Annotated in this window: 50 protein-coding genes and 3 pseudogenes (2 of these 53 cut by a window edge); 25 read left to right on the top strand and 28 right to left on the bottom strand. The window is 75.6% G+C overall.

Translation table 11 applies throughout. From position 1 onward, the window contains the following. On the top strand, positions 1-2,257 hold the 3' portion of the coding sequence (locus tag OG715_RS02885; protein ID WP_327063896.1) for a SpoIIE family protein phosphatase. It extends 149 nt beyond the left edge of the window; the window shows 2,257 of its 2,406 coding nt (coding positions 150-2,406); the start codon falls outside the window, past its left edge; the stop codon is at positions 2,255-2,257. Between the two features lie 190 nt (positions 2,258-2,447). Further along, positions 2,448-3,218 (top strand): SDR family oxidoreductase, encoded by a 771-nt coding sequence (locus OG715_RS02880; protein WP_327063895.1) that lies wholly within the window; start codon positions 2,448-2,450, stop codon positions 3,216-3,218. A 21-nt stretch (positions 3,219-3,239) separates the two neighbouring features. Here OG715_RS02880 and OG715_RS02875 read toward each other — a convergent pair whose 3' ends face one another. Beyond that, on the bottom strand, positions 3,240-3,635 hold the full coding sequence (locus OG715_RS02875; RefSeq protein WP_327063894.1) for a winged helix-turn-helix transcriptional regulator: 396 nt from the start codon (positions 3,633-3,635) through the stop codon (positions 3,240-3,242). Positions 3,636-3,703: 68 nt separating this feature from the next. On the opposite strand from OG715_RS02875, the gene OG715_RS02870 reads away from it, so the two are divergent. The 3 genes from OG715_RS02870 to OG715_RS02860 all read left to right on the top strand — a co-directional run bounded on the left by OG715_RS02870 (position 3,704) and on the right by OG715_RS02860 (position 5,936). After that, entirely contained in the window at positions 3,704-4,387 is a 684-nt protein-coding gene (locus tag OG715_RS02870; protein ID WP_327063893.1) for a nitroreductase family protein, read from the top strand. A 77-nt stretch (positions 4,388-4,464) separates the two neighbouring features. Beyond that, positions 4,465-5,103 carry a hypothetical protein gene (locus OG715_RS02865; protein WP_327063892.1) on the top strand — a complete coding sequence of 213 codons (639 nt, stop codon included), beginning with the start codon at positions 4,465-4,467 and terminating at the stop codon, positions 5,101-5,103. 170 nt (positions 5,104-5,273) lie between these two features. Continuing rightward, positions 5,274-5,936, top strand: coding sequence for a GNAT family N-acetyltransferase (locus OG715_RS02860; protein WP_327063891.1), 663 nt, complete (start codon positions 5,274-5,276; stop codon positions 5,934-5,936). A 301-nt stretch (positions 5,937-6,237) separates the two neighbouring features. Here the strand turns inward: OG715_RS02860 and OG715_RS02855 are convergent, their stop codons facing one another. Next, positions 6,238-7,623 (bottom strand): carbohydrate-binding protein, encoded by a 1,386-nt coding sequence (locus tag OG715_RS02855; protein WP_327063890.1) that lies wholly within the window; start codon positions 7,621-7,623, stop codon positions 6,238-6,240. A 234-nt stretch (positions 7,624-7,857) separates the two neighbouring features. Further along, a complete protein-coding gene (locus tag OG715_RS02850; RefSeq protein WP_327063889.1) occupies positions 7,858-8,592 on the bottom strand; it encodes an SDR family oxidoreductase in 735 nt (244 codons plus the stop codon). A gap of 70 nt (positions 8,593-8,662) precedes the next feature. Here OG715_RS02850 and OG715_RS02845 point away from each other — a divergent pair, with 70 nt between their 5' ends. Next, positions 8,663-9,607, top strand: a complete 945-nt coding sequence (locus tag OG715_RS02845; RefSeq protein WP_327063888.1) for a LysR family transcriptional regulator — start codon at positions 8,663-8,665, stop codon at positions 9,605-9,607. A 73-nt stretch (positions 9,608-9,680) separates the two neighbouring features. Here OG715_RS02845 and OG715_RS02840 read toward each other — a convergent pair whose 3' ends face one another. Together OG715_RS02840 and OG715_RS02835 are read right to left on the bottom strand one after the other, a co-directional pair. Beyond that, a complete protein-coding gene (locus OG715_RS02840; protein WP_327063887.1) occupies positions 9,681-10,268 on the bottom strand; it encodes a hypothetical protein in 588 nt (195 codons plus the stop codon). A 203-nt stretch (positions 10,269-10,471) separates the two neighbouring features. After that, entirely contained in the window at positions 10,472-13,441 is a 2,970-nt protein-coding gene (locus OG715_RS02835; RefSeq protein WP_327063886.1) for an AfsR/SARP family transcriptional regulator, read from the bottom strand. A gap of 178 nt (positions 13,442-13,619) precedes the next feature. On the opposite strand from OG715_RS02835, the gene OG715_RS02830 reads away from it, so the two are divergent. Further along, on the top strand, positions 13,620-14,165 hold the full coding sequence (locus tag OG715_RS02830; RefSeq protein ID WP_266309179.1) for a hypothetical protein: 546 nt from the start codon (positions 13,620-13,622) through the stop codon (positions 14,163-14,165). A gap of 106 nt (positions 14,166-14,271) precedes the next feature. Here OG715_RS02830 and OG715_RS02825 read toward each other — a convergent pair whose 3' ends face one another. The 9 genes from OG715_RS02825 to OG715_RS02785 all read right to left on the bottom strand — a co-directional run bounded on the left by OG715_RS02825 (position 14,272) and on the right by OG715_RS02785 (position 22,360). Continuing rightward, a complete protein-coding gene (locus tag OG715_RS02825) occupies positions 14,272-14,751 on the bottom strand; it encodes a hypothetical protein (protein ID WP_327063885.1) in 480 nt (159 codons plus the stop codon). A 295-nt stretch (positions 14,752-15,046) separates the two neighbouring features. Next, positions 15,047-15,691 (bottom strand): dihydrofolate reductase family protein, encoded by a 645-nt coding sequence (locus tag OG715_RS02820; protein ID WP_266309177.1) that lies wholly within the window; start codon positions 15,689-15,691, stop codon positions 15,047-15,049. A 212-nt stretch (positions 15,692-15,903) separates the two neighbouring features. Continuing rightward, a complete protein-coding gene (locus tag OG715_RS02815; protein WP_407660940.1) occupies positions 15,904-17,472 on the bottom strand; it encodes a cytochrome P450 in 1,569 nt (522 codons plus the stop codon). 74 nt (positions 17,473-17,546) lie between these two features. Then, positions 17,547-18,167 carry a GTP-binding protein gene (locus tag OG715_RS02810; protein WP_327063884.1) on the bottom strand — a complete coding sequence of 207 codons (621 nt, stop codon included), beginning with the start codon at positions 18,165-18,167 and terminating at the stop codon, positions 17,547-17,549. Next, positions 18,148-18,507 carry a DUF742 domain-containing protein gene (locus OG715_RS02805; RefSeq protein ID WP_045945116.1) on the bottom strand — a complete coding sequence of 120 codons (360 nt, stop codon included), beginning with the start codon at positions 18,505-18,507 and terminating at the stop codon, positions 18,148-18,150. The genes OG715_RS02810 and OG715_RS02805 overlap by 20 nt, the downstream gene beginning before the upstream one ends. Then, complete coding sequence (locus OG715_RS02800; RefSeq protein ID WP_030301817.1) at positions 18,504-18,911, bottom strand: roadblock/LC7 domain-containing protein; 408 nt, start codon at positions 18,909-18,911, stop codon at positions 18,504-18,506. The genes OG715_RS02805 and OG715_RS02800 overlap by 4 nt, the downstream gene beginning before the upstream one ends. Continuing rightward, positions 18,908-20,587 (bottom strand): ATP-binding protein, encoded by a 1,680-nt coding sequence (locus OG715_RS02795; protein ID WP_407660939.1) that lies wholly within the window; start codon positions 20,585-20,587, stop codon positions 18,908-18,910. The genes OG715_RS02800 and OG715_RS02795 overlap by 4 nt, the downstream gene beginning before the upstream one ends. Before the next feature lie 582 nt (positions 20,588-21,169). Beyond that, a complete protein-coding gene (locus OG715_RS02790) occupies positions 21,170-21,613 on the bottom strand; it encodes an NTP pyrophosphohydrolase (RefSeq protein ID WP_327063882.1) in 444 nt (147 codons plus the stop codon). 93 nt (positions 21,614-21,706) lie between these two features. Continuing rightward, the gene (locus tag OG715_RS02785; protein WP_327063881.1) at positions 21,707-22,360 is read right to left on the bottom strand and encodes a hypothetical protein; all 654 of its coding nucleotides are present in this window, start codon (positions 22,358-22,360) and stop codon (positions 21,707-21,709) included. Between the two features lie 197 nt (positions 22,361-22,557). On the opposite strand from OG715_RS02785, the gene OG715_RS02780 reads away from it, so the two are divergent. Both OG715_RS02780 and OG715_RS02775 read left to right on the top strand, forming a co-directional pair. Further along, the gene (locus OG715_RS02780) at positions 22,558-23,370 is read left to right on the top strand and encodes an SDR family NAD(P)-dependent oxidoreductase (RefSeq protein ID WP_327063880.1); all 813 of its coding nucleotides are present in this window, start codon (positions 22,558-22,560) and stop codon (positions 23,368-23,370) included. 216 nt (positions 23,371-23,586) lie between these two features. After that, positions 23,587-24,024 carry a hypothetical protein gene (locus OG715_RS02775; RefSeq protein ID WP_327063879.1) on the top strand — a complete coding sequence of 146 codons (438 nt, stop codon included), beginning with the start codon at positions 23,587-23,589 and terminating at the stop codon, positions 24,022-24,024. A 161-nt stretch (positions 24,025-24,185) separates the two neighbouring features. Here the strand turns inward: OG715_RS02775 and OG715_RS02770 are convergent, their stop codons facing one another. From OG715_RS02770 to OG715_RS02760, 3 genes are all read right to left on the bottom strand, one after another. Next, entirely contained in the window at positions 24,186-24,365 is a 180-nt protein-coding gene (locus tag OG715_RS02770) for a hypothetical protein (RefSeq protein WP_266309170.1), read from the bottom strand. Positions 24,366-24,610: 245 nt separating this feature from the next. Further along, a complete protein-coding gene (locus OG715_RS02765) occupies positions 24,611-27,655 on the bottom strand; it encodes an ATP-binding protein (RefSeq protein WP_327063878.1) in 3,045 nt (1,014 codons plus the stop codon). A gap of 214 nt (positions 27,656-27,869) precedes the next feature. After that, on the bottom strand, positions 27,870-28,325 hold the full coding sequence (locus OG715_RS02760) for a recombinase family protein (protein WP_327063877.1): 456 nt from the start codon (positions 28,323-28,325) through the stop codon (positions 27,870-27,872). A gap of 437 nt (positions 28,326-28,762) precedes the next feature. Here OG715_RS02760 and OG715_RS02755 point away from each other — a divergent pair, with 437 nt between their 5' ends. The 3 genes from OG715_RS02755 (at position 28,763) to OG715_RS02745 (ending at position 30,991) form a co-directional block, all read left to right on the top strand. Then, on the top strand, positions 28,763-29,500 hold the full coding sequence (locus OG715_RS02755; RefSeq protein ID WP_327063876.1) for a GNAT family N-acetyltransferase: 738 nt from the start codon (positions 28,763-28,765) through the stop codon (positions 29,498-29,500). Between the two features lie 85 nt (positions 29,501-29,585). Further along, positions 29,586-30,410: a hypothetical protein gene (locus OG715_RS02750; protein ID WP_327063875.1), complete on the top strand. Its 825-nt coding sequence runs from the start codon at positions 29,586-29,588 to the stop codon at positions 30,408-30,410. Positions 30,411-30,568: 158 nt separating this feature from the next. Then, positions 30,569-30,991: a hypothetical protein gene (locus tag OG715_RS02745; RefSeq protein ID WP_327063874.1), complete on the top strand. Its 423-nt coding sequence runs from the start codon at positions 30,569-30,571 to the stop codon at positions 30,989-30,991. A 110-nt stretch (positions 30,992-31,101) separates the two neighbouring features. On the opposite strand, the gene OG715_RS02740 is transcribed toward OG715_RS02745, so the two are convergent. Together OG715_RS02740 and OG715_RS02735 are read right to left on the bottom strand one after the other, a co-directional pair. Next, entirely contained in the window at positions 31,102-31,908 is an 807-nt protein-coding gene (locus tag OG715_RS02740) for a methyltransferase domain-containing protein (protein ID WP_407661084.1), read from the bottom strand. Positions 31,909-32,078: 170 nt separating this feature from the next. After that, positions 32,079-32,636 carry a MarR family winged helix-turn-helix transcriptional regulator gene (locus OG715_RS02735; RefSeq protein ID WP_407660938.1) on the bottom strand — a complete coding sequence of 186 codons (558 nt, stop codon included), beginning with the start codon at positions 32,634-32,636 and terminating at the stop codon, positions 32,079-32,081. 149 nt (positions 32,637-32,785) lie between these two features. Here OG715_RS02735 and OG715_RS02730 point away from each other — a divergent pair, with 149 nt between their 5' ends. Together OG715_RS02730 and OG715_RS02725 are read left to right on the top strand one after the other, a co-directional pair. Beyond that, on the top strand, positions 32,786-33,685 hold the full coding sequence (locus tag OG715_RS02730; RefSeq protein WP_327063872.1) for a haloalkane dehalogenase: 900 nt from the start codon (positions 32,786-32,788) through the stop codon (positions 33,683-33,685). A gap of 163 nt (positions 33,686-33,848) precedes the next feature. After that, positions 33,849-34,436 (top strand): lytic polysaccharide monooxygenase, encoded by a 588-nt coding sequence (locus OG715_RS02725; RefSeq protein WP_327063871.1) that lies wholly within the window; start codon positions 33,849-33,851, stop codon positions 34,434-34,436. Positions 34,437-34,542: 106 nt separating this feature from the next. Here the strand turns inward: OG715_RS02725 and OG715_RS02720 are convergent, their stop codons facing one another. Both OG715_RS02720 and OG715_RS02715 read right to left on the bottom strand, forming a co-directional pair. Next, positions 34,543-34,971 (bottom strand): cold-shock protein, encoded by a 429-nt coding sequence (locus tag OG715_RS02720; RefSeq protein WP_327063870.1) that lies wholly within the window; start codon positions 34,969-34,971, stop codon positions 34,543-34,545. Positions 34,972-35,063: 92 nt separating this feature from the next. Beyond that, positions 35,064-35,720, bottom strand: coding sequence for a hypothetical protein (locus OG715_RS02715; RefSeq protein ID WP_327063869.1), 657 nt, complete (start codon positions 35,718-35,720; stop codon positions 35,064-35,066). A 953-nt stretch (positions 35,721-36,673) separates the two neighbouring features. On the opposite strand from OG715_RS02715, the gene OG715_RS02710 reads away from it, so the two are divergent. The 7 genes and pseudogenes from OG715_RS02710 to OG715_RS02680 all read left to right on the top strand — a co-directional run bounded on the left by OG715_RS02710 (position 36,674) and on the right by OG715_RS02680 (position 45,545). Continuing rightward, complete coding sequence (locus tag OG715_RS02710; protein ID WP_327063868.1) at positions 36,674-37,801, top strand: nucleotide disphospho-sugar-binding domain-containing protein; 1,128 nt, start codon at positions 36,674-36,676, stop codon at positions 37,799-37,801. A gap of 272 nt (positions 37,802-38,073) precedes the next feature. Continuing rightward, on the top strand, positions 38,074-38,976 hold the full coding sequence (locus OG715_RS02705; RefSeq protein WP_327063867.1) for an FAD binding domain-containing protein: 903 nt from the start codon (positions 38,074-38,076) through the stop codon (positions 38,974-38,976). Then, a pseudogene (locus OG715_RS02700) lies at positions 38,973-39,698 on the top strand (2Fe-2S iron-sulfur cluster-binding protein); the annotation flags it as partial. The gene OG715_RS02705 and the pseudogene OG715_RS02700, both read left to right, overlap by 4 nt. Positions 39,699-40,051: 353 nt before the next feature. Next, positions 40,052-40,414, top strand: a pseudogene (locus OG715_RS42345) (PucR family transcriptional regulator ligand-binding domain-containing protein); the annotation flags it as partial. Between the two features lie 412 nt (positions 40,415-40,826). Then, a complete protein-coding gene (locus tag OG715_RS02690) occupies positions 40,827-41,747 on the top strand; it encodes a PucR family transcriptional regulator (protein ID WP_327063865.1) in 921 nt (306 codons plus the stop codon). Positions 41,748-41,898: 151 nt separating this feature from the next. After that, positions 41,899-43,944 carry a hypothetical protein gene (locus OG715_RS02685; RefSeq protein WP_327063864.1) on the top strand — a complete coding sequence of 682 codons (2,046 nt, stop codon included), beginning with the start codon at positions 41,899-41,901 and terminating at the stop codon, positions 43,942-43,944. A 68-nt stretch (positions 43,945-44,012) separates the two neighbouring features. Further along, positions 44,013-45,545, top strand: a complete 1,533-nt coding sequence (locus OG715_RS02680) for a hypothetical protein (RefSeq protein WP_327063863.1) — start codon at positions 44,013-44,015, stop codon at positions 45,543-45,545. A gap of 18 nt (positions 45,546-45,563) precedes the next feature. Here the strand turns inward: OG715_RS02680 and OG715_RS02675 are convergent, their stop codons facing one another. From OG715_RS02675 to OG715_RS02650, 6 genes are all read right to left on the bottom strand, one after another. Beyond that, the gene (locus tag OG715_RS02675; protein ID WP_327063862.1) at positions 45,564-47,051 is read right to left on the bottom strand and encodes a sensor histidine kinase; all 1,488 of its coding nucleotides are present in this window, start codon (positions 47,049-47,051) and stop codon (positions 45,564-45,566) included. Next, on the bottom strand, positions 47,051-47,749 hold the full coding sequence (locus OG715_RS02670; protein WP_327063861.1) for a response regulator transcription factor: 699 nt from the start codon (positions 47,747-47,749) through the stop codon (positions 47,051-47,053). The genes OG715_RS02675 and OG715_RS02670 overlap by 1 nt, the downstream gene beginning before the upstream one ends. 76 nt (positions 47,750-47,825) lie before the next feature. Then, positions 47,826-49,370, bottom strand: coding sequence for an alpha/beta fold hydrolase (locus tag OG715_RS02665; protein WP_327063860.1), 1,545 nt, complete (start codon positions 49,368-49,370; stop codon positions 47,826-47,828). Positions 49,371-49,511: 141 nt separating this feature from the next. Then, positions 49,512-50,183, bottom strand: coding sequence for a polysaccharide deacetylase family protein (locus OG715_RS02660; protein ID WP_327063859.1), 672 nt, complete (start codon positions 50,181-50,183; stop codon positions 49,512-49,514). 162 nt (positions 50,184-50,345) lie between these two features. After that, positions 50,346-51,707, bottom strand: a complete 1,362-nt coding sequence (locus OG715_RS02655; RefSeq protein WP_327063858.1) for an FAD/NAD(P)-binding protein — start codon at positions 51,705-51,707, stop codon at positions 50,346-50,348. A 176-nt stretch (positions 51,708-51,883) separates the two neighbouring features. Next, positions 51,884-52,186: an arginase family protein gene (locus OG715_RS02650; RefSeq protein WP_327063857.1), complete on the bottom strand. Its 303-nt coding sequence runs from the start codon at positions 52,184-52,186 to the stop codon at positions 51,884-51,886. A 55-nt stretch (positions 52,187-52,241) separates the two neighbouring features. On the opposite strand from OG715_RS02650, the pseudogene OG715_RS02645 reads away from it, so the two are divergent. Continuing rightward, positions 52,242-52,997 (top strand): annotated as a pseudogene (locus OG715_RS02645) (alpha/beta fold hydrolase); the annotation flags it as partial. A gap of 113 nt (positions 52,998-53,110) precedes the next feature. Here the strand turns inward: OG715_RS02645 and OG715_RS02640 are convergent. Beyond that, on the bottom strand, positions 53,111-54,214 hold the full coding sequence (locus OG715_RS02640; RefSeq protein ID WP_327063856.1) for an NADH:flavin oxidoreductase/NADH oxidase: 1,104 nt from the start codon (positions 54,212-54,214) through the stop codon (positions 53,111-53,113). 292 nt (positions 54,215-54,506) lie between these two features. On the opposite strand from OG715_RS02640, the gene OG715_RS02635 reads away from it, so the two are divergent. The 3 genes from OG715_RS02635 to OG715_RS02625 all read left to right on the top strand — a co-directional run. Then, positions 54,507-55,535 (top strand): MDR family NADP-dependent oxidoreductase, encoded by a 1,029-nt coding sequence (locus tag OG715_RS02635; RefSeq protein WP_327063855.1) that lies wholly within the window; start codon positions 54,507-54,509, stop codon positions 55,533-55,535. Positions 55,536-55,588: 53 nt separating this feature from the next. Next, entirely contained in the window at positions 55,589-55,987 is a 399-nt protein-coding gene (locus OG715_RS02630) for a MerR family transcriptional regulator (protein ID WP_327064214.1), read from the top strand. Between the two features lie 189 nt (positions 55,988-56,176). Beyond that, positions 56,177-56,614: the 5' portion of a lipase family protein gene (locus OG715_RS02625; RefSeq protein ID WP_327063854.1), read on the top strand. Its footprint extends 384 nt past the window's final position; 438 of the gene's 822 nt are visible here — the first part of the coding sequence; its start codon is at positions 56,177-56,179; the stop codon falls past the right edge of the window.

Raw genomic sequence — 56,614 nt, 5'->3', positions numbered from 1 at the left:
CCAGCACGCCGTGGAGCGGATGCGCGCCGAGGAGGGAACCCGAGCCCTGGTCGACCTCGCCACCGGCATGCTCGCCGAACGGCTGACCGCGTCGCCGGCCGAGGCCGCCGCCCGCCTGGCCGCGCTCGCCCGGCAGGCCGGAGTGCCGGTCGCCGCCCTGGCCGCCGACATCGTCGGCCGGACGGCCGAGGCGCCCACCCGGGACGACGGGCCCGCCCCGTCCGGACCCGGCGCCGCCACACCGGCCCCCGCGCGGGCGCTCGCCGCCGTCCCCGACCTCGCGGGCGCCGTCGAGGCCGTCCTCCAGCAGGGCGCCGCCCCGCTCGGCGCCCACGCCGTGCTGGTCTGGCAACGGCTGCCCGGCGGCAGCCTCGCCCTCGCCGCCCAGGCCGGCCTGCCCCTGGCCGAGGCCGAGGCCTGGAGCCGGGTGCCCCCCGGTGTCGACACCCCCGCCCGGCAGGCCGTCACCGGCGGCGAGGACCGCTGGCCCGACGCGGCGCCGCCGACCGGACCCGCCGCCGGACCCGCCGCCGGGGGAGCCACCACCCCCCGGGCCGTCCTCCCCCTGCTCGCCGACGGCCGCCGCCTCGGGGCCCTCGAAGTGCTCTGGCCCGGCCCCGCGCCCGCCCTCGGCCCCCCGCAGCGCCGCCGGCTCCGCGCCCTCGCCGACCTCTGCGCCACCCTCCTCGGCCACCCGGAGCCCCCCGTCCCGCCAGACCGGCACGCGGACCTGCTCGACGGCCTGCTCGACCCGGCCCTGCTGCTCGAACCCGTCCTGCGGGACGGCCGGGTCGTGGACTTCACCGTCCTGCGCACCAACCGGCTGTTCCGGGACCCGCTCGGCCGCCCCCGCAGCGGCCTGGACGGCACCTCCCTCCTGGAGACCTACCCGATGGCCTGCGCCACCGGCCTGCTGGCACCGCTGCTCCGGGCGCACGAGACCGGCGAACCCCGGACCGACGACCGGCTGCGCCTGGTCTTCCAGGGCAGCGGGATCGCCGTGCCCGCCGTCCTGAGGATCGCCGTCGCCCCGCTCGGTCCGCGCCTCCTGCTCAGCTGGCAGCGCGACACCGACCGGTCCGGCGAGTCCGAGCAGACCGACCTGCTGCGCCAGGCCCAACGCCTGGCCCGGGTGGCCGGGTTCGAGGAGCGGCCCGGGAGCGGCCGGATCCTCTGGAACGAGGGCCTGAGCGAGCTGTTCGGCCTGCCGCCGGAGTCCGTCGTGCCGCTGGCCCGCCTCGCCCGGCACGCCCACCCGGACGACGGGCCCGCCGTCCGCAGGCTGGTGGACACCGTCCAGCACCGCCTGCGCACCGCCTCCGCGGTGTTCCGGCTGGTCCGCCCGGACGGCACCCAGCGCTACACCCGGGTGGTGGCCGAACCGGTCGTGGACGAGGACGGCCGCCTCGACACCGTCCGCGGCGCCTACCACGACGTGTCCGCCCAGCACTGGACCGAGGTCGCCCTCGGCGCCACCCGGGCCCGGCTGGCCGACAGCGAGCAGGAGACGGCAGAGCGCGAGCAACTGGCGCTCCGGCTCCAGCAGGCGATCCTGCCCGCGGTGCCGCCGCCGCTCGGCGCCCCCGGACTGCGCGCCGCCGTCCGCTACCGGCCCGCCGCCAAACGCGAACGGGTCGGCGGCGACTGGTACGACGTGATGGTGCTGCCGGACCGTCAGGTGCTGCTGGCCGTCGGCGACGTGGCCGGGCACGGCATCGGCGCGGCCACCGGCATGGTCGCGCTCCGGCACGCGCTGCGCGGCCTGGCCGTCACCGGCGCGGGCCCGGGCCAACTGCTGGCGTGGGCGAACGCGGTGGCCCTGCGCGAACCGGAGCAGGTGACCGCCACCGCCGTCTGCGTGCTCCTCCGGCCGGACGACGGCTCGTTGCGCTGGGCCAGGGCCGGCCACCTCCCGCCGATCAGACTCGCCCCCGGCGGCGCCGAGGTGCTGCCACTGCCGCACGGGGTGCTGCTCGGGGCGCTGGCGGACGCCGAGTACGAGGAGTACACCGCCAGGCTCGTCCCGGGCGACGTGCTGCTGCTCTACACGGACGGCCTGGTCGAGCGCCGGGACCGGCCGGTCGAGGAGTCCGTGGACCAGCTGATCCGGGCGGCGGGCCCGCCCGGCCCCGACCTGGAGCAGTACCTGGACCTGCTGCTGGAGCTGAGCCCGGCCGACACCGACGACGACACCTGCCTGGTCGCCGTCCGCATCGAGCCGTCGGAGCCGGCCGAGGGAGCGCGGACGGACGGGTGATGCCGGACGGAACGGCGGCCCGTCCGGTCTGACCGCCTCTCACACCTCGCGCACCTCGCACGCCTTGCACGCATTGCACGCATTGACGAACGATCGTGCGCGCCTCGCACACCCCGCGGCGCCGCACGTGCCTAGGGTCGGTGTCCCACGTACATGCTCAACGACACACGCACCACGAAGGAGAACAACCATGTCGAACCGCAGGACCGTCGCGGTGGTCGGCGCGACCGGGCGGCTGGGCGAGCACGTCGTCCGCGTGCTGGCGGAACGCGGCCACGAGGTCGTGGCGATCTCGCGCTCGGCGGGCGTCGACATCATCACGGGCGAGGGCCTCGACAAGGCCCTGACCGGGGTCGATGTCGTCATCGACACCTCCGGCACCCCCTCCGCCGACGAGACGGTGGCGACGGAGTTCTTCACCGCCGCCGCCGCCAACCTGCACGAGGCGGGCGCCCGGGCCGGGGTGGAGCTGATCGTCTCGGTGTCCATCCTCGGCATCGACGCGTCGACCGGCGGCTACTACCGCGCCAAGGTCGCCCACGAGAAGGCCCTGACGGCAGGTCCGCTGCCGGTCCGGATCCTGCGTGCCGCGCAGTTCCACGAGTTCGTCGAGCCGCTGGTCAGCTGGGGCCGCCAGGGCGACACCGTGCACGTCCCGCTGATGCGCACCCAGCTCGTCGCGGCCGCGGCGGTGGCCGAGGCGCTCGTCGACCTCGCCGAGGGCCCCGCGCCCGAGCCGGGCGCCGCGGCGCCGTTCCCCGAGATCGCCGGCCCGCGCGAGGAGAACCTCGCCAAGGCCGCCGAACTCGTCTACGCCGCCCGCGGCGAGGACGTCACCGTGATCGAGGTCAGCGAGGAGGGCACCCCCGACCGCGAGCTCCTGGAGAACGGCGCGTTCGTCGCCGGTCCCGCCACCACGCTCGCCGGGCCGACCCTCCAGGAGTGGCTGGCGCAGGTCTGACCGCCGCCGCCCGCCCGGCCGTCAGGGGGTGGCCCCCCGGTCGGACGGGCGGGCGGACCGGGCCCGCTCGATGTCGTTGATATGGGCCTCCGTCCACTCGCGGAGGGCGCTGATCGGCCCGGCGAGACTGCGCCCGAGTTCGGTCAGCCCGTACTCGACGCGGGGCGGCACGGTCGGGTGCACGGTGCGGGTGACGAACCCGTCGGTCTCCAGCAGCCGCAGGGTCTGGGTGAGCATCTTCTGCGACACCCCCTCGATGCGCCGGAACAGTTCGGTGTAGCGCAGGGTGCCGTCGAGCAGGCTGTCCACGACCAGGACGGTCCACTTGCCGGCGATGTGGTCGAGGACCTGTCGGGTCGGGCACTTCGCGGAGTAGACGTCGGCCGGGAGACCGGAGGATTCCACGGTGGTGTTCACCCGGGGAGAGTAACGCACTTTCAGGTGCCTTCTTCCCAAAAGAGAGTGACTCTCCGAGAGTTGTCGGCATGACGAACCACACGACGACTCGCACGATGTCCGTTGCCGAAGCGATCCGCACCCGCCGCACCGTCCGCCACTACCGGCCAGACCCGGTCTCCCCGCAACTGCTCGACACCCTGCTCGACCTGGCGGTGGAGGCCCCCACCAGCTGGAACCTCCAGGACCGCTCGATCGTGGTGGTGTCGAGCGAGGAGGGCCGGGCCGGTCTGGCCTGGGCCACGGGCGGCCAGCCCCAGCCGACCGAGGCGCCGGTGGTGCTGGTCTTCGTCGCCGAGCCGCAGGCGTGGCGGGAGGACCGCAGCGACGTCTACCGGCAGGCACGGCAGAACGGGGCGTGGAGCGAGCAGTTCGTCGAGATGTTCTCCGCCGCCTCGCAGGAGTTCCAGGAGGGCCTCGAACAGCGCGGCCTGCTCCGCGAGTACGCGGTCAAGGACGCGGTCATCTCCGCCTCCTTCGTGATGCTCGCGGCCACCGCGATGGGGCTGGCGACCTCGCCGATGAACGGCTGGGACGAGGACAAGGTCAAGAAGGTGATCGGTATCGAGGACCGCGAGGACCTCGCCGTCGCCCTGCTGGTCTCGGTCGGCCACCCTGCCGGCACCCGCCTCCACCCGGGCCGCCGCCCCCGTGGGCGCGTCGTCTTCGACGGGACCTACGGGGCCGGCATTGCCTCGCCCCTGCCGCGTTAGGTCCGGTCGCTGCCGGGTAGGCGCGACTCGCCGGAGGGGATCGGGCGCTGCGGGGGGCGGACCGAAAGGACGCCGTCATGCTGTTGTTCGGACTCCTCCTGGTCGCTGTGACCGGGGCCTTCACCGGCCTGCTGATCGCCGACAACCTCTCCGGCGGGCCGGAGTACCAGGTGGCCGTTGTGGGCCACGATCTGGTGGTGTTGAACAGTCTGGGGATCTTCCTCGCCGGGCTGGCACTCGCGCTGCTCTTCTGCCTCGGCCTCGTGCTGGCCCGCGCGGGCCGGTCGGCCCACAGGGCCGGGGCCGCCGAGGTCGCCGGAGCGGCCGGGACGACGGGGCACGGATACCGTGCCGCGCCCGCCCCGGACCGTCCGGACCCGCGGGACCTGCACGAGCGGGACTCGGATGAGCGGGACGTGCACGAGCGGGACGTGCACGAGCGGGACGTGCACGAGCGGGACGTGCACGAGCGGGACCCGCACGAGCGGCCCGAGGAACGGCTCATGGAACGCCGGATCGCCGACGACCGGATCGCCGACGAGCCGGCCTCCCGGGGGCCGGTCGCCGTCGCTCCGGTGGCGGCCGGCGGACCGGTCGCCGAACCCGAGGGGGAACGGGCCGAGGAACGGGCCGAGGAGCGGGACGGCCGGTTCGGAGGAAGTCCGGAGGAGTCCTCGGGCGGGGATCGGCGGCAGCCCCATCTGCCGGGCCACTGACCGGTCACCCGGTGGCCGTCCTGCCGGCGCGGACCTCCCCGCGGACCTCCCGGTGCGCGACGCACCGTGCACCGCCTGCTGTACTGATCGCTCGCCGGGGGTGGGGGTTGGCAGGTCGGCGAGTTTCGGTAAGATGTGAAATCCACTAGTGACTATTACGGGGGTCGAGGATGGGCGAGTCCGGCGTCAGCGGGCTGGTACGGAGCTGGGTCGGGGGCTGGGTGGTCTCGCGGGGGGCGGCCGAGCCGGTGGACGAGCCGTGGGGCTGGACGGTCGACGTCGGTCAGTCGGCGCAGGTGGCGCGGCACGTGCTGCCGGAGCCGACCGAGCCCGATGTGCGCAAGCTGGTGGCGGCCACCAGTGCGCCGGGTACCTGGCTGAAGGTGTTCACCGACGACGACACCGTCCGTCCCTGGCTCGGGCCGGGCTGGCGGTTCGACGTCCCCGGGTATCTGATGACCGGGCCGCTCGTCGCCGGAGCTCCGGTCGTGCCGGCCGGGTACACCCTCACCACCTGGGAGCGCGGCGGTGTGGTCCGGGCGCTGGTCCGGACCGGGGCCGGCCACTTCGCGGCGCGCGGCCAGCTCGGGCTGGCCGGGGCCGTCGCCGTGGCCGACCAGATCGAGACCGCGCCCGCGCACCGCCGCCGGGGCCTGGGTTCGGTGGTGATGCGGGCCCTGGAGGACGCCGGGCACCGCAACGGCGCCGGGACCGGGCTCCTGGTCGCCACCCCCGAGGGGAAGGCTCTCTACAGCACCCTCGGCTGGACGCTCCGGGCCACCATGGCGAGCCTCTACTACGCCCCGGAGCCGGCGGAGCCCGCCGGGGTGTGACGGATGCCGACCGGGGCGCGACCGACGCCCCGGGGGTGGGACGCCGCCCGTGCCCGGACACCTGTCCGGGCACGGGCGGCGTTCCGGTGCCGGTTCAGCACTGCGGCCGCTTGCCGTGGTTGGCACCCTTGCGACGGGCCTTCTTCTTACGGCGACGCTTCGAGGACATCGGGCCTCCTTGGTGGGTTGGCCCCCCGTCCAAGGTCTCACACGGTGGGCCCACCGCGGCACCGCCGGTTGCTCCGATCGAGGGTGCGGCGGGCCGCTCGGCCCGGGCCGGGGTGCGGCGGACGGTCATGGCTCACACCACCTGCCACAGCGCCGGGGCGTTCGGCGGCTCCCAGCCGACCTGCGCCTGGTGGCCCTGGAGGCAGCGGTAGGAGGTGCTGCCGTAGGTGACGGTGGCGCCGGCCTGGTAGACGGCGCCGGCGGCCCAGGTGCCGCCCGGGTTGCCGGGGCCCGGACCGGGGCCGGGGCCCTGGCCGTCGGTCTTCAGCGTCAGCCCGTAGTTCTGCAGGATCGGGTTGACCGGCTGGAAGTACGTGGTGCCGCCCTGGGAGCAGTTCCCGCTGCCGCCCGAGGTCACGCCCTGCGCCTGGGTGCCCGAGACGAAGGAGCCGCCCGAGTCGCCCGGCTCCGCGCACACACTGGTCCGGGTGACTCCCGAGACGGTGCCCTCGGCGTAGGTGACGCTCGTGTTGTGCTGCTGGATCGTGCCGCAGTGCCAGCCGGTGGTGGAACCGGACCGGCAGACCGAGGCCCCGACCTGCTGCAGCACCGAGCCGGTCACCGCGCCGGAGGCGCTGTTCACGTACGGGGTCGCGGTCCAGCTGCTGTTGGTGGCCACCCAGGACATGTCGTTGCCCGGGAAGACCGAGGCCTGGAAGCTGCCCTGGGCGACCCGGTTGGCGCCGGTCGTACTGGACCCGGCCCGGCCGCAGTGGCCCGCGCTGACGAAGCCCTGGGTGGTCCCCCGGGTGATCGGGAAGCCGATCGAGCAGCGGCTGCTGTTGTCGATGTAGTAGGCGTCGCCGCCGCGGAGGTCGTACAGCGGACGCGGGGCCTCGGCCACCGTCTCCACCCGCACCGCCGCCCGGTCCAGCCCGGCCCCGGCGACCAGGCGTTCGGCGGCGGCCCGGTCGGTGGCCTGCACCACGACGGTGTTGGCGGTCACGTCGACGTAGCGCACCGGCGCGGCGAGCGCGTCCGCCCGCCCGGCGGGGCCGCGTTCGGCGGCCCGGTCGAGCGCGGCCAGCGCTCCGTCCAGGGCGGCAAGCGTGCGGTCCACGAGCACCGGGCGGGCACCCGCCGCGCGGATCACGGCGAGGTCGGCGGTCCGGGTCGTGGCGACGGCCGGAGCGGCGTCCGGGCCCTCCAGCCAGGAGCCGGCCCAGCCGCTGCCGAGCGCCTGGGCGAGCGCGCCGGCCAGGGCGCCCGCCCTGGCCTCGGCGGCGATCCGGGCCCGTGCCTGACTGTCCGTCAGGCCGAGGTCGCGCCGCAGCGCCCCGATCAGCTCGGGCGCGGCGGCGACCCCGAGGGTCTCCGGCGCGGCCGAGGCGGCGGCCCGGGCGGCCGCGGCGGGTCCGGGGGTGGGGGAGGCGGCACCGGCGGTGCCCTGGAGGGCGGTCAGGCCCAGGGCGGCGGTGGCCAGGACGGCACACGCGGCCCTGACGGGTCGTCGGAGCATGGGGGTCTCCTGCGGTCACGGTGTGGGGGTCGCCGGAAACCGTAGAAGTCCCTTTCGCGGGCGGGGAGATGTCACCCGGAGATGCGGCCCGGGGCTATCACCGCGCAGGTCGGGGCGGCCGTCGGGCGCTCGGCCGCGTGGTACAGAAGACCTTTCCGTGGACCATTCCGTCAAGGCGGCCCGCACCGGCGGCTGCTGTCACGGGCCGTGGTCGCGCCCGGTGGGGTCGCGGTCTCACCAGGGGATCGGCCCGTCCTCGGCGAAGAAGGCGCCCGTCGGGCCGTCCTCGCCCGCCGTGGCCAGGTCGACCACCACGGCCGCGCCCTCCTCCGGCGTGCGGGTCCCGCTGTGGCGGTTGAGGTCGGTCGCGCAGTAGCCGGGGCTCACCGCGTTGACCAGGATCCCTTCGGGGCGCAGTTCATTGGCGTAGAGCACGGTGACGGCGTTCAGCGCGCTCTTCGAGGTGCAGTAGGGAAGGAGGATCGAGTAGTAGGCGGACCACGGGCTGCCCGGGTCGGCCTGGTGGGCGAGGGAGCCGAGTTCGCTGGACATGTTGACGATGCGTGCGGCGGCGGAGCGGCGGAGCAGGGGGAGCATGGCGTGCGTCACCGCGACGACGCCGAACACATTGGTCTCGTAGACCTGCCGCACGGTGGCGGCCAGGGTCTCACTGGGCTTCTGCGGCCCGGCGGCGATCGCGGCGTTGTTGACGAGGATGTCGAGGCGGCCGAACGCGGCGTCGATGTGCTCGGCGGCGGCCCGGACCGAGACCTCGTCGGTGACGTCCAGCGGAACGAACCGTACGTCGGCGCCGTCGGCGCGGAGCTCCTCGGCCGCCGCCTCGCCACGTTCGGTGTTGCGGGAGCCGATCAGCACGGTGATGCCGAGGGCTGCGAGCCTGCGCGCCGTTTCCTTGCCGATGCCCTTGTTCGCACCGGTGATCAGAGCAGTCTTCTGCGGAGTCGTCATGGCCCCAGCCTCCCGCCGCCCATGGGCGGTGGGGAAAGACCGAAAGGCTCTGGATCTATAGTCCACGGATATGAGTGAGCTAGAGGTGCGGGAGCTGAGGTACTTCATCGCGGTCGCCGAGGACCTGAACTTCAGTCGGGCCGCGCAACGCCTGGGGATGGCGCAGCCTCCGCTGTCGAAGGCGATCGCCCTGATGGAGTCCCGGCTCGGGGTCCGCCTGCTGGAGCGCACCACCCGGCAGGTGAGGCTGACCGACGCCGGTCAGGTGCTGCTCGACCAGGCCCGGATCGCGGTCGACGCGGTGCACGCGGCGGCCCGGCGGGCCCGCCGGGCCGGTCAGCCGACACCCCGGCTCGTTGTGGCGGTCAAACCGGGAGGCGACGCCGGGCTGCTGGGGGAGATCCTCGCCGCCTACCGGGCCGCGAGCCCGCAACTGCCGCCGCCCGAAGTCGTCGTCGGCGGCAGCGGGGAGCCGATCGCCATGCTGCGGGACGGCCGCGCCGACGTGGCGCTGCTGCGCAGCCCGTTCGACGGCCGGGGGCTGGACTCCGAGACACTCGTGGTCGAGCCGCGACTGGCCGTCCTCCCCGCCGCGCACCGCCTGGCCGGACGCCGGCGACTGCGGCCGACCGACCTGGAGGGCGAACCGGTCCCGCGCTGGAAGGGCGCCGCCCCCTCCAGCACCGCGTACTACACCGGACACGACGGTGCGGGAGCAGCCGACGGGCGCCCGGTCCTGGTTCCGGCCGACACTCCCGAGGGGCCGCTCGTGGCCAGTGTCGAGCAACTCCTCGAAGTGGTCGCGCTGGGGCAGGCGGTGGCGTTCCTGGCCCGCTCCACCACCGAGCGGCACCAGCGCCCGGACATCGCCTACCGGCCCGTCACCGGCCTCAGCCCGAGCGCGGTCGTGGTCGCCTGGCCGGAGACCTCGCGGTCCGCGGCCGTCGCCGCATTCGTCCGGGTCGCCCACGACGTCGCCGCCCAGCACCCCGACCACCTGACCGCCCTGGCCTGACCGCACCGGCCCGGCGGGGCGCACCCGGCTCCTCGGTCCCCGAGGCCGGTACCGCTGCCGCTCGGCACCTGCCTCAGCGCTGCTCGACGAGCCCCAGCAGCCAGAAGTTGGCGTACCGTCCGGCGGCGGTGGCCGTCGGGTCGGCGGGGCGCCCGTTCCGGCCCAGCCGGACCCGCACCTCGTCCAGCGACACCGAGGCGCCGCAGGAGTAGCCGAGCGGCGCGTAGGTCTCGTCGGGTCCGCAGAGCACCGACACCACCCGCCGCGCGGTGGGGAAGCGCAGCACGATCTGCTCGTGGTCGGCGTGCACGACCTCCAGATCGAGCACCAGATGCGCCCCGCCGACCAGGTACCAGCCACTGCCGGGCCGGTCCTGCCGCAGGACCCCGGCCAGCGTCCGCAGCCGGCCCGCACCCGAGGTGCCCGGCCGGGGGAACCCGCCCGGGCCACCCCGGCCGGGCGGCCCGCCGACGGCCCCGTAGCCGCCGAAGTCGTCGAAGGCCCCGAACGCGTCGAAGCCGCCGCCCGCCGCCGGTCCGTCCCCGCCCACCGGTCGCGCGACCGCCGGACCGCCCGCGTGCGGCGCTGCCCCGGGCACGACCGCCGCCGTCGCGAGCACCGCGACGGCCGCCACCGCCGCCACCGCCCTCAGTCGCCGCACCGTCCCGCCTCTCCGTACCGGCCGACGCCCGCCCGCCCCACCGACGGACCATCCGACCACGCACCACCCCCCCGCCAGGCGACCCGCCGTGCCGCCCCGCGGCCACGACCACCCGCGCGGGCGACACCCGCCACCGGCACACCCGGGAGGCCCGGCCACGTGGTACGGCGGGCTCCGCGGCGGGAAGGGCTCCGCCCGGTGGGCTACCCGCCGGGCCGCCCCTGGCCGTCAGGCGGACCGGCGGCCTCGCCGAGGCGGGCCAGCGCCGCCAGCACCTCGGCGCGCAGCCGGGGGTTCCGCGTCGTGGCGTCGAGGACCGCCAGGCACTGCCGGAGCCGCGCCGCCGCCTCCGCCGGACGGTCCAGCCGGCGGAGGCGGTCGCCCAGGTGGTAGAGGGTGATGCCCTCCAGGACCGGATCACCGGCGGACCGGTGCCGGTCCAGGGCCCGGTACAGGTACTCGCCCGCCTCCCGGGCCCGGCCCGCCAGCATCGCGGTCACCCCGAGCTTGGTCTCGCAGACCCGGACCGCCCAGTCGTCGCGCTGCTCCTCCGGCTGCGCCCGGAACAGCGTGAGCGCCCCCTGGAAGTGAAGCCGCGCCTGCCCGAAGGCGCCCGTGCCGAGACAGTGGTCGCCGAGGTTGCCGATCGCGTGGGCCTCCCCGACCCGGTCGCCGATCTCCGCGAACAGCACCCGGGCGAGCCGGAGTTCGGCCAGCATCTCGTCATGGCGGCCCAGCGCGCCCAGCGCCGTCGCCAGGTCGTTGCGGGCCTGGCCCTCGCCGTACCAGTCCCCGGCCCGGACGGCCGCCGCCACCGCGAGGCGCGCCGCCTCCTCCCGGTCCTCCAGGTGCGGGCCGGTGAACCAGTAGCTCCACAGGACGACCGGCAGCCGCCAGGCCAGCGCGTCCGGACCGTGCTCGGCCGCCGACCGCACCATGCCCAGCAGCCGGCCGTGCTCGCTCTCGCACCACCGCTGCGCCCCGGCCGCGGTGGTGAAGGCCGGCGGTTCGTACCACGGGCCCGGAGCGCCGAGCGGGATCCGCCGGCGGTGCGGGGTGAGCAGCCGGGCGGCGGCATCGGCATGGTGCAGGTACCAGGTGCCGAGCCGTTCGCGGGCGGCGGTGCTCACCGCCCGCCCGGTCTCGGCGGCCGCGCGTTCGGCGGCGTACAGGCGGAGCAGGTCGTGCAGCCGGTACTGGTCGCCGCCCGCGTGGGTCAGCAGATGGGCGTTGGCCAGCTGGTCCAGGACGGGCCGCACGACCGCGACGCGCTCGCCGCAGAGCGCGGCGGCCGCCGCGGCCGTCAGACCAGGGCCGGGGGCGAGGGACAGCAGCCGGAACAGGGTGCGCGCGGCGGCGGGGAGGGTGCGGTAGGAGAGGTCGAGTGCCGCGCGGACGGCCGAGGCCGCGTCGTCGTCGATCGCCAGCGCGGTGAGCCGGTTCCCGCTGTCCCGCAGCTCGGCGACGTGGTCGGCGACGGTGCGGCCGGGGCGTTCGGCGAGCCGGCTGGCGGCGATCGCCAGGGCGAGCGGCAACCGGCCGCAGACGGAGGCGAGTTCGGCGACGGCGGCGGGCTCGGACCGGGCCCGCCGGGTGCCGATGACGCGGTCCAGCAGCGCGACGGCGTCCGGGGCCGGCATGAGGTCCAGGGTCAGCGGGCGGGCGCCGTCCCGGGCGGTGAGCCCGGCCAGGCCGGCTCGGCTGGTGACCACCGTCAGGCACTCCGGGGCGGCGGGCAGCAGCGGGCGGACCTGTTCCGCGCTGCGCGCGTTGTCCAGGACGACCAGCACCCGCCGGTCCGCGAGCATCGACCGGTACAGCGCGGCGGCCTCCTCGGGGGCTCCCGGCACCTGCTCGCCGGGCACCCCGAGCGCGCGCAGGAACCGGGCCAGGACGGCGTGCGGCGTCAGCGGCGGCTCGGCGGAGAAGCCGTGCAGGTCGGCGTAGAGCTGGCCGCCGGGGAAGCGGCCGCGGATCCGGTGCGCCCACTGGACGACCAGGGCGCTCTTGCCGATCCCGGCGCTGCCGGAGACGGCGCAGATGCGGGCGGCGGAGGCGCTGCCCGGGCCCGTACGCGAACCGGGGGACGAAGGGGCGGGCGAGGCCGCCGCCTCGGTGAAGGCGTCGAGGGCGGCGAGTTCCGCCGCGCGGCCGGTGAAGGTGGCCAGTGAGGGCGGCAGTTGGGCGGGCACGGGCACGGGCATGGTGGGGCGGGGGCCGTGCCCGCCCTCGGCGGTGGCCGCCTCCGGGTCGGGATCCGCGCCGGCGTCGTCCCGAGCGGTGGCGGTGGCGCGGACGGCTCCGCCTCGCTCCTCGGCGGGCCCGCCCGGGCGTCCGGCGGTACGGGGCGCGGCGGTTCGGGCGCCCGCGGCCGGCGGGCCCGTCGACGGGCCCGCCCCGCCGGATCCCGGTCCCGGGTCGGGAACGACCCCGGCGGTGAGCAACGCCAGGTGCAGCCGCCGCAGTTCGGGGCTGGGGTCGAGTCCCAGCTCCTCGGCGAGCCGGCCGGTGAACCGCCGGTGCACGGTGAGCGCGTCGGCCGTCCGCCCGGAGGCGTGCAGGGCCCGCATCAGCTGCCCGACGAAGCGCTCCCGCAACGGATGGTCGGTGACCAGGCCGGTCAGTTCCGGGATGCTCGCGCGGTGCCGACCGAGTGCCGCGTCCAGGTCGAGGCAGTCCTCCCAGGCGGTGAGCCGCAGCTCGTCCAGCGGTACGGCGCCCGAGTCGATCAACTGCCCTTCCAGGCCGTCGAGTACGGGTCCGCGCCAGAGCGACAGGGCCTGCCGCAGACCGGCCGCGGCGGCCGACTGCTGCCCGGCGGCGGCCGTCCGGCGGGACCGGGCGACGGTGTCGGCGAACAGACGGGAGTCCAGCCCGTGGTCGTCGAGCGGGATGCGGTAGCCGCGCCCGTCGGTGAGCAGGACGGGCGGCCCGGTCGGGTCCGCCTTGCGGAAGGCCCGGCGGAGCAGTCCCGCCAGGTTGCGGACCTGGCGGTCGGCGGTGGCGGGCGGCCGGTCCTCCCAGACGGCGTCCACCAGCCGGGGCACCGGCACCGCGCCGCCCGGGTTCAGCAGCAGTGCGGCGAGCAGTCGTTCCTGTCGGGCGCCCCCCAGCCGGATCCGGTTCCCCGTGCGGGTCCGGACCTCCAGCGGTCCCAGAATCGCGAACTCCATGCGCTGCCCCTCCCCAGGGTTCTTGCGCGCCGCTGTCGGACCGTCGCGTTTGGTGACGGTCTGATGACCAGATCATGCCAGAATCGTGTGCGTGGTTGAGATGGTCGGGACATGCCGGTCCGCAGTCCGACCGGCGTCGTGCGCATTCTTTCCCGGAGTTCCCTGGAGGAACAGGACCATGACCCGCATCAAGCGTCTCGCCGCCGTCGCGACCGCCGCCGCCGTGGCCGCCCTCGTCCCGTTGGCCGTCGCCCCTGCCGCCCAGGCCCGCACCTCCGACGCCACCCACTACGGCATGACCTGGGAGGTCCTCAACTACGGTCCGAGCGGCACCGTCCAGGTCGGTGGCCCCGGCGGCACGGCCAGCAACGCCTACCAGGGCGACACCGCTCCCTGGGTCTCGCTGCCGGTGCTCTGCCTCAACCAGGACGGCCGGTCCGCGCCGGCCGGCATCAGCCTCGGCTTCTACAACGGCTGGGCCCTGGGGAGCGTGGCGCTGAGCCGCCCGGTCAAGGGCTCGGAGCTGACCAGCGCCGCGGCCGCCAACGAGGTCTGCCGCTCGACCTTCGGGCGCAACTGGCGGCAGGCCGAGTTCCACGACGGCCACTACGGCCCGAACTACTCCTCGACCGGCGGCTGGACCTTCTGGGCCTCCGGCAGCCTGCCGCAGGGCGTGCGCTTCTGGACGTACATCAACGACCAGAACGCCAACCCCTGGAACTGACCCGCACCGTCGCCCGCGCCCAACGGCCGGCCCCCTGCCCACCCGGGCCGGGGGCCGGTCCCGCGCGGCCGGTCAACGGGCCTCCCCGCTCACCCGGCCTCCCTGCTCACCAGGTGTCCCCGGCCTCCGACCAGCGGGCCCGGGCCTCGTGCTCCGCGTCCAGGTGGCCGTCCAGCCGCCAGCGCGCCACGTCGTAGTCGGGCAGGTGGCTCCACGCCTCGGCGGCCGTCAGCAGGTACCGCCAGAGCCGGCTGAGCCGGGCCATCAGCTCCTCGAACTCCTCGTCGAAGGCGCTGACTTCCCGGTCCTGCCCGCCGGGCCCGCGCTCCTCGTCGGGCCCCGAGGTGCCCCCGGCCGCCTCCGCCGCGTGCCCGGCGAGCGTGCCGAGCACCTCCCGCGCGCTGCCGGTCAGGGCCGTGACCGTGTGGGTCAGGGCCTCCCCGATCAGGGCTTCCTCGCCACCGGGCCTCGCGGCCGCCTCCCGGAGCAGCACCACCCGCCGCTCGATGAACCCGGCCAGCCCGTCGATGTCCTCCACGGTGATGTCCGCGGTGTACCGCAGCGCCGATCGCCGAATGTCCGTCATCCCGCCGTCCCCTCCCACGAATCCCTCGACTCCCTCGAATCCCTTCGACGGGCCGGACCGGCACCCCGCCGCCTCCGGTCCGCACCCCCGAACCTCGGATATGGCACCGCCACCGGGGGCGGCAAACCCGGCGCACGGGAGCACGGCCGGGGGCGGAGCGGATGTGCCCCCCAGAAAGCTGGGATCCCGGGCCGGTTTCCCGCTTCGGCCGAAGCGGGAAACCGGCCCGGGATCCCAGGGGAAACGAGTCGGTGAGGGTTGATCAGGGTCGGTCAGGGGTCGGTCGGGGGGCCGGTCACGGCCGGGTGAAGGTGAGGTGGGTGACCCGGCTCGGGCTGGTGACGGACTCGATCCGGAAGCGCTTCTCCAGCCCCTCCAGTCCGTCCCACAGGCGCTCGCCCCGGCCGAGCAGGACGGGCACCACGACCACGTGCAGATGGTCGACCAGGTCCGCTGCGAGGAAGGCGCGGACGGTGCTCGGGCCGCCGCCGATCCGGACGTCCAGGCCGCCGGCGGCCTCCCGGGCGAGGGCGAGGACCTCCTGCGGGCTGCCGTCGACGAAGTGGAAGGTGGTGCCGCCCGCCATCTCCACGGTGGGCCTGGGGTAATGGGTGAGGACGAAGACCGGGGTGCGGAACACCGGGTGCGGGCCCCACCAGCCGTTCCAGTCGTGGTCCTGCCAAGGGCCGCGCTGCGGGCCGAACTTGTTGCGCCCCATGATCTCCGCGCCGATCCCGTCGCCCCAGGCCCGCGCCATGGCGTCGTCCACGCCGGTCTCGCCGCCCTCGCCGCCCTGCATGGCGCGGAAGGTGTGGGTGTGGAAGAACCAGCTGTGCAGGCGGTCGCCGGCGTGGCCGAACGGTGCCTCCAGGCTCTGTCCCTCGCCCGTGCCGTAGCCGTCGAGCGAGACCGAGAAGTTGTGGACGCGGACCAGGGACACGGGGCACCTTCCGGCGGGCGGGCGGGGTTCGGCGCGGCGGAAGGGCCGCGTCCGGCTCGCGCCGACTTTAGTCCGGGCCCGACCGGTTGGGCCGGGGACGCGCCGCCCGGGTCGTCAGCGCCGCCCCGGCCGGTGAACGCCGGTCCGGCCGGTGGGTGTCGGGCCGCCCGTGTCCGCCGGTCCGTGCCCACCGGCCCGCCCGTGCCCGTCCGTCAGTACCGGAACCATCCGACGAGCCGGGCCCACCAGCCGCGCCGGGGCTCGGCGACGAGGTCGGGGGAGGGCCCGACCGGCGTCGGTCCGGGCCACGGGGCCGACGCCGCCGGAGGGAGCGGTGGGCCGTCGATGCCCGGGAGGACGGCGGGTGCGGCGGCCGGCGGAGCGGAGTCCTCGGCGGTCTGCCGCTCGCGCGGGGTGAACTCGACCGGCAGCGCCACCAGATGGCGCGACAGCCAGGCCGAGGTCCAGGTCAGCTCCTCCTCCGGGACGGCGAGCCTGAGGTCCGGCAGCAGGGTGAGCAGGCAGTCGATCCCGGTCTCCGCGATCGCCCGCCCGATGTCCTGGCCCGGGCACTCGTGCGGGCCGCTGCCGAAGGACAGGTGGGAGCGGTTCCCGTGCAGCGGCTTGGCCAGGTCGGGCCGGACGATCGGATCGACGTTCCCGGCGGCGAGGCCGAGCAGCAGCATGTCCCCGGCCCGGATCCGCTGCCCGCCGAGCAGGGTGTCCCCGGTGGCCCAGCGGCCGGCGACCAGCGACATCGGCGGGGCGTCCCACAGGACTTGGTCGAGCCCGTCCGGCACGGTCATGTGGCCGCCCGACAGGTGGGCCCGGAACCGGTCGTCGGTGAGGATCATCTTCAGCGTGTCGGCGATCAGGTTGACCGTCGTCTCGTTCGCGGCCAGCAGCACGACCCGCAGGTGCTCCAGCACCTCCTCGTCCGTCAGCGCGGCCTCGTGCTGCATCAGCCGGGTGCAGAGGTCGGCGCCGGGATCGGTCCGCTTGCGCTCGACCAGCCGGCGCAGGGCCGCGACCACGTGGTCGTTGCTGGCGATGGCGGTCTCGGTGCCCTTCATGAGGTCCCGGGCGGCCTCGACCAGGCGCGGGCCGTACTCCTCCGGCATGCCGACCAGCTGGGTCATCACCAGCATCGGCAGGTGCTCCGCGAACCGGCTCACGAGTTCGGCCTCTCCGGCCGGCCCGAACTCCTCGACCAGTTCGGCGGTGTAGCGGGTGACGAAGCGGCGGACGCCGCGCCGGTCGGTGCCGTTCAGGCCGTCGGTGACGGCGCCGCGCAGCCGTCGGTGCTCGGCGCCGTCGGCGAAGACGCAGAGCGGCTGCCAGGCGATGACCGGCATCAGCGGCGAGTCCGCCCCGACCCGGCCCTCCTGGAACGCCCGCCAGCGGCGCGAGTCCCGGGAGAAGCGGGACGGCGTGCGCATCACGGTGAGGTTGGCGGAGTGGCCGAGGATCAGCCAGGCCGGCAGGTCGCCGTGCAGCAGGACGGGCGCGACCTCCCCGTACTCGGCGCGCAGCTTCTCGTACAGGCCGGACGGGTCGGCCTCGGCCTCGGGCCCGTAGAGGCGGCGGAGTTCGGCGACGGGCAGATCTTCGAGGCAGGGCAGGTCGCTCCCCGGTTCGGCGTCGGCCGGTCCGGCGGGCCTCGGGATGTCGACCCCCGGGATGTCGACCCCCGGGGTGTCGGTACCCGGGGCGTCGGCCCCGTGGGCGGGGCAGCCGGCGGGCGGGGCGAGGGGGGCGTCGTCGCGGAACGGGGTGGTCACGGTGTCTCCGGGGGTCGTCGTCGACGGGAGGGGGACGGACGGGTGGGGGAGCGGGGCGGGGACGGGCGGTGCGCTCACCGCGCGGTCAGCGACCCCGCCAGGTCGTAGAGGTAGTGCATGAGCGCGAGCAGCACGTCCCGTCCGGACTCGCGGACCCGGGCGTCGCACGCGACGATCGGGACCTCGGGCGGCAGGTCCAGCGCGAGCCGCAGTTCCTCGTCCGGGTGGGCGGGCGCGCCGGGGAAGGCATTGGCGGCGACCACGAACGGCACGCCCCGGTCCTCCAGCCGCCCGATCACGTCGAAGCTGACCTCCAGCCGACGGGTGTCGACCAGCACCACCGCGCCCAGCGCCCCCTCGAACAGGCCGTTCCACAGGAACCAGAACCGCTCCTGCCCGGGGGTGCCGAAGAGGTACAGCACCAGCTCGTCGCTGATGCTGATCCGGCCGAAGTCCATCGCGACCGTGGTCTCGGACTTCCGCTCGATCCCGGCCAGGTCGTCGACGTCCGCCCCGGCCTGGGTCATCGTCTCCTCGGTGGTCAGCGGACGGATCTCGCTCACCGCGCCGACCAGGGTGGTCTTGCCGACGCCGAAGCCGCCGACGACGACCACCTTGACGGCGGCGGTGGCCGAGTCCGGCAGCAGGTCCTCGTCGGCCGGCCCGCGCACCGTGTCAGAGGCGCTGAAGTCCATGCATCACCGCCTCCAACAGGGCACGGTCGGGGAGAAGCGCGGCCGGGACGGAGGCGCGCGCCTCGACCCGTTCCTCGGCCACGAGGTCGGCCAGCAGCACGGTGACCGCGCTGACCGGCAGCCGCAGGTAGGCGGAGATCTCGGCCACCGAGAGCGGCGATCCGCACAGACGCAGGATCGCCGCGTGCTCGGGCGGCATGGAGGGGGTGGGCTCCGCACGGGAGACGATCAGTGTGACCAGGTCCAACGCGGCCCGTCCGGCCGGTTGGGTGTGGCCGCGCGTGATCACGTAGAAGCGTTCCGGGGCGTCCTCGCCCCAGTCCCGGCCGGCTGTGCTCATGCGACGGGCTCGCCCCTTCGGGGAGGCGTACTGAGGTGCTCGCCGATCCGGGCGACCAGGTCGCGCATCCGCTGGCCCATCAGCCCGGCGTCCACGCCCTCGTCGGCCAGTACCGCCAGGAAGGCCCGGGCGCCGGCCGCCATCAGGTAGAAGAAGCCGCCGCCCATCTCGATCACCACCAGCCGCATCCGGCCGTCCCCGTGCGGGAACTCGTGGCCCACGGCCGCCGCCAGGCTCTGCAGACCGGCGCAGGCGGCGGCGAGCCGGTCGGCGGTGTCGGTCTCGGTGCCGTGCTGGGCCATCCGCAGTCCGTCCGCGGAGAGCACGATGACGTTCCGGACGTGCGGGACTTCGTCCGCCAGCTGCTTGAGCAGCCAGTCCATGTTGGTCCGTGGCTGAATCACCGCTGGTCCTTCCCCGTCGGGTCCCCGTTGTCGTGGTCGGCCGCGCCGGTGCCGTTGACCCCTTCGGTGAAGGCGGCCAGCCAGAGGCCCGGCTGCACCGCCCCCGCCGGGGTGGAGGGATCGGCACCGGGCCGGTCGGGTGGGCCTCCGGACCCGTCGGCGCGACCGGTCGGGCCCGCCGGGCCGTTCGAGGCCACCGGGCCGGTCGGGCCGTTCGGGCTCGCCGAGCCGTTCACAGCCGAGGCGCCGTTCGCGGCCGAGGCACCGTTCGGGCCCGCCGCGCCGCCCCGCGCGGCCGCCCGGCCGGTCGTGCCACCGGAGCGGGCGGTGGTGGTGCGGGTCGTCTGGGCGACGCCGATCCGGGCGGTCGGCGCGGCGTGCCGGCGCCGGCGGGGCAGACCGGTGGAGGTGCGCTCGGTCACCACCGGGACGTCCTCCCCACCACCGCTGAGCGGCCCCGGCAGCGAGCCGGAGAGCGGCCGTCGCGGCGGCGGCGAGGTGTGCGGACGGCGGTCGTCCACCGGCTCCGGACCGGACGAACCGGTGACCCCGATGCCGTGGGCGCGACCGGTGGCGGGCGCGGTGGTGATCAGCTCCTGCGGCACGACCAGCACCGCCCGCACCCCGCCGTAGGCCGAGGGGCGCAGCGAGACCTGGAAGCCGTACGCCCGGGAGAGCCGGCCGACGACGGCGAGGCCGAGCCGCGGGGTCTCGCCGAGCTCGTTGAGGTCGATGCCGGCCTGCGCCTCCAGCAGCATCCGCTCGGCGCGGGCCCGGCCCTCCTCGCTGAGGCTGAGCCCGCCGTCCTCGATCTCGATCGCGATGCCGGTCTGCACCTCGACGGCGGTCAGGTGCACGCTGGTGTGCGGGGGCGAGTAGCGGGTGGCGTTGTCGAGGAGCTCGGCCACCGCGTGGATGAGGGGCTCGACCGCCGGGCCGATCACCGCCACGTCGGAGACCGGGTGCAGCTCGACCCGCTGGAAGTCGAGGATCCGCGACATGCCGCCGCGCAGGACGCTGTACAGCGGCACGGCCCGGTTCCACTGGCGGCCCGGCCGTGCGCCGCCGAGGACGGCGATGCTGTCGGCCAGGCGGCCGATGAGGGCGTTGCCGTGGTCGACCAGCAGCAGGTCGTCGAAGACCGCGGGGTCGTTGCCGTGCCGGTGCTCCATGACGCGCAGCTCGGCGGCCTGCCGGTGGACGATCGCCTGCACGCGGCGGGCGATGTTGACGAAGGAGCGCCGGGCCGACTCGCGCAGCGCCTCCTCGTTCTCGACGGTCTCCAGCACGGCGCGCAGCAGGGTCTGCTGCGCGCTCCGGAACTCCGCGCCGACCGTGACGTCCTGGAGGGCGTAGGCGTGGACGAGGTCCTCCAGGCCCTCGCCGCGGGTGAGCCGGGTCATGGCGGCGGGCAGGACGGACTTGGCCAGCCGGATGTACTCGGTCTCCTGCCGGGTGAGCCGGCGGATCAGTTCACCCTCGCGCTGGACGGCCCGTGCGCGCAGTTCCTCCGTCGCCCGGCCCCGGCGGGCGGCCTCGGCGGCGACCAGGACCACGGCCAGGGTGCCCACCGCCGCGCAGACGGCGATGCGCAGGCGCGAGTCGGGGGTGGCCGTGGCCACGGCGGCGGAGGCCACGGCGGCCGTCACGACGGTGGGCAGGAGCCAGACGAGCACGGGGGCGGAGCGCCGGCGTCCGGGTGACGAACCAGCACCAAGCATTCAGAATCCTCAAACGATCGGAAGAGTGGGGGAACGGGACGGGTGGCCGGTGGGCCTCGGGGGTTCGGAGCGGTGCGGTGGGCGGGGCGCGCGGGTGGTGCGCGGCACGGTGGGCCTCCGCCGTACGGCGCCCGGGGACGGCGGGCGCGCGCCGGTGGCGGACCTGGTCGTGCGGACCGGACCCGTCGCCGGGCCGGTGATGGCACCAGGTTTACCGCGCCCCGCGCGCCCCGAACCGGCGCTCGCGCCCGGTTCGCCAATGCGAGCGGTCTCCGGGTGAACTTGCCCCGAGCAAGGGCCACTTCGTGCTAGGGCCCGGATCCGGGCGGTGGTGGGCGGTGCTCGGGGCGTCAGCGCGGGCCGGACCGCGTCCACCGAAAGGATGAGCCGCCGAGGGCCCGGCGGCCGGGTGACGGGGGAGGGTGGCGGGCCCGCTCGACCGGCGGGAGGGAGCCGGGAGCCGGGGCCGGAACCGGGGCCGGGAGGTGCGGGGAGGAAGTGGGAGGGGCGGGGAGGGAGTGGGAGGGGCGGGAGGTGTCAGGCGGGGCGGACTGCGCGGGGGCCGGTCACGGCGGCGCCGAGCGCGGTGACCCGCTCGCGCAGGCCCCGGTCCGCCGTGACGACCAGGCAACTCCGTTCGGGGCGGGCGGCGAGGGCCGCCGCGACGAGTGCGACGATCAGATCGTCACCACTGCCGCCGGCGGCCTCGACGCGCACCTCGGGTGTGGCCGTGACGCCCCGGGCCGCGCCCTCGACGACGAGGAGCACCTCCAGCGGGCCGGTCCGCGCCCAGGCCGGGACGTCGGCCCGCTCGCCCGGGACCCCGTGGCCGGCGACGGGCGCGAGCGCGTCCCGCAGCCGCTCGGCCGCACCGCGCCGGTCCCGCCACCAGCCGTCGGGCACCGAGCCCACCACGTTGGCGCCGTCCACCACGAGCAGCGGCGGCTCCGGGGCGGCCTCGTCGGTCTCGCTCTCTCCCATGGCGGGCCAGTCTGTCACGAACCTGCTGGACGACAGCGGGACGGGTGAGCGAGCGCGTGCGGACGGTCGGGAGCACCGCCCGTGCCGGTCCGCTCAGAGGTCGGGGAAGCACTCCTCGGCGAACTCCCCGCCGAACACCTGCTGCGCGTGGGTGAGCATCCGGCGGGCGTACACGGGGTTCCGGGCCAGGGCGGAGTAGCCGTCGCCCTCGACGGTCAGCAGCCCGCAGGTGTCGGCGAGATAGACGTCCAGCCCCGGGTACATCAGCTCGACGCACGGGATGTCGTCCACGTCGAGCGCGAGCACCGGGTACTCGCCGTGCGCGTCGCCCGAGCCGGTCGCCAGGACCCGGCGCGAGTCGGAACCGCCCGGGAGCAGGAAGCACTCGTCGAAGCGGTCGGAGACGCCGTCGAAGCAGGAGCCCCAGAGCTCGCCGAGTTCGTCCCGCGCCAGCTCGCCCAACGGCCTCGGCGTGAAGCGGTCGTCCTCGTCGAGCCAGCCGAACCGGCGCAGCAGCCCGGTGTCGAAGGCCAGCCAGCGCCGCAGGCTCGGCGGCAGCGGCCGGCCGCTGGGGAACACCGCCTCGGCCAGGGGCCCGGCCGGCAGCGGCCGGGGCTCGCCGGTCAGCCACGGCCCGGCCCACGCGCTGTAGTCCAGGATCGGCCGGTGCGGGTCCGCCTCGACGGAGGCGATCACGCGCTCGGTGAGCGCGATGCCGTGCTCGGCGGTCGGGGGGATCGGGGTCACGGGGTTCATCGGGGGGCTCAGGTCCTGTCCGCGGATCGCTCGACTGGTGCTCGGTCGCGCCGAATCTACGGCCCGCCTCCGACAACGCCCGGCCCCGGGGCTGCCACGAGGCTGCTGCGGAGCGGGTCTGACGGGCCGTCGGGTCACTCCGCCTAGGATCGACGGTTCACGAAACATCGATCCCGGAGGTCACAGGAATGTCGGAGCAGCGTGTAGTCGTCGTCACCGGCGGAGGGAGCGGCATCGGCGCGGCCACCGCGCGGCTGCTGCGGGCCGAGGGCCACCACGTGGTGGTGTCGGGCCGGCGGAGGGAGCCGCTGGAGCGGGTCGCCCGGGAGACGGGGGCGCTCGCGCACGTCTCCGACACCACCGAGCCCGACGGTGTCCGCGACCTGGTCGCGGCCGCCGTCGCCGGCTACGGACGGATCGACGGTCTGGTGCTCAACGCCGGTGTGGGCCGGGGCGGTTCGGTGGGCGAGGTGACACTGGAGGACTGGGAGCTGGTGATGCGGACCAATCTCACCGGCCCCTTCCTCCTGCTACGGGAGGCGCTGCCGCACCTGCTGGCCGCGCGCGGCGCGGTGGTGGCGGTCGCCTCCGTCTCCGCGCTGCGCAACGGTGCCGGCAGTGCCGCCTACGCGACCTCGAAGGCCGCGCTGCTCCAGCTCTGCCGCTCGCTGGCCGTCGACTACGGCCGGCTCGGCCTGCGGGCCAACACCGTCTGTCCGAGCTGGGTGCGCACCGAGATGGCCGACCGCAGGATGGCGCGGTTCGCCGAGGAGGCCGAGCTGGCCGGCGGTGTCGAGCAGGCCTACCGCGAGGCGACGGCGCTGACCCCGGCGGGCCGGCCGGGGGAGCCGGAGGAGGTGGCCGCCGCGATCGGCTGGCTGCTCTCCCCGGCAGCGGGTTATGTGAACGGCGCGGTGCTCACGGTCGACGGTGGGGTGACCGCTCTGGATCCCGGTACGGCGGCCTTCGGACTGCGCATGGAGCCGCGCTCGGGCGGCTGACCGGAAGACCGGTCGGGCGCCCGCTCGGTCGAGCGGGCACCCGACCGTCCGGACCGATGCAATTCGGCCATTGAAAGGCTGGAATCAGTTAGCGGCTTCAAAAAAAAGGCTGGACGGTAATCCTCCGCTTGAATCGATGGCATCATGTGGGGTGTGAAGCATGAAATGTCACATGGCTTCACTCTGTCGCCCCTACCCACGAACGGGAAAAGCCCGATGAATCGGCCCCTCGCCATCCTCGCCACCAGCGTCGCCCTGACCCTCGCCGGTGCGCTCCCCGGCACCGTGCTCGCCGCCCACGCGGACGCCTCCCCGAGCGTCCCGGGGACCTGCGTCACCAGCTACCGGGGTGTGGTGGTCAACGAGATCTGCGCCATCGTCAGTGGCGACCAGGTGACCTTCCACGGCCGCACCACGCCGACCAGTGTCACCTGGACCCCGCGCCCGGTGCCGTTCCGCCTCACCGCCAAGGTCGTCGACGGTGCGGAGCTCGGCACCGTCACGCCGACCGTCAACGTCAGCTGGTCCGCCACTCCGGTGGGCCGGATCTCCGGCGCCCTGCCGTGCGGCTCCACCGCCGAGGCGACCCTCGAAACCACCCAGTGGGGGTGGCCGCCGGCCGCCGTCACCCTCTCCGTCGCGGCGTCCTGCTGATCCCCGCAGAGACGTCCGCACGGCAAAGGGCCCTGCCTGGTCGGCCAGGCAGGGCCCATTTCCTTCGGTGCGTCAGCCGGTCCGGGCCGTTCCCGGCCGTCCCGGCGCTCGCTTCCCCCCGCTTCCCGACCGGGAACCGCCCACACGGTCCCGGCCGGTGTTCAGTGCGCCCAGTGGAGCCCGGGGCCGGACCGGCTGAGCCGGGCCAGGCGGACCAGGGCCACCGGGTGGTGCCCGGCCTTGCGGGGGGAGGGGGAGAGCCGGACGGTGGCCTCGGCCCGGTCCGGGCCGTCCGTCGCCGGTCCGGCGGTCGCGCTCGGCGCGTGGTGACGTGCACTCATCACTCGGGATCCCTCCTGGTCGGGGAGCGGCTGCCCCGCTCGCTCGCCATGACCACCAGGGAACCGGCCCGGACCGGCCGGATCAATGCGGGTGACTACCTATCGGCGGGCGGGAACGCTGGGGGCGCCCGCCGCGCGGCACCCACCGGCACGTGCGGGGCGCCCGCGCGGAGGTGCGGGTCGCCCGCGAGGACCTGCCGCGCCCGGCCCCGCGGGCCGGTCGCCCGCCGCCTCACTCGCTGCCCTCAGCCGCCGCCCTCGCCCGCCGCGTCCTCGGCGTCCGCCAGGGCCAGCGCCTGCGCCGTCCCGGCCCGGCCGGTGCCCAGCTTGGCCAGCACGTTCGCCACATGGTGCTCCACCGTGCGCGGCGACAGGAAGAGGGCCTGGGCGATGTCCTGGTTGCCCGTCCCCTGCGCGAGCAGCTCCGCCACCTGCCGTTCGCGCGGCGACAGCCGCTTGCCGTAGCCCCGGCGGCCGGGCGAGCCGATCCCGCCGAGATCGAGGTCCCGGCGCAGCTTCCGGCAGCGGGCGGTGTCCGTGGTGGCCCCCAGTTCCAGGTAGACCCGCTCGGCGGCGGCCATCCGCTCCGCCGCCCGCACCCGGTCGCGCGCGGCCAGCGCCGCCGCGATCCGCTCGTCGGCCCGCGCCGCCTCGTACGGCCGCCCGATGTCCTGCCAGTGGTCCCTGGCCCGGGTGAACGCCTCCGCCGCCTCCGGATCCCCGTCCGCGTCCAGCAGCAGCCCCCGGGAGAGGTGCAGCGACGCCGTCACGGCCGGCGCACCCCGGTCGGTGAGCGACTGCGTCGCCTCCTCGGTGACCTCCCCGGCCTCGGCCCGCCCGCCCGTCGCGAGCAGGGCCTCGACGGCGACCGGCAGCAGCTCGGCGGTGCGCGCCCACGCGTCGGCCTGCCGGGCCGTGGCCAGCGCGGGCCCCACCGTGCCGGCGGCCCCGGCGGTGTCGCCCTCCAGCAGTTGGAGGCCGCCGAGCCCGGCGGCCGCCCGCAGCGCCACCGTCACCTGCGACTCCCGCTGGCCGAACCGGGCGGCGATCTCGAACTCCTCCCGGGCCAGCGCCAGCCGGCCCCGCCCCGCCGCGAGCCGGCCGAACAGCAGTGAGCGCTCGGCACCGGCCATCGCCAGGTCGTCGAACTCCGCGCCCAGCCGGGCGAACCGGGGCTCCACCAGGTCCCAGCGCCCGGCCAGCATGTCGAGCCGGATCAGCGCGAGCCGGCTGTAGCACTCCAGGTACGGGATGCCCGTCAGCCGGGCCAGCCGGCGGCTCTCCTCCAGCAGGTTCGCGGACCGGCGGTCGTAGCCCAGCTCGATCGCGATCTCGCCCGTGTTGTACAGCGCCCGGGTGGTCTGCCGCATCACCTCGGGACGCTCCGAGTCGCGCGGCAGCTCGTCCAGCCGGTCCCAGACCGCCGGATCGGCGGACCGGGCCTGGAAGGTGAGCGTCGTGGCCCGCACCGCCGCGGACACGTCCTCGTCCGGGTTGGCCGCCAGCAGGTTCTCCGCCCGGGCGAGCCACTCCCCGGACCGGCGGCCGGCGCCGTCGCGCTCGTCCATGGCGATCGCCACCATGGCCCGGGCCGCCCGCACGGGGCGCTCCTCCAGCTCCTCCAGGGACTCCCGGATCCGGTCGAAACCGGCCCGGTTGCCGCTGTGCACCGCCATCAGGAAACCGAGCGCGAGCCGGATCTCGCCCCGGTCGGCGACCGGCAGCCGGGAGTCGGCCACCATGCCGCTCAGCACCTGCACGCTGGCCGCCGGGTCGACGTCGTCGGCCGCGAGCCGGGCCAGCGCCAGGGCCGCCCGCCCGCGACGGCGCGGGTCGAGGTCGGACTCGTCGAGCAGACCGCGCAGCATCCGCCGGGCACCGCCCGGATCGCCGAGGGCGGCGGCCTGGTCGGCGGCGGCCTGGGCGAGGTCCTGCCAGGCCGGGCGGTCGCCCATGGCCAGGGTGTGCTCGGCGATCCGGGCGAGCGGCCGGGGCTCCCTGGTCCCCAGCGCGGCCACGGCCCGCTGGTGCAGGACCCGGCGCCGCGGCCCGGCGACCCGCCCCTGCGCGACCTGCCGGGCCGACGGGGAGCGGAAGGCGTACCGGTCGGGCGCGGTCTCCCGCAGGACGGCCGCGTGCAGCGCCTCGGTCAGGCCGTCGGCCCCGGCCTCGGCGTCCAGCCCGGCGACGGCGGTGAGCAGCGCCTCGTCGGCGGGCACGCCGAGCACGGCGGCCGCCGCGACGACGGCCGCACCGTCGCCGCCCAGGCGGGCGAGCCGCTCGGTCACCGCGTCGCGCAGTCCGCGTGGGACCTCGGCGGCGGCCAGGACGGCGGCGAGGTCGCCGGTGGAGGTACGGCCGCTTGAGGCGCTGGTCCGCTCGGTCGCCGTAAGTCCGGTCGGGGTGCGTTCGGTAGGTGTGCGTTCGATCGGGGACCGTTCGGCCAGGGTCCGCAGGTCCTCCTCGACGGCCAGCGGAAGGCCCTGGCTGCGCTCGTACAGGACCCGCGCGAGTTCGGGGGTCGCCGCCGGGCCCAGCACCGACCGGGCCAGCGCCGCGACCTCCCGCTCGTCCAGGGGCTCCAGCCGCTCCAGCCGGACCGGAGCGCCGACGGCCCCGTGCCCCACACCGGCCCCGTGCCCGCCGGTCCGGGCGGGCGCCGGGCGGAAGGCCGCCCCGGGCGCCGGGGCGCCGGGCGGAAGGTCCTCGGGGCGGTAGGTGACCACCAGCGCGAGCCGGGGCGGCAGGTCACGGGCCAGCCGGACCAGCAGGTCGAGGGTCGCGTCGTCGGCCCACTGGAGGTCCTCGACCACCAGCACCGGGGCGTCGAGCGCCGTGAGCAGCGCCCGCACCCCCTGGGCGAGCAGTCGGCGCGCGGACAGCAGCGTACCGCCGTCCGGCGGCGCGGCCGGCAGCTGGGCGGCGAGGTCGGGCAGCACCAGGCGCAGCGCCCCGGTGCTGGGCGGCAGCTCGGCGGGCGGGGGCAGCAGGGCGGCGGCGTCCCGCAGGGCGTCGACCACCGGGCCGAACGGCTCCGGTTCGCGCAGCGGGTGGCAACGGCCGAGCAGTACCGGGCGGCGGGGGGCGGTGGCACTGGGAGGCGTGGGCGTCCCGTCCTGCGAGGTCGTTCCGTTCCCGGTCGTCCTGTTCCCGGACCTCTCGTCCAGGGCGCGGACGGCCTCGGCGACCAGGCGCGACTTGCCGCTGCCCGCCTCGCCCTCGACGAGCAGGACGGCCGGGGGCCGGGCGAGCGCCTCGGTCAGCCGGGCGAGTTCACCGACCCGACCCACGAAGGCGGCCCCCGGGGCTCCCCCCTCCGGCGCGGTCGGCGGCAACGGCCGGTTCATCGGCGCCGTGCCCGGCCACGCCCGGCGCGGCCGTCGGCACCCCGGCGCGGGGCGGATCCAGTCTGAGCGGGCATACCCCTATGATGCCCGCGCCCGGCCCGGCGGCATCGGCCGGGTCGGCCGGTGCCCGACGTCGGGCGGCGGCCCGCGGCCCCGCTCAGACCGCCTGGTACGCGGCCGGGTCCTCGCCCGGGGCGGGGCGGCGCGGCCGGCCCGGGCCGGAGCCGGGGACCACCGACAGCTGCGGCACCCCGCCGGGCCGGACGCCCCGCCCCGGCGCCTCGATCACCTCGCAGCCCGCCCGGGCGAACCGCCGGACGATCTCGGCGGCCGCCCGGTCGTCGAGCGCGAACACGAACGGGCCCGGCACCAGCACCACGTCCAGCCAGCCGCGCTCGGCCGCCACCAGCAGGTTCTCCAGCGCCGGCAGCGGTCCCTGGGTGCTGAGCCCGTGGTCGCTGTACACGTCCGGCGTCGGCAGTCCGAACCGGTCGGCCAGCTGCTCCATGGCGGTCCGCATGTAGTCCGCCTCCCGCGCGTCGTAGGGCCGGCACCGCAGGTACATCGCGGCCCGCCGCATCGTCGGACGTGCCGGTCGGTGGAGGTCGTACATGCCGTTCACCTGGCTCTGGTCACTGTGCGTGTGGGGGAGGAGGGCACCGGGCGGCAGGTGGGGGAGGGGCTGGGCCGGGGCGACTCCCGGCGGCCACCGGGCCGATACCCAGCGGACTCCCGGAATGGTACGGGGATCAATGGGGGCCACTACCCATTGCTGCGCGGGGCCGTGAGTACGACCCCCACCCGGCCCGCGCGCCGTCTCCGCCAGGCGCCCGCCCGTCCGGCCCCGGACGCCTTCCGGTGCCGCTTCGGCGTTGCTGTGAGTGACCATCCGGAACGCCGACGTGGTCGCGGTGCCGCTCGCGATGAAGCCGCACTGCCGGGCCGCCGGGCCGCATACCTCGGGGATCCGCCCGGTTGGCAGCCTCCGAGGAAGGGTCGACCCGAAAAACCCGGGCGCGTGCGGTCCCGTCCGGCTGGAAGTATCGGGTCATGTCGAGAGATCCCTTACTGGCCAGGGCCCGGGCTGTGTGGCAGGAGCTGGCCTCGGTGCCGGTGCCGGTGCCGGTGTCGTTCGGTCCGGCGGGCGGCGTCGACGTCGTCGTGTCCCCCGGGTCGAGGTTCTGCCCGCGCGGGTGGACGGGCATCGTGGTCCTGGGCGGGGCCGCCGTCGTGACGGCTCCGACCAGGGAGGCCGCCGCCCGCATCCGCACGGCGCTGGCGGGGCTGCCGGTCGACCGGCTGACCGATCCGGAGTCGGTCGGGGGAGTGCTCCCGACCGGCGAGGTCCTCGGGCCCGCGGTGCTGGCCTACCTCGCCGAGGAGGACTTCCGGCCGGCCGCGCCGCCGACGGACCTGCGCGTCGAGGAAGCCGCCGCCGGGTCCGTCGAGCTGGGCCCGCTGGAACGGGCTGCAGGGGCGGCGGACGCCGACGAGGCCGGTCTGGACGGGATGTCCTCGCCGGCGTTCGTCGTCCGGGTGGCCGGCCAGGTGGTCGCTGCCGCCGGGTACCGCGCATGGCCGGGCCGCGCGGCCCACGTGGGTGTCCTGACCGCGCCTGCCTGGCGTGGCAGGGGTCTGGCTCGCGCGACCGGTTCCTCGGCGGTGCGTCATGCGCTCGCGCAGGGGTTGCTGCCGCAGTGGCGGGCCCGGATCCCGGCGTCGCGGAGGGTCGCGCTCGCGCTCGGGTTCAGCGAGCTGGGCTCCCAGCTGAGTATCGAGCTGCTCTGAGGACCGGGCTGCGTTTGGGCACGGGGCCTGCGGGGAACGGGAGTTCGACAATGCACCTGATCAACCGACCGAAGGGCCAGGACCGTTGACTCCTCCGCCACCGGGGCGGGTCGATCCCGACCTGGCCGACCGCCTGACCGACGCGGTACTGCTCTCCGGACTCCCGGTCGCCTTCGGCGAGGAGGGGCCCGGCGTGCGGATCCGTCCGGCCCGGCCCGCCAGCGACGCCGACCGGTGCGCGGGCGCGGCGGCGCTCGACTGGCTGCCGTCCCCCCGGCTGGCCGGCGCCGCCGCGATGGCCGAACCGGGGCAGCCGGCCGGTCCGGCCCGGGAGGTGGTCGGGACGGCCATGGAGAACGCGCTCGCCGAGTTCCTGCCGGCGTTCGGGCTGGAGGCCGCCCGGGACGGCTCCGGCCGGGAGCTGCGGGTCGCCCCGCCGGCCCTCCCGGCCGCCGGGCTCCGCGTCCCGCCCCGGGTCCTGGCCGCCCGGCCCGCCGGGCCGACCCCGGCCGAACTCGGCGTCCCCGCCGCCCTGCTGGACGCGCTCCGGCGCAGCACGGCGCTCGCCGGCCTGCCGCTCGCCGCCCACCTCGGCGGCACCGGAATCACCCTGGCACCGTGCTCGTCGGCCGAGGGCCCGGGCACGGACCCGACCGGGGACCCGACCGGTGGTCCGGGTGCGGACGGTGCGGCGGACCTCGGTTGGAACCCGTCCCGCCGACTCGCCGACCTGGCCGACAGCGACCGCCCGGAGGCACCCGCCGCCGCCACCGCCCGCGCGGCGGTCGACGCCGCGATGCGCCACGCCCTCGGCACCGCCCTGCGCGCTTGCGGCACCGAACTGCGCTGGCTGCACGCCCTCCAACGCCTGCGCGTCTACGGCGAGTCCGCCCCGACGATCCGCCGCTGACCGCCCGTCCCGCTGTTGGCCGGCCGGTTTCACGGGATCCGCCCTTGGGTGACGGCGATCACGGCTTGAGTGGGACGACTCCGCGAGGAATCACGGTCGACGGGCGGACACGGATACGGGAGGATCCGCAGACCGAGGACCGAAGGCGGGGGAGTCCGGTGATCACTCAGGGCGTGACGGTCACGACGCGGTGCGACGACTGCGGTGGTGTGCTGATCCGCGACGTCGGCCAGTTCATCGACTGCGGGCAGCTGTGGTGGGGCACCGAAGGGCAATGCCGGACCTGTCCCCGCGCATGGTGCGAGCAGGACAGCGGCGCGGTGACTCCGGAGGGGATCCGGCAGGCACTGTTGGCGGAGCACGGCCCCGCTCGACTTCGCCTTGCGGGGCCCGGGACGAGCTCTGTCCCGGTCCTGCGCGCCCTGCGAGAGATGCACGGGCTGTCGCTGGCACAGGCACGGACGATGGCCGATGAGTTGAGGACTGCCGGCTTGACCGGCACGCTGGTCGAAATGGAGCTTGTGGCCGCCGCACTCGGACGTCGCTCGGTCGCGGTGGCCGTCGAATCGGCGGCCGACTGACGGCCACCTGACCGGCCGGAAGGGGCCGGCCGGAAGGGGCCGGCAGGTCAGGAACCGGCTGAAGCCCGGCCGGTCTCGTCGAGGTTCGACGGTCCGGCCGGGGCGGCCCGTCAGTGCGCGGTGACCCAGTAGGCGGGGAGCGGGCGGTTGCCGTGGGGTGCGGCGACGGCCCGCAGGACGTCGCTCTGGCTGAGGACGAGTTGCCGTACCGGTTCGGGCAGCGCGGCCAGTCGTTCCCCTCGGGCGATCAGGTCGAGACAAGCGGTGATCTCCCAGTCCGCGTCCTGGAGTGCGCCGGTGTCGACCGGCCCGTCTCCGTCCGCCGTCCAGCCCGTCGCGGGCAGGAGCCGCAGCAGCGCCTCGCGGGAGAAGGACGTGCGGATGTTGCCCTCGCCGTGCGAGCCCGCGGCCTCGATCTGGCCCTGGACCAGTACCGCGAGCAGGTGCGCCAGCTGGTCGCCGCGGGTGGGTGTCAGGTCCCACTCGGTGAACCACAGGCGGTGCGCCCAGGGCCGCACCCGGGCCAGCGTGTCGCGCAGTTGCCCGAGCGAGGCGAAGTACCAGGAGCAGTGGGCGAGCACGACGTGGTCGAAGGCTTCGGAAGGGAAGTCGACGGACGGGTCGCGGACGTCGGTGCTGAAGCGGAAGTCGATGCGCGGCCCGAGCGGGCCCGCCGCGAGCCGGGCCGCCGATTCCCCGAGCGTGACCGGCGCCCCGTAGGTCGGAGCGGCGACATCGACGGCCACCACGCGCCCCCGGGGCCCGACGGCCTCCGCGAGGACGGCGGTCATGTCGCCCTGTCCGCAACCCAGTTCGAGGACGGTGGATCCGGGCCCGATGTCCCAGCTGTCCACGAGCGAAGCGCGGTGGCGTGTCTGTACCAGCTGGGCGTCCGGGCTGTGGTCGGCGGCGGCCATGGCCCTCACGAGCGACGGAATCCTGGCGTGGAGATCGAAGTGCTTCACACAATCCTCAGTGGCTGTTCGACGAACCGGTGGGTGAGGCCGAGGGTACGAGACGCCGCTCGGCGGCGCCTGCGATTTCTCGCCCCAGTCCTGCCCACGACAACAGCAGGTCCCATCAGGCTTCAGTGAGAATCGCTCTGCCTCCGGTCAGTGGGGGCAGTGTCTTGAGTGTCCTCGTCGGCCGGTGCGGTGCCGGTGCTCCGCTCGTGGTGGTCCAGGAGGCGGGTCAGCAACTCCGTGAGGCGGGCGCGGTCGTCGGCGTCGAGGGGGGCGAGCAGGGCGTCCTGGGCCGCGTCGACGACGGTGTCGAGTCGCCGGAGGTGGGCGCGTCCCTCGGTGGTCACGGTGATGACGTTGCGTCGGCGGTCGGCCGGGTCGGGTGTGCGCTCGACCAGGCCGCGTTCGGCGAGTTCGTTGACGACCGCGACCATGTCGCTGCGGTAGATGCCGGTGCGGCGGCTGAGGTCCGACTGGCTGGCCGGGCCGCCCTCGGTGAGTGCGGTGAGGGCGGCGAAGTGCCATTTGCGGGCGCCCTCCGCCGCCAGGCCGTCGTTCACCAGGCGGTCGGCGTGCAGGGCGTTGACGGCCAGCAGTCGGCTGGGCAGGCCGCGGACGCGGGCCGGGGCGGCGTGGTCGGTCATGGCGCCCGGGGTGTGGCGGGGCGTCTCGTCGTTCTTCACGCCCCGCAGTCTAGCCGTTGTGTTAGTCACTCTAACGATGTAACGTCGTGAATGTCAGACCGTTAGTGCGACTAACGGATTAGGTGAGGGCGGTCGAGCGCCCCGCCGTGCCCCGCGTGCCCCGCCGTACCCCGAGAGGAACCGTCCCGATGCCCACCGTCCCCGTGATCGACTCCCATCTCGCCTACCTGGACGCCGGAACCGACGCGGGCGGCCCGCCCGTGGTGCTCCTGCACGGCAACCCCACCTCCTCCCACCTCTGGCGCAACGTCGTCCCGCACCTGGCCGGCCGGTCCCGGGTGCTCGCGCCCGACCTGATCGGCATGGGGGCCTCCGGCAAGCCGGACATCGACTACGGCTTCGACGACCAGGCCCGCTACCTGGACGCCTGGTTCGAGGCGCTGGGCCTCGACCGGGTCGTCCTCGTCGGCCACGACTGGGGCGGCGCCCTGGCTCTCGACCGGGCGGCCCGGTATCCGGACCGGGTCGCCGGGGTCGTGCTGCTGGAGACCTTCCTCAAGCCGCTGGCTGCCGAGGAGTTGCCGCCGCCCGCCCGGGCCCGCGCGGAGGCGTTCCGTACGCCCGGCGTCGGCGAGGAACTCGTGCTGGAGCGGAACATCTTCATCGAGACGGCCTTCAAGGGCGGGGTGCTCCACCCGTTGGGCGAGGAGGAGGTCCGGCCCTACCGGGAGCCGTTCCCGACGCCGGAGAGCCGCCGCCCGATGCTGGCCTGGTCCCGGATGACGCCGATCGACGGCGACCCGGCCGAGGTGGTCGCCCGGGTGGAGGCGTACGGCGGCTGGCTGGCCGGCAGCCCGGAAGTGCCGAAGCTGCTGCTGACCTTCGACTCCTCGCCGACCCTGCTGGTGGGGGAGGCCGTGGTCGCCTGGGCGCGCGAGCACGTCGTCGCGCTCACCGTGGAGCACTGCGGACCGGCCGGGCACCACGCCCCCGAGGACCGGCCGGAGGCCATCGGCCGGGCGATCGCCGACTGGCTCGGACGGCACCGCCTCTCGGTCGCCAACACACCTGCCGCGCAGGCGGATTGATTGTTCGTCGACCGGGTGGTCCAGACCATTGACGAGGGGCTGCGCGCTGCCTACGGTATGGGCATTCACCTGGCGCAGGCATGCCAAGATCCCCTTGGTCGGCGCACCCCCACGCGCGCGTCCTGGGCCGGGCGCACTCTCCATCCCCCCACGGAGGAGCATCATGCGCAAACGCCTTGCCGTCGGCGCGGCCCTGGCCGCCGTCGCCGTCCCGCTCGCGATGGCCGTCCCGGCCAGTTCGCACGGATTCATCAACCTGCCGCCGAGCCGCTCGGCCCTGTGCGGCGCGGGTGTCGTCAAGAACTGCGGCGACATCCAGTGGGAGCCGCAGAGCGTCGAGGGCCCGAAGGGCTTCCCGACCCGCGGCCCCGCGGACGGCACCATCTGCGCAGGGGCGGACGCCCGTTGGGCCCCGCTCGACAACCCGCGGAACGGCGCCTGGCCCACCACCAGGGTGACGGCCGGCGGTCAGCAGACCTTCACCTGGGAGATCGAGGCCCGGCACTCGACCACGAACTTCCGGTACTTCCTGACCAAGCCCGGCTACGACCCGACCCAGAAGATCACCCGGGCGAACCTGGACCTCACGCCGTTCCTGACGGTCCCCTACAACGGCCGTCAGCCCGCCGCGACCACCACCCACACCGGGACCCTCCCCACGGGTCGCACCGGGCACCACGTGGTCGTCGCGGTCTGGGACGTCGCTGACACGTCGAACGCGTTCTACTCCTGCACCGACGTGCTCTTCTGAGCCGACCCGACCTCCGGGCCGACTCGACCTCCGGGCCGACACGCTCGTCGGAAACAGCACCCGCACCCCGGGGCCGGTCGACGGCCCCGGGGTGCGGGTGCGCCGCTCAGCCCTCGGTCCAGCCGTGGCCCTTGGCGCACCGGAGCATCGCCTCGCGCACCTTGAGCACCTGCTCGCCGGTCAGCGACGGCGCGTGCGCCAGCAGCAACTCCGTCACCTCCACCACGAACTCGGCGGAGGTGAGCACGTCGCACTCCGCGTCGTCGTGGTCGGCCGCGGACCGCGGGACGAGCGGGACCGGACCGGCCGCCCCGGCCGGACGCGCGGTCGCACCCTTGGGGAGCCGCACCGACGAGGCCTTGAGCCCCCGGTCGCCCTCCTCCATCTCGAACTCGACCACCAGGCCGGAGTGCACCACGGACTCCGGCATCAACATGTCATTGACGTGCAGGAAGACATCCTCCCCGCCGTGGTCCGGAGCGATGAACCCGTAACCCCGCACGCTGTCGTAACGCACCACACGACCGGTGACCACTTCATACCCCCAAGGACAACCCGGGCCCCCTGCCCGACACCTGACGTAGAGGATAGACGACCGGGCGCCGGCGGCGGGGGCGGACCGCGCCGTCACCGGACCAGACCCGCCCCCCGGGCCCGCCGGCGGACGATCATCGCGAGCATCACCGTGCACACGAACGCGGCCAGCGCGGTCGCACCCCAGAACGGGATGGCGATCCCGCTCGGCCGCTCGGTGATCATCCGGTTGCCGTCGAGCCACACCGAGGTCTCGCGGCCGTCCGCGTACAGCTTCCGGGTCGGCCGCTCCTCGCGGAACTCGTGGTCGTCGACGAACCAGCGGTAGGTGCAGCCGTAGAGGTCGTGCCCGATGTTCTGGTCGTCGACGCTGCGGCCGGTGACCCGGCAGTCGACCGTCGTGGCGGCGACCCGGCGCGGTTCGTGCCGCGCCGCGTCGACGGCGTGGGCGGTCTGCGCGGCCGCGAACACCGTGCCCAGCGCGAACGCGGGGACCGTCAGCAGGCCGACCCAGGCCGCCGCGTAGTCGCGGTCGGACAGCTCGTTGACCACCGTCCGGGCGGTGGCGAGCAGCGCCACCAGGGCGGCGCCGGCGGCCAGCAGCCAGCCGGTCCGGTCGCCCGGCGTGTCCTGCGACTCCCACCACACGACCGGCGCGGCCGAGGCCACCAGCCCCGCCGCCGCCACCGGCACCAGCAGGGCGCGCCGCCGCTGCGCCGCCGTCCACCGTTCCCTGTCCGCAGCCGTCAACCCGGCCCCCCTTCCCCCGGGTTACCCCGGGGCCCCGTAGTGGCGGACGCCCCCCCGGACGTCCGCCGCGACGAGTGTCACGCGCCGCCGCCCCGCGTGCCCACCCCGCCACCGGCCCCGGGTCCGGTCCGGGTCGGAACGGTGACACGGCCGCGACATCGTCACGGCGGATCCGGGGTCCGTGCTCGAACCCACCGCCTGCGGGGCGGCGTTGGGGAACGGCCCCGCCCGGCAGCACCGTCGGTGCTGTTGGCGCCGGAGGGGGGCGGACCGGGGCCGGTCGTGGACCTCCCGGGGACGACCACCGCCGCCGGACCGCGCCGGCCGGGGGCATGATCCGGCCATCGATCGAATTCCGTGCGCGGACGGCAGGTTCGTCGTAGCATCGACGCCGGAACGCGCGAAAGCACAGCCCGGTCGGTAGTCCGGGCGCCGTCGGCCCCGGCCGACGGCCAGTCATTCCCTCCCAGGGTGTCCGGTGCGTTCCTCCCGGTGCGCGATCGCGCGCGGGACGCGGCACCACCATGGGGGGAAGCAGCATGCCGAGGACGTCCGCCGCCCGGCCGCCGGAGACCGCGATCGCGGGCCGGCCGTGCCGCGCCGACGCCGGGCGCGCTGCCGCCGGACGCCGTCCGGTCGAGCACCGTCCGGTCGAGCACTGTTCGGCCGAACGCCGTCCCACCGCTGCGTGTTCCCAGGAGAGACGGGCCCCGGCCCGGAGGCGTACGGGCAGATAGCGCCCGCCCTTTCCCAGGCACGCCCCCGGCGGCCCCCGGCGACTCCCCGAGCCGCGCGGTCGGCCCGTCCTCCGCCCCGCCCGGACACCCGAACGTCCGATTGTCGATCCTTCGTGGAAAGAGATCTGACCGTTCGTCAGTTGACGTTTGCGGGAGACGGATCGGCCCGCGTGCGATCCGTGGCACGACCCAATCGAGAACGATCAGGAGATCACTGTGCGCATACTCTTCACCGGCCCGGCCGCGCCGAGCCACCTCTTCCCGATGGTGCCGACCGCCCAGGCCCTGCGGGCCGCCGGGCACGAGGTGCTGTTCGCCAGTCCGAGCCCGTACGACCAGCTCCGGCAGGCCGGCTTCCCGATCACCACGATCGGCGACGGGCGGCCGCTGAAGGAGTCCTTCGAGGCGACCTCCGGCGGTCCGATGAGCTACGCCCAGCCGGGTATGACCCAGGACGAGATCCTGGACATGGCCGCGGCCGCCTTCGCCCACGCCTCGCGCTCCACGGTGGAGGACCTGCTCGCGGTCGCCGAGGGCTGGGGCGCCGACCTGCTCGTCCACGACTCCTGCCTGGCCTCCGCCCAGCTGGTCGCGGCCCGGCTCGGCATCCCGGCGGCGCTGCAGAACTTCGGCCTCAGCTCCGGCCTCGACCTGGCCGGCCGGCTGGCCGTCCACTTCACCGACGTCTACGAGAAGTACGGCGTGGCCGCCCCCGCGCCGACCACGCCGCTGAACATCGTCCCGGCCTCGCTCGGCGGCGACCCGGGCGGCCTGCGGATGCGCTACCTCCCGTACAACGGCGGGGGTGTGGTCCCGGTCGAGCTGCTGGGGCGGGGCCACCGGCCGAGGGTCGCGGTGACCCTGGGCACCGTCATCGTCGGTATCGACGGCCTGTCGGCGATCGCCCGGCTGGTCGAGTCCGCCGGCGCGGTGGACGCCGAGTTCCTGCTCGCCGTCGGCGACGCCGACCTCGGCAACCTGGGCACCCTGCCGGACAACGTCCGCCCGCTGCCCTGGGTGCCGCTCGCGGAGCTGCTGCGGGTCTGCGACGCGGTGGTCCACCACGGCGGGTCCGGCAGCACCCTCACCGGACTCCAGGCGGGTGTGCCCCAACTGATGCTGCCCCAGGGCGCCGACAACTTCGCGGTGGCCGACGCCCTGACCGCTACGGGGGCGGCCCTGAGCTCCACCTCCGACGCCGTCGACACCGCGCTGCTCACCCGGCTCGTCGCCGACCCGGCGCTGCGCGAGGGCGCCGCACGCCTGCGGGCCGAGAACGAGGCCCTGCCGACCCCGGCGGCCCTCGTCCCCGACATCGAGGCCCTCGTCACCGGCCACCGGTGACCGTTCCGGACGCCCGCCGCGGGCGCTGAGGGGGAACCGCTTTCCGTCCCCGGTGGAGGTGCCGCCCCGCACCCCCACCGGGGACGGGACCCGCACGGGTGCGTCGGGGGCGGGAGCGGACCGCACCGATCACCACCCGCCGGGCCCGGCCGGGGCCGTCCCTGGGTGATCCTCCAGCTCCGGAGCGGTGCGCTGGTGTGCGGATCCACTCGTTCCGGGCGTGGCGCGTTGCTGCAATACCCATGTCGATCTGTCGAGGACGGTGGATGCACATGGACCTGAACACCGTGGTGGAACTGCGCGATGCGCGCGAACGCGGGACGTGGCGGCCGGGGGACGCCTGGCTGGGGGGCGGAACGTACCTGTTCTCGGAGCCCCAGCCGCACCTCCGGCGGCTGTTCGACCTCGGCCGGATGGGCTGGGAGCCGCTGCGGCCCACCCCGGACGGCGGGCTGGAGATCGCCGCGACCTGTACGATCGCGCAGCTCTCCCGCCACCCGAAGCCGGCCGGCTGGACGGCGGCGCCGCTGTTCGAGCAGTGCTGCCGGGCCTTCCTCGCCTCCTGGAAGATCTGGAACGCGGCCACCGTCGGCGGCAACCTCTGCAACGGCCTGCCGGCCGGGCCGATGATCTCCCTCACCGCCGCCCTCGACGGCGTCTGCCGCCTGCTCGACCGGAACGGCGCGACCCGCACCCTGCCGGTCGGGGACTTCGTGCTCGGCGCCGGGGTCAAGGACCTGCGGCCGGGCGAGCTGCTGCGCTCGGTCACCCTGCCCGGCCGGGCGCTGGCCCGGCGGACGGCGTTCCGGCAGGCGTCCCTCTACGGCCTCGGTCGTTCCGGCGCCCTGGTGATCGGCACCCTGGACCCGGTGGACGGGGAGTTCGCGCTGCACATCACCGCGGCCACGGTCCGGCCGGTCCGGCTGGGCTTCGCCGTGCCGCCGAACGCCGAGGCGGTGCGCGAGGCGGTGGAGCACGCCGTCGCGCCGGAGGAGTACTTCGACGACATCCACGGCCTGCCGGCCTGGCGGCGGCACATGACCCTGCGGTTCGCCGAGGAGGTCCGGCGCGAGCTGGTCGAGCCGGACCGACCGGTCGAGAGGGCCAGGCCGGTCGGTCCGGTCGAGCCGGTCGCGGCCACGGCACCCGACACCACCGAGGAGGCCGGCCGATGAGCTTCACCGTCCGCGTCAACGGCGAGGACTCCGACGCGGAGCCGCGCCCCGGCCAGTGCCTGCGCACCTACCTGCGCGACCGGGGCTGGTTCGGCGTCAAGAAGGGCTGCGACGCCGGCGACTGCGGCGCCTGCACGGTGCACGTCGACGGGGAGCCGGTGCACAGCTGCCTCTACCCGGCACGGCGCGCCGACGGCCGCACGGTGACCACCGTCGAGGGACTCGCCACCGAGGACGGCCTCCACCCCGTGCAGCAGCGCTTCCTCGACGCCCAGGGCTTCCAGTGCGGCTTCTGCACGGCCGGTTTCCTGATGACCGCCGCCGTGCTCGACGAGGACCAGCTCGCCGACCTGCCGAGGGCGCTGAAGGGGAACCTGTGCCGCTGCACCGGCTACCGGGCGATCGAGGACGCGCTCCGCGGGGTGAAGCACACCGAGGACCCGCCCCCCGGCGAGGCGGTCGGCCGCAGCCCCGGCGCCCCCGCCGGGCCGCAGGTGGTCACCGGGACGGCGCGCTACACCTTCGACCTGGAGGTCGAGGGCCTGCTGCACATGAAGCTGCTCCGCTCCCCGCACCCGCACGCCCGGATCGTCTCCGTCGACACCTCGGCGGCCCTGCGCGTCCCGGGGGTCCGGGCGGTGTTCACCCATCACGACGCGCCGGAGCGCCTCTACTCCTCCGCCCGGCACGAGCACCCGACCGAGGACCCGGACGACACCCGCCCGGTGGCCCCGGCCTTCGCCAACGCGCTGCGCGACGCGACCGGCATCCGGTTCACCGGGACGCCGTTCCTGCGCGACCAGGTGTGGCAGGCGATCGACGAGCACCGCCGAGGCGGGGGAGCCGTCGCCTGAGCGGGGGTACCCGGGCCGGGGCCTGAAGCGGAAGCGCGCGGCCGACCCGCTTGAGGTCGGGACGGCCGCGCGTTCCCCGCACACCGATCCAATCGCGGCGCCACGGTCCGGACCACTGGACATCGGTACCACCCGGGGACCCCGCCGTCGGGTGATCGAACAAGAGGGAAGAAGCCTCTTGCCCCTTGTATTTACCATGCCCGAACGCACAGAAACATCGCATGGGCGAGGGTGGCCCGCGCGTACGGCACAGGGAGCACAACATGATCGTCGGGGACCTCCTGGCGCTGGACGAACTGCACATCGAGGTGGCCTGGGCGACCCCCGACCTGCTCGGCCGCGAGGTCACCGGGGTGACCTCCACCGACCTCCAGGACCCCGCCCGCTACCTCAGGGCGGGCGAGATCGTGCTCACCGGTCTGGTGTGGTGGCGGCCCGAGGACACCCGCCCCGCCCCGAGGCTCGCCACCGCCCTGCGCTTCGCCAACGCCCTGCGCAGCGCCGAGGCAGCCGCGCTGCTGGCCGGCGAGGGCACCCACGGCACCGTCCCGCCGGAACTGGCCGAGGCCTGCCGCCGCCACGGCGTGCCACTGCTGTCCGTGCCCAGCGGCACCAGCTTCCGGGCCGTCACCGACCGGATCTACCTGCGGCTGTGGGGCGACCTCCAGGCCGGCGCCGAGGGCCGGGCCGGACTGCCGGCCGAGGTCCGGCGCACCCTGACCTCGATGCTGGGCGCGGACGCGCCACTGGGCGGACTGCTGCGCCGGGCCGTCGCCGACCTGGGCGTGCCCGACTGCTCGCTGGTCACCGGCGCCGGCCGGGTGCTGGCCTCCTCCGCGGACACCCGCCCGGCCCCGATCCCCGCCCCGATCCTCACCCCGGCCCCGGCCCCGGTTCCGACCCCCGCCCCGATCCCGGTCGGCCCGCCCGGTACGACGCCCTTCGACGGCTGGCTGCTGCAGCCGCACACCGAACCGGGGGCCCGCCGCCGCCACGATGCTGCACGGCCTGGCCGAACTGCTCGCACCGCTCGCCGAACGCGCCCGGGCCACCGCCGCCGCCCAACGGCAGGCCGGTACCCGGCTGCTGGAACTCCTCGCCGCCGGCGCCGACCCCGAAGCCGACCACGCCCTGTCCCTCGCCGGGCTGCCGCCGAGGCTGCCGCTGACCCCCGTCGCCGCCCGCTTCGGCACCGCCGCCACAACCGCCGCCCCGCCGACCCCCGCCGACCCCTCCGGGGCCTGGGCGGCCGCCGCCCTCGCCGAGGCCCTGCACCCGACGGCCGCCCCGTTCGTCGCCGCCCCGGACGGCCGGGGCGGCGCCGTGACCCTGGTCGCCCTCCCCGAGGACGCCGTCGCGGCCGCCCTGGACATCGCACTGCCCCGGCTCGGCGCCGGTCGGGCGGGCACCCCGGCCGGACCGGGACGGCCCGCCGCCGGCGTCGGCCCCACCGTCCCGCCCACCGCCGCCGACCTGCGCCCGGCCCTGGTGCAGGCCCGCTACGCCCTGGACGCCCGCCCGCCCGGAGCCGTCGGCCGCTGGGCGGGCACGGCCTCCCTCGCCGACCTGCTGCGCGGCATCCCGCCCGAGGTCACCGCCGCCTTCCACGAACGGCTCCTCGCCCCGCTGGTCCACCACGACCGGCAGAACACGATCTCCCTGGTCGCCACCCTCGATGCCTTCCTGCGCCACAACGCCTCCTGGTCCCGCACCGCCGAGGCCCTGCACGTCCACGTCAACACCGTGCACTACCGGGTCAAGCGGATCGAGGACCTGACCGGCCGCAGCCTGCTGCGACTCGACGACCGGCTCGACCTGCGCACCGCCCTGCTCTGCGCCCCCGCCGGCCTGCTCCGCGCCCCCACCGCGCCGGAGGCGCCGCCCACCGCCAAGGGGCTTGCGCGCAGGGCGGGCTGACGGCCACTCGGACCGTCACGCAACCGGAACCGCGTTGTTGGTGGTAACCCTGCACAGGACGGGTGCGGTCGCCTATCCTCCAGGCGCACGGCGAGGTACGGCCTCGCCGGACGACTGGGGGGTCGCGGTGGTTCTGCACGGGCGTGCAGCGGTGTTCGAGACGGTCGTACCTTCACTCGTCGGCCTGGAAGTGACCGGCCAGGCACCGGCCGTCAGGACGCGGCGACTGCCCGTCCCGAACGGCACCCCGCCGGTGGTCGAATGCTCGGGCGGGCGGCTCAGCGGGCGCACCGCCCTCCTCGCGGGCCTGGACGCCCGGTACGCGGCACACCTGCGCCGGGCCTCGGCGGACCTGGGCCGTCCCGACCTCGGCCGGGCCGACCTCGCACCGGCCGCCGACGACGAGGACCCGACCCGCCGCAACGCCTCGCACGCCTCCGACCTGCTGTTCCACCTGCGCCAGGAACTGAGCCGCCGGCCCGGGGACTTCGGCGGGACCCTCGCCTTCCCCCGACTCACCCAGGGCCTGCTGGCGGTGACCTCCTGGCAGGCCGTCGGCGCCGGCGAGGCGGAGGCGGCCGTCGGACGCCTGGAGAGCCTGCTCCGCGAGACCGTTGCCGCCGGCCCGGCCCGGCGCGCCCGGGTGGCCCAGTGGATGCAGCAGGCCGCCGCCGGCCCGGCTGCGGGCCCCGCGGCCGGGGCGAACCCGCTCGTCGCCGCACTGGTCGACCTCGTCACCCCCGAGCTGCTCGGCCCCTCCGCCCACCGGCACGGGCTGCGCTGGTGGGCCCTCCGGCAGGTCGCCGGCCCCGGCCCCGACCACGTCCAGCTCTCCGAACTGGCCCGGCGCTTCCGCGGCGACCCGGACGACCGGGAGGTCGCGGAGCGCCACCTGATGGCCGCGTTCCTGGCGGACATCGACAGCCACTACACCTGGTCGCGCCGGATGAACCGGCTGCCGCGCCCGCTGCTGCTCCTCGACAACGCCCACAGCCCGCTCGGCCGGCCGGTGGTGCGCACACTGCTCCAGGTCTGGCACGAGGAACCGCCCGGGACCCGGCCGGGCGTGATCACCACCGTCCTGGCCCGGGAGCCGTCCGGCCACGACGCCGACGACACCGCGCCGTCGACGCGCCGCGCCGGGAGCCCGTTCTGGCGCCAGGACCGCCCCGGGACGGCGACCGGCTGGACGGTGCGGCTGCCGCTGGCCGGACTCGGGCTGGAGGAGGTCACCCTGATGTTCGGCACCGAGCACCCCCCGTCCGGCACCGCCCGGGTCGTCCACCGGCTCAGCGCGGGCCGGGCCGGGATCGCCCACGCCCTGGTGGAGGCCGCCCGCAGGGCGATCCGCCAGGGGGACAGCGCGGAGCCGCGCTGGCTGCTCGACCTCCCGGCCCACGACGCGCCCGCGCGGACGGTCCACGAACAGCTGCTCCGGGTCCTGGTCCCCGGGGAGCGCGACCGCGAGCGGCTCACGTTCTACTCCCCGGCCCTCGACGACGGGGCCGCCGACCTGCTCGGCGCCTACTACCCGCGGACCGACCGCAGCCCGCTCGACGTCCAGGAGGCCAGGCGGCTGCTCGAACGCAACCACTGGGCCGCCGCCGCGCACCAGGCCGTCGACGCCCCGTTCGTCCAGGACCGCACCCTGCGCACCCTGCTCGGCCACCGGCTGGCCGCCCAGGTGGCCGGGGAGCCCGGCATGCAGACCTGGCGGCACCTGCACGGCACCGTGCGCACCCGGTACGCACCGAACGCCACCGGACTGCCCGACCAGGCCCTCCACCACGCGCTCGCCGTGCACGACACCGGAGTCGTCGTCCGCACCCTGCACCAGCGCCTGGCCGAACGGAGCGCCGCCGACTGGCTCGCCTCCGTCAACCTGATCTGCTCCGCGCCGCACCCGCCGACGCCGGTGCCGACCGCCGCCGCGACGAACGAGCAGTGCCAGGCCTGCCAGCACGGCGACCTCGCCGTGCACCAGGCGATCGACCTCCTGGTGCGCAACCTCTGGGTGCAGTCGCACCCGCTCTCGGCACCCACCGGGGCGCTGATCGACAGCATCCGGCTCCAACTGCTCACCCTCGCCCAGTACACCGGGGCGGCCGACCAGGCGGTGTTCTTCCAGGCGCACGAGACCTGGCCCGGGCGGCTGCGCCGCTGGTACCAGGCGCCCGACCTGCCGACGCGGCTCTGACCCGCCGGTCCCGACCACTGCGCCCGGATCCGACCCGCCCTGCCCCCGACCTCAGGAGACGCCCGACCGTGAAACCGTTCCTGCCCCAAGGGCCCCTGAACCGCGCGCTGGTGTTCCTGCTGGCGTTCGCCGTCATCGGCACCGTCGTCTACGTCGGCTACGACTTCTGGACGGACGACAGCTGCGCCGCCGGTGTGACGGAGGTCGAGAAGGAGTGCGTCGGCGTCACCGACGGCTCGTACGTCTTCAACGACGACCTGGGGCCGGTGACCGCGCGCATCAAGGAGGAGAACGACAGCGTGGCCGGGAAGAACCCGGTCACCCTGGCGCTGATGATCCCGCTGGTCTCCGACCAGCAGGCCGAGCGGCGCGAGATGGTCGAGCAGGTCCAGGGCGCCTACCTCGCCCAGTACCGGGCCAACCGCGAGAGCGGCAAGCAGCCGCCGGTCCGCCTGGTCCTCGCCAACCCCGGCCGGGAGTACGGGCAGTGGCGCCGCGTCTCGGACCAGCTGGCCAAGGCCGCGGCCGACGGCAAGCAGAACCTGCGGGCCGTCACCGGCATCAACATCAGCATCACCAACAGCCAGGCCGCCGTGCAGTACCTCACGGCGGACAAGCACATCCCGGTCGTCGCCGGCCCGATGACCGCCGACGACATCGCCAACAGCGCCGCCGACCCGCGCCACTACCCCGGCCTGGCCCGGATCGCCCCCAGCAACAGCGACCAGGCGGCCGCTCTCGCCGCCTACGGGGCGGGCATCAAGCCGGCCGAGACCCTGGTGGTCGAGGACACCCGGGAGAACGACAACTACCTCGCCACCCTGCGGGCCACCTTCGCCAAGCTCACCAAGGGCGCGCCCAACGCCCCGGAGACCTTCGAGTCCCCGAAGGACTTCACCGAGGAGGGCAACCTCGGCAACGTCTTCGACCAGATGGTGCCCGACATCTGCAGCTCCGCCGCGACCACCCTGTTCTTCGCCGGCCGCCCGGTCCAACTGCGGCTGTTCCTGGTCGCGCTGGGCGACCGCAAGTGCAACAAGCCCTACACGGTCATCACCGGCTCGCACGCCTCCACCCTGATGGTCGACCAGAAGTTCGAGAGCAAGTGGGACGCCCTCACCAAGAGTTCGGGCATCACCGTGCGCTACACGGCGCTCGCCCACCCCGACAGCTGGGGCGAGGCGAGCAAAGAGGGCCCCGGCGGCTCCAAGGCCCCGACCGCCGAACTCGCCGGCCTGCTCCGGGCGGACGACACCAAGCAGCCCGACCGGATCGGGCCCGCCGACCGCCGCGACGGCCGGATCATCATCACCTACGACGCGGTGACCACCGCCGTCGCCGGGATCCGCAAGGACGTCGGCGGGTCCGTCGCCATGCCCTCCCTGGACGACGTCACCCAGAGCTGGCGCCGGCTCCACGGCGGCAACCGGGTGGACGGGGCCAGCGGCTGGATCTGCCTCGACCAGTACGGCAACCCGTACAACAAGGCCGTCCCGATCGTCCACCTCGACCCGACCGTCCGCGGCGCCGTCCTGGACACCGTCGCCTGGCCGCTCGGCCACGCCCCCGACGGCAACTGCTCCATCGGCGCCGAGGGCTGACGGGGGCTGACGACCGCCCTACCTGCGGCGCGGGGCGGGAACGGCGCGGGGGAGGGTGAAGCCGACCTCCGCGCCGCCGCCCGGGCCGGTCCCCGCGAACACGGTGCCCCGGTCGGCGGTGACGAGGTCGTGCACGATCGCGAGCCCCAGCCCGGACCCTGGCGTCGACTGGGTCCCCGCGCCCCGGTAGAAGCGGTCGAAGACGGCGTCCCGCTCCTCGGGCCCGATCCCCGGCCCGTGGTCGCGCACCACCAGCCGCACGGACGGCACCCCCGGCCGGGCCCTGCCCCGGCTGCCCGTCCCGCCCGGCTCCGGACCGGGGGACGCCGTCCCGCCCCGTTCCGGACCGGGGGATGCCGTCTCGACCAGCACGGCGACGGGGGTGTCCCCGGGGCTGAACTTGACCGCGTTGGCCAGCAGGTTGTCGATGCAGCGGTGCAGCGCGCGCGGCCGGGCGAGCACGACCGCGGCCCCGTCCAGGTCCGGCCCCGCGCCCGCAGTGCCCGCAGTGCCCGCAGTGCCCGCAGTGCCCGCAGTGCCGACGGTGACGACGGTGATGACCCGCCCGGTGCGCCGCCGGAACCGGTCCGCGCAGTCCTCGGCCGCCGCCGCCAGGTCCAGCGGCACCGGGTCCTCGTCGGCCTGCCGGTCGGTGGCCAGCTCGACCAGCTCGCGCACCAGCCCGTCGAGCGCGACGCTCTCCGCGACCAGGGTGCCGAGGATCTTCTCCTCGTCCTCCGGCGCCAGCCGGCCCCGGGCCCGCTGCAACAGCTCCGCGCTCCCGCGCACCGAGGTGAGCGGGGTGCGCAGCTCGTGGCTGGCGTTCTGCACCAGCCGCTGCTGCGCCTCCCGGGAGCGGCGCAGCGCGTCGAGCATCACCTCGAAGGCGAGGGTCAGCCGGCCCACCTCGTCGTGCCCGGCGGCCGGGAGCGCGGTGCCGAGGTCCTGGGTCGAGCTGATCCGCTCGGCCGCGCGGGCCAGCCGGCGCATCGGGCGGAGGATCCGGCCGATCAGCAGCCAGCTGAGCGCGGCGCAGGCGGCGGCCGAACCCGCCGTCGTCCAGCTGATCCGCCCCAGGAACTCCTGGTCCATCCGCTCGGCCTCCGCGTAGTCCTGGCTGACGACCAGCGCCCCGTGGCCCTCGCCGCGCCCCAGGACCAGCACCCCGAAGGTGCGGTCGCCGACCGCGGTCTCTGCCGTCAGCCGGCCCTCCCCGGAGCGTGCCACGTCGAGGGCGCCCGGCGGGACCGGCAGCGCGGCGCGGCCGGGGGAGAGCGGGCGGACCGTGCCGTCGGGGAGGAGCAGCTGCTCGGCGGTGTCGGGCCGCTCGTCGGGGACCCGCCCGGCGTCGAGCACGGCGGCGACGGCGTCCGCCCGGTCGACCAGCGCCCGGTCGAACTGGTCGGCGACCATCCCGGTGACGCCGCGGTAGGAGCTGACGACGGAGACGACGACGGCCAGCAGGGTGGCGGCCACCACCACGAGGGTGATCCTGGTGCGCAGCACTACGCGGCCCGCACGAGGTAGCCGACGTTGCGGACGGTGTGGATCAGCCGGGGCTCGCCGCCCTCCTCGCTCTTGCGGCGCAGGTAGCCGATGTAGACATCGAGCGAGCGCGAGTCGGTGTCGAAGTCGTAGCCCCAGATCCGCTCGTAGATCTGCGGGCGGGTGAGTACCGCGCCCTGGTTGCGCAGCAGCAGTTCCAGCAGGTCGAACTCGGTCTTGGTGAGGTCGAGGAGCCGGTCGCCGCGGTGGGCCCGGCGCGCGGCGGTGTCCAGCGCGAGGTCCTGGCAGGACAGCACACCCGGATCGGCGGGCGGGGCGGAGCGCCGGAGCAGGGCGCGTATCCGGGCCAGCAGCTCCTCGGTGGCGAAGGGCTTGGCCAGGTAGTCGTCCGCCCCGGCGTCCAGCCCGGCGACCCGGTCGCCGAGCTGGTGCCGGGCGGTGAGCACCAGGACCGGCAGCCGGTCGCCGCGGCGGCGCAGCATCCGGCACAGGGCCAGTCCGTCCAGCCGGGGCATCACCACGTCCACCACGGCGAGGTCGGGCCGTTGCCGCTCCAGCAGCTCCAGGGCGTCCTGCCCGTCGGTGGCGGTCAGGACCCGGTAGCCCTCGAAGCGCAGCAGCTGGTCGAGGGTGGCGCGGACACCGGGGTCGTCCTCGACGACGAGCACGGTGCGGCCGTGGGTGGTGGCATCTGTCATGGCGTCATTCTCGCTGGTCGCGGGGGACGGTCGGGATACGGATGGTTCCCGCCGCCGGTCCTGGATCATCGGCGCGTCAGCGACGCACGGGGGAGACGGCGATCGGCGGCACCGCGGCCGTGCAGGAGGTGTCGCCCGGCTGCCCGGTGCGGACGAAGGAGTCGACGATCGCGAGCGTGCAGTGCGTGGACTCCAGTTCCGCCACGTGTCCGGCGTTGGGCACCGTGACGACGGTCGAGCGCCGGAACTGCTCCGCCGCCCGACGGGTGGCGCTCTCCGGGGTGTTGGAGTCGAGGTCGCCGGCGAACAGCAGCACCGGCACGTCCGGCTGCGCGGCGTCCACGGGCTGCGGCCGGGCGGTGCCGTTGCGCGGCCACCGGATGCAGGCGTCGGCGCCGTCGGTCTGCCCCTCGGTGAAGCCCTTGACGCTGAACGCCCCGAACCGGCCCGGGTCGGCCGCCGACAGCGCGGCCCGGTAGTCGCGCCAGCGCTCCGGCAGCGACGAGTCGACCGACCAGGCCCGCGGGTAGTCGTTGCACACCACCGCCAGGAACGAGGCCTGGTCCTCCCGGGTGGCCAGGCGGTAGTCGGCGTCGACCAGGGCCCGCAGCGCGCGGTCGTCGCCGTGGGCGGAACCGTGCAGCGCGGCCGGCAGCTCGCCGAGCAGCGAGCGCTCGGCCGGGCTCTCCCCGGCGCCGCGACTCGCCGCCTCGTACAGCAGATTGGCGAGCTTGTCCTCGGTGAAGCGCAGCGTGCGGGTCGCGCCCGCGGCCTCGACCCGCAGCGTGAACGGCCGCTCGCGCAGCCTCCCGGCCACGGTACGGAGGTCCTCGACGGCGGTGTCCCGGTCGCAGGCGGCGCTGCGCTCGCAGACCCGCTTCAGCGCCCGCGACACCGCCTCGGCGCTGGGGCGGGCCAGCGGGTCGACGCCGAGCGGGTAGGCCCCGGACAGCACCATCGAGTCGACCCGCCCGGGGTGGCGGCTCGCGTACACCGGCATCAGATAGGTGCCGTAGGAGAGCCCGTAGGGGATCAGCGACGCGGCGCCGATCCGGGCCCGCACGGCGTCGAGGTCGTCGGCGGTCGCGGCGCTGGTGTACCCCTCGGCCCGGGGGCCCAGCGCGGCGGCGCAGCGGGCGACGGCGTCGCGCTGCCCCGCACGGTCGGCGAACCGGTACTCGGCGTCCGTGACCCCGCACGGGATCCGCCCGGAGCGCCCGGTACCGCGCGGGTCGACCAGCAGCACGTCATGGCTGCCGAGCACCCCGTCGAGCCCGGCGGCGAACACCCCGGCCCGGTCGATCGCGGTCTCCCCGGGCCCGCCGGGGTTGACCGCGACCGTCCCCCGCGCCGCCCCCGCGTCCCGGTGCCGCAGCACCGCGTACGCGACGGCGACACTGCCCAGCCACGGCTTGCCGCTCACCACCGGCCGGCTGACGGTGCCGCAGTCCACCCGGACCCCCTCCACCGAGGGACACCAGGCGACCTTGCCCGGCCGCGCCGCCTGCTGCGCCGCGACCGCCGCCCCGGCGGGCAGCACCGACATCAGCACCGCCGCCGCCCCCGCAACCGCCCCGACCCGCCGCAGGCTGCCCGCGGTGCTGGTCCCGTTCCTCGTCATGGTGGTGTTCCTTCCGTCCTGTCGTTCTCCGGTGGTGGGAACGACACTGCCGGGCCCCGGTCAGGGGCTCGGCAGAGCGACGGCAAAGGCGTGTAAGAACTCGCGGGCCCGGTGGTCCGGCGGCGCCGGGAGCGGAGGCGGTCAGCGGCAGGGGAGGAGGGCGAAGGTGTAGCCGCGGGACTTGAGGGTGCGGAGGATGGCGGGGAGGGCGGCCACGGTCTGGCTGCGGTCGCCGCCGCCGTCGTGCATCAGGACGACGGCGCCGGGGGTGACACGGTCCAGGACCCGGCGTTCGATCGCGGCCCGGCCGGGGCGGGCCCAGTCCTGGGGGTCGACGCTCCACAGCTGGATCGTCTTGCCGAGGCGCGCCGCGCCGGAGCGGACGGCGGCGTTCACCGCGCCGTACGGGGGCCGGAGGCAGCTCGGCGTGGTGCCGGTGCGGGCGCGGATGCGTGCGTCGGTGGAGGCCACCTGCGAGTCGAAGGAGGACTTGGAGAGGGTGCGCAGGTCGGGGTGGGACCAGCTGTGGTTCTGCACGCTGTGGCCCTGGTCGTGCACCCGGCGGGTGACGTCCGGGTACGTGGCGACGTTCTGGCCGATCTCGAAGAAGGTGGCCCGCGCCCCGTACTGGGCCAGCAGTGCCAGGACCTGAGGGGTGTACCGGGGGCTCGGTCCGTCGTCGAAGGTGAGGTAGACGACCTTGGCCGGGGCCGCCTGGGCGGGGGCGGCGGGCAGGGCGACCACGGCGGTGGCGGCGGCGAGCAGGGTGCCGATCGCGAGGCGGGCGGCGCGGCGCCCCCGGGTCGAAGTCACTGAGGTCGTTCGGGGAGAGGTCACGGGTGCTCCCAACGGCCGCGGAACCGGAACGAACCCGGTGCCCGCCCCCTCCCCGGCCCTCCGTCCAATGTAGCGTTCCGTCCCTGCACCGTCCCCGGCCCGGACGGTCCGGAGGGCGGTCTTCGGCCAGACCCGGCGTCAGCCCGCGTCGGCGAGGATGTCCCCGGCCACCTCCCCGGCCTGGGCGCGGATCTCGGGGATGGCGGTGCTCTCCAGCAGGCTGCCCCGGCGCAGCGCGCCGAGCGTCCACAGCGGCGCGGGCGGGGAGCCGTCGGCGGGTCGTACCCGGCCGAGGGCGTCGGTGCGGAAGCCCTGGCCGAGGTCGTCCGGTTCGGCCAGTCCGGCGCCGAGCAGCACGGCCACCAGCGGGTCCGGCACCCGGCGGACGTCGGTCTGCGGGCCGGTGCAGTTGAGCACCGCGCCGACGGTCAGGGCACGGCCGTCGCGCAGCCGGACCCGGACGCCGTCGCCGGTGGGGGCCGCGTCGGCGAGTTCGCCGGGGCCGACCGTGATCCACCCCTCGGCGACGGCCGCCGCGAAGGCCCGGGCGGTCGCGGGGGCGGCCCGGTGGCGGTGGACGTCCCACAGCCGTCGGTCCTCGCTCTGGAACCGCATCCGGTCGGCGGGGGAGAGGCCCTGCCAGAGCGCGGCGGTGACGGGGCGCAGGCTGTCGATGCCGACCCGCCAGTCCCCGTGGGTGCGCCGGCAGGCCGAGACGTGGGCGAGCAGCGCGCGCCGCACCCGGGGCAGGCCCGCCGCCGGGTCGAGCTGCGGCGGTCGCGCCGGGGGCAGCGCCGTCGCGGCGTGCGGGCGGGGGACCAGGCCGTGCCGGGAGACGGCGTGCACGCGCCGTCCGGGGCGGGCCAGGACGAGCGCGACGTCGATCATGGTGAGGCCGGTGCCGAGGAGCAGCAGGTCCTGGTGCTCGGGCAGGCCGCGCAGCGCCCCCGGGGCCCACGGGTCGGCGACGAACCTCGGCGAGCGGCGGAGCCGGGCGGGCGCCCAGGCGTTGTCGGGCGGGAAGGTGCCGAGGGCGAGCACCACGGCGTCGGCGTCCAGGCGGCGTCCGGTGCCGAGTCGGAGCGACATCCCGGGTCCGGCCCGCCGGGCGGAGACGACCCGGTCGTCCACCCGGTGCAGCCGGGCGGCGCCGGCCCGGGCCTCGGCGGTGGCCAGTACCTCGCCGAGGTAGGCCCCGTAGAGGCGGCGGGGGACGTGGTCGGCGGCGGTGTGGACGCCGGGCGCGCGGCGGGCCAGCCAGCGCACGAAGTCGTCCGGCGCGTCGGCGAAGGCGCTCATCCGGCCGGCCGGGACGTTGAGCAGGTGGTGGTCGGTGGTCGTGGCGTAGGCCGCGCCCCGGCCGGGGGCGGGGGCGCGGTCGATCAGCCGGACGTCGAGCGGGACGCCGGCCAGGGCGGCGCGGCGCAGCAGTTGCGCGGCGGTGAGCACGCCGGACGCGCCCGCGCCCACGACGGCGACGCGGCGGGGGTTCTCGGTCATGGGGTGGCTCCGGCCTCTCACGGGTCGGGTGCGGGGGCGCTTCACGTGTCCGGATCGAACTGCCCAGCGGTTTGACCCATGTCCATCAGAGGGGGTGGTCAAACGGGTGGGCGGTCAAACGGGTGGGCGGTCGAACGGACGGGCGGTCGAACGGAGCTCGGGGCTCCTGGGGCCGGTCAGTCGACGCGTCGGCCGAGCGCCCCGACCAGGGCGCCGACCAGCGCGTCCACCATCGCCCCGTCCGGGTCGCGGTCCGGGTTGACCTCGGTCACCACCAGCCCCGCCATCGGCGGCGCGGCGCAGAACTCGGCCAGGCAGTCGAAGGCCACGCCGACCGGCAGGCCCTCGTTGAAGTGCGGGAAGTTCGCCAGCGGGAAGTCCACCGAGTCGATCACGTCCACGTCGAAGTGCAGTACGAACCGCTCGTGGTCGGCGGCGAGCGCCCGCCAGGCGGCCCGCGCCTCGACGACCGGGTCCACCCCGGGCGCGGTGAGCTCCGTGCACGGCAGGGCGCGCAGCCGGTAGCGGCCCAGCCGTTACTGCGGGCACAGCACCCCGCACGCCTCCGACCCGGCCGTGGACATGGGCCTGAACACCACCCGGCACCTGGTCGAGGACATCGAGCGCCTGCGCGAACACCTCGGCATCGAGCGCTGGCTGGTCAACGGCGCCTCCTGGGGTTCGGCGCTCGCGGTGGCCTACGCCCAGCAGCACCCGGAGCGGGTGACCGAGGTGGTGATCGCCGCCGTGACCACCGCCCGCCGCTCCGAGATCGACTGGCTCTACCGGGGCGTGGCGCAGTTCCGCCCCGAGGAGTGGGAACGCTTCCGGGACGCCGTGCCGGAGGCCGAGCGCGACGGGGACCTGCTCGCCGCCTACGCCCGGCTGACGGCGCACCCCGACCGGGCGGTGCGCGAGCGGGCCGCCGCCGCGTGGCTGGCCTGGGAGGACGCGGTGGTGGCCGGCGAGCCCAACGGCGTGCCCGGCATGTACAGCCGCCGGGAGGCCGACGCCCAGGTGGCGTTCGTCCGGATCTGCGCGCACTTCTTCGGCCACGGCGCCTGGTTGGAGGAGGGGCAGCTGATCCGCGACGCCGGCAGGCTGGCCGGTGTCCCGGGGGTGCTGGTGCACGGCCGGCACGACCTGAGCTGCCCGCCGCGGACCGCCTGGGAGCTGGCGGCGGCCTGGCCGGGCTCCCGGCTGCACATCGTCGAGGACTCCGGTCACGCCGGGAGCGAGGAGCTGAACCTGCTCGCCCGCCGGGCGATCGAGGAGTTCAAGGACCGCTGAGCGCGGCGGCGCCGGACGGGCCGGGCGGGTCCCGTCCGGCGCGGGGGCCGCGTCCGCCGCGCAGCGGACCCGGGCCGCTACGCGCGGTGGTCCCGTCACGCGCGGTGGTCCCGTTACGCGCGGTGGTACGGCATCGGGCCGGTGACCTCGGCGCCGAGCGCGGTGGCGGCCTGGCGGGCCCAGAACGGGTTGCGCAGCAGCTCGCGGCCGATCAGGACGGCGTCGGCCCGGCCCTCGGCGAGGATCCGTTCGGCCTGCTCGGGGTCGGTGATCAGGCCGACCGCCGCCACCGGCAGGTCGGTCCCGGTGCGGACCGCCTCGGCGAACGGCACCTGGAAGTCGGGGCCGGCCTCGATCCGGGCGTCCGGGACGAGGCCGCCGGTGGAGACGTCCAGCAGGTCGACGCCGTGGGCGTGCAGTTCCTTGGCGAATCGGACGGTGTCGGCCGAGGTCCAGCCCTCGCGCTCGTCCTCGGGGTTCTCGGTGAGCCAGTCGGTGGCCGAGATCCGGAAGAAGACCGGGAGCTCCTCGGGCCACACCGCGCGGACGGCGTCGACGACCTCCAGCGCGAACCGGATCCGGCCTTCGAAGGAGCCGCCGTACCCGTCGGTGCGCCGGTTGCTGTGCGGGGAGAGGAACTCGTGCACGAGGTAGCCGTGCGCCCCGTGGATCTCGGCGACCTGGAAGCCGGCGTCGAGGGCCCGGCGCGCGGCGTCGGCGAACTGCCGCACGACCGCGCCGATCTGCTCCACCGTGAGCTCCTCGGGCGTGACCCGGTCCGGCTCGAACGGCAGCGCGCTGGGGGCGACCGGCTGCCAGCCGTGCTCCTCGTCCGGTGCGATGGCCCGGCCCCGGTCGACCCAGGTCCGCTCGGTCGAGGCCTTGCGCCCGGCATGGGCGAGCTGAACGGCCGCGACGGTGCCGTGCGCCTTCAGGAAGGAGGTGATCCGCCGGAACCCCTCGACCTGGGCGTCGTTCCACAGCCCGAGGTCGTAGGGCGAGATCCGGCCCTCGGGGCTCACCGCGGTGGCCTCGGTGATGATCAGCCCGGTCCCGCCGGCGGCCCGCGCCGCCAGGTGGGTGAAGTGCCAGTCCGTCGGCACGCCCGCCGCTTCGCCGTCCGGCGCGGCGCTGTACTGGCACATCGGCGGCATCCACACCCGGTTGGGGACGGTCAGCGACCGCAGGGTGAAGGGGGTGAAGAGGCTGGTGCTCATGTCGGACTCCAGGAGACGGCCCAAGAGTGATTGCAGGTGCAATCTCTGTGGAAACAATAGTTGCATGCGCGCCACAATCGCAAGCCTCGGGCGGGGGTCGGGCAGGGGCCGGGCAGGGGCCGGACGCGGGGCTGGACGCGGGGCCGGATGCGGGGTCGGACACGGCGCGTGCGCGGCCCGGGCGAGGACTTGCCCCTGACGCGCGGGGCAGGGGTTGGCGTCCCGGTGTCGCACAGCCCGAACGCGGCCGTGCGGCACCACCAACACCACCACTGAACACAGGAGTTCACCCATGTCCGCACTCCCCACCAGCACCCGTGAGGTCCGCCTCGTCGCCGCTCCGGACGGGCTTCCCGTCCCCGGCGACTTCGCCGTCGTCGAGACCCCGCTGGACGCGCCCGGGCCGGAACAGGTGCTCGTCCGCAACCGCGCCTTCGTGGTCTTCCCCGGGCTGCGCAGCCTGATCGGGGGCGAACTCCGGTCCGCCGCCCTGCCGACGGTCCGACCCGGGGACCAGATCTTCGGGCCCGCGATCGGCGAGGTCCTGGCCGCGCCCGCCGGAGGGCCGCTGCGCCCCGGCGACCTGGTGACCCATCTGCTGGGCTGGCGCGAGCACGCCGTGGCCGACGCAGCCGCGTTCACCCGGGTCGCCGACGGCTTCCCCGACCCGCTCGCCCTGCTGTCGCCCGCCCTCGCCGCCTACGGCGCGCTGACCCGCGCGACCGGGGTGCGGGAGGGGGACGTCGTCCTCGTCACCGGCGCGGCGGGAGCGGTCGGCACGGTGGCCGGACAGCTGGCCCGGCTGCTCGGCGCCGCCCGGGTGATCGGCACCACCGGCTCGGCCGAGAAGGCGAAGCGGCTCACCGGGGAACTCGGCTACGACGCCGTGCTGGTGCGCGGCGGGCGCCCGATCGCGGACCAGCTCGCCGACGCGGCCCCCGAAGGCATCGACGTCCTGGTCGACATGGTCGGCGGCGAGCAGCTGACGGCGGCCGTCGACGCCGCCCGCCAGGGCGCCCGGTTCGCGCTGATCGGCGCACTCGCCGGCCAGTTCGACCCGGCCCGGCGCGGTGCCAGCGCGCCCGCCGTGGTGGACAGCTTCCGGCTGCTCGTCCTGGACGCCACCGTCCACGGCATCGCCGGCCAGCGCTACCAGGACCTGGACCCGGAATGGCGCGAGCGGCTCGCCGGCTGGCTGCGGGCCGGTGAACTGACCGTCCCCCGGACCGTCCTCACGGGCATCGAACAGGCTCCCGGAGCGTTGTCCAGGCTGATCGGGGGCGACCTCTTCGGCGTGCTGATCGTGGAACTGACGGACTGACCGGCCGGCGTATCGGCCGGCCGACGGGCACAGGAGGACGGATGGCGACTCGGATGAGGATCGGCGACGCGGCGGCCGCCGCCGGCACCACCCCCAGGGCGCTGCGCTTCTACGAACAGCGCGGCCTGCTCCCGCCGCCCGACCGCAGCGCCTCCGGCCAGCGCGAGTACGGGTCGGAGGCCGTGGTCAGGGTGCGGGTCATCCGTGCCCTGCTGGCGCTCGGCCTCACCGTGGACGACATCGTCAGCCGCTCGCACCGGCTGGACCTGCTCGCCGAGGACCCTCCGCGCAGCTGCCTCTCCGAGCAGGACTTCGGACCGGACACCTTCGCCCCGGTGGTCGAGCGGCGGCTCGCCGCGCTGGACGGGGAGATCGCCCGGCTGACCCGGCTGCGCGAGGCCCTGGCCCGTCACACCGGAAGGCCGCCCGGCCCGGACCTCCCGGGCCGGTAGTGCCGGGCCGGTAGCGCCCGGCCGGTAGCGCCGGGCCAGTAGTGCGGGGCGGGGCGGTGGGTCCACCGGTCGTTCGGGTGACCCTGCGGTGCGGCGACGGTCGTGCGTGGGCGATCGAGCGCTAGGAAGTGCGGGACCGCACCGCACCGGTGGCCCGTGGGCCGCCGGCCCCACGGGAGGAGTCCCGACGTGGCCGTCCCCACCACGTTCGACCAGCGGGCCGAGGGCTACAGCCTGCCCCACGCGTACTGGCTGGCCCGCGCCGCCGATCTGGCCTACAAGGACAAGGAGACCGTCGAGCGGCAGGCCCGCGACTGGGGCTTCCCCGAGGTGCGCCACCACGAGAGCACGTTCGCGCCGCCCTTCCCGCTCCAGGACACCCAGGCCTTCACCATGGCCGGTGAGCACATGATCGTGATCGCCTTCCGGGGCACCGAGCCGCAGCAGATCCGCGACTGGCTCTCGGACGCCTCCACCCCGCCCTGGCCGGGGCCGGCCCGGACCGGCTACCTGCACTACGGCTTCGGCGAGGCGCTGGAGTCCGTCTTCCCGGACGTCCGGAAGGCCGTCACCGAACTGCGCACCGACGACCGCGGCGTCTGGCTCACCGGCCACAGCCTCGGCGGG

Source organism: Kitasatospora purpeofusca (assembly GCF_036010405.1).
Classification (GTDB): domain Bacteria; phylum Actinomycetota; class Actinomycetes; order Streptomycetales; family Streptomycetaceae; genus Kitasatospora; species Kitasatospora purpeofusca.
The sequence above is the reverse complement of the archived record's forward strand: the minus strand, read 5'-3'. Positions and strand labels throughout refer to the sequence as shown.

Bases quoted from the DNA above. Each gene is read 5' to 3' on its own strand.
- OG715_RS02870 (WP_327063893.1), top strand. From the start codon at position 3,704: ATGACGAACCACACGACGACTCGCACGATGTCCGTTGCCGAAGCGATC.
- OG715_RS02690 (WP_327063865.1), top strand. From the start codon at position 40,827: ATGCTGCACGGCCTGGCCGAACTGCTCGCACCGCTCGCCGAACGCGCC.
- OG715_RS02665 (WP_327063860.1), bottom strand. From the start codon at position 49,370: ATGACGAGGAACGGGACCAGCACCGCGGGCAGCCTGCGGCGGGTCGGG.
- OG715_RS02775 (WP_327063879.1), top strand. From the start codon at position 23,587: ATGAATCGGCCCCTCGCCATCCTCGCCACCAGCGTCGCCCTGACCCTC.
- OG715_RS02880 (WP_327063895.1), top strand. From the start codon at position 2,448: ATGTCGAACCGCAGGACCGTCGCGGTGGTCGGCGCGACCGGGCGGCTG.
- OG715_RS02730 (WP_327063872.1), top strand. From the start codon at position 32,786: ATGCCCACCGTCCCCGTGATCGACTCCCATCTCGCCTACCTGGACGCC.
- OG715_RS02835 (WP_327063886.1), bottom strand. From the start codon at position 13,441: ATGGAGTTCGCGATTCTGGGACCGCTGGAGGTCCGGACCCGCACGGGG.
- OG715_RS02630 (WP_327064214.1), top strand. From the start codon at position 55,589: ATGAGGATCGGCGACGCGGCGGCCGCCGCCGGCACCACCCCCAGGGCG.
- OG715_RS02640 (WP_327063856.1), bottom strand. From the start codon at position 54,214: ATGAGCACCAGCCTCTTCACCCCCTTCACCCTGCGGTCGCTGACCGTC.
- OG715_RS02855 (WP_327063890.1), bottom strand. From the start codon at position 7,623: ATGCTCCGACGACCCGTCAGGGCCGCGTGTGCCGTCCTGGCCACCGCC.
- OG715_RS02860 (WP_327063891.1), top strand. From the start codon at position 5,274: ATGGGCGAGTCCGGCGTCAGCGGGCTGGTACGGAGCTGGGTCGGGGGC.
- OG715_RS02780 (WP_327063880.1), top strand. From the start codon at position 22,558: ATGTCGGAGCAGCGTGTAGTCGTCGTCACCGGCGGAGGGAGCGGCATC.
- OG715_RS02825 (WP_327063885.1), bottom strand. From the start codon at position 14,751: ATGACGGACATTCGGCGATCGGCGCTGCGGTACACCGCGGACATCACC.
- OG715_RS02830 (WP_266309179.1), top strand. From the start codon at position 13,620: ATGACCCGCATCAAGCGTCTCGCCGCCGTCGCGACCGCCGCCGCCGTG.
- OG715_RS02805 (WP_045945116.1), bottom strand. From the start codon at position 18,507: ATGAGCACAGCCGGCCGGGACTGGGGCGAGGACGCCCCGGAACGCTTC.
- OG715_RS02755 (WP_327063876.1), top strand. From the start codon at position 28,763: ATGTCGAGAGATCCCTTACTGGCCAGGGCCCGGGCTGTGTGGCAGGAG.
- OG715_RS02850 (WP_327063889.1), bottom strand. From the start codon at position 8,592: ATGACGACTCCGCAGAAGACTGCTCTGATCACCGGTGCGAACAAGGGC.
- OG715_RS02760 (WP_327063877.1), bottom strand. From the start codon at position 28,325: ATGTACGACCTCCACCGACCGGCACGTCCGACGATGCGGCGGGCCGCG.
- OG715_RS02725 (WP_327063871.1), top strand. From the start codon at position 33,849: ATGCGCAAACGCCTTGCCGTCGGCGCGGCCCTGGCCGCCGTCGCCGTC.
- OG715_RS02705 (WP_327063867.1), top strand. From the start codon at position 38,074: ATGGACCTGAACACCGTGGTGGAACTGCGCGATGCGCGCGAACGCGGG.
- OG715_RS02865 (WP_327063892.1), top strand. From the start codon at position 4,465: ATGCTGTTGTTCGGACTCCTCCTGGTCGCTGTGACCGGGGCCTTCACC.
- OG715_RS02770 (WP_266309170.1), bottom strand. From the start codon at position 24,365: ATGAGTGCACGTCACCACGCGCCGAGCGCGACCGCCGGACCGGCGACG.
- OG715_RS02635 (WP_327063855.1), top strand. From the start codon at position 54,507: ATGTCCGCACTCCCCACCAGCACCCGTGAGGTCCGCCTCGTCGCCGCT.
- OG715_RS02845 (WP_327063888.1), top strand. From the start codon at position 8,663: ATGAGTGAGCTAGAGGTGCGGGAGCTGAGGTACTTCATCGCGGTCGCC.
- OG715_RS02740 (WP_407661084.1), bottom strand. From the start codon at position 31,908: ATGGCCGCCGCCGACCACAGCCCGGACGCCCAGCTGGTACAGACACGC.
- OG715_RS02655 (WP_327063858.1), bottom strand. From the start codon at position 51,707: ATGACCGAGAACCCCCGCCGCGTCGCCGTCGTGGGCGCGGGCGCGTCC.
- OG715_RS02670 (WP_327063861.1), bottom strand. From the start codon at position 47,749: ATGACAGATGCCACCACCCACGGCCGCACCGTGCTCGTCGTCGAGGAC.
- OG715_RS02790 (WP_327063882.1), bottom strand. From the start codon at position 21,613: ATGGGAGAGAGCGAGACCGACGAGGCCGCCCCGGAGCCGCCGCTGCTC.
- OG715_RS02810 (WP_327063884.1), bottom strand. From the start codon at position 18,167: ATGGACTTCAGCGCCTCTGACACGGTGCGCGGGCCGGCCGACGAGGAC.